Raw genomic sequence first — 57,671 nt, forward strand, 5'->3', positions numbered from 1 at the left:
GCCCAGCACCAGACCGTTGATGATTTGCTGGATGAATATGTCCATGGCGTCCTACTTAGAAATGTGTGAATCAAAAATGAAACATCGCGATACGACGACTCGCGATGGCATGCGAAAAACCAGAGCAAAAACCGTTCCTACTGATCAGGACGGCAATGATTAGCGGCATAACGACAGGCGTCTGCAACAAAGTCGTCTCCTGCAGTTGGCCCTGCTCCGCTGAAGAAGTCAGAGCAAACGAGAAAACCAAAAAATCGAAATCAGTGCACAGGAAGAGCGTGCGGCTGTGGCGCTATTGCGATGCTACCGAAGCAAAGACTGTCGCCGGCAACCACAAAGACAATGCAGCAGCAGACGCTGCAATGAGTGGCAAGTGCGGCGCGTTGCGCTAGATGAAAATGCTGCAAAGCCGGAAAGCGGATGAATGCGCATGAGTTGTCTCCCTGCTGTCGAACTGTGATCACCGCACATAGCGGCGCCGTCTGTGCACGCCTGCCTTTTGGGTGGCGCATCGATTGGAGCGGGATTATACGCAGAAGGCAGCGCCGTTTGCGCCACTACCGGACGCTGTTACACAAGAAAATTCCAGGCAAAACTAAAAACCCATTGGTTTTTACTCGCGAAATTGCACAGTATTTTTCTTTCAAAAATTGCCGGAAAGTTCACGTTGATGTGATCTGCATGGAGGCCGGCAATAAAAAAGCCCGCAGAAGCGGGCTTTTTCCAGAATGAAGGCGGAACGTTGAGGCCAGACCCGAGCAGGCAGCATCGCCGGCAGGTCGGCTCAGTTGTCGACGGCGGCCGCAGGAATGCCGCTCAGGCCCTTGGGCATGGGGAAGGCGACGTGTTCCTCTATGCCTTCCAGCACGCGCACACTGCGGGCGCCGATTTCCTTCAAACGGTCGATGACGGCCTGCACCAGCACTTCGGGCGCCGACGCGCCGGCGGTCAGCCCGACGCGCACCTTGCCGGCAACCCAATCCGGATTGATCAGCGAAGCGTTGTCGACCATGTAGGCCGGGATGCCCTTCTTTTCGGCGACTTCGCGCAGACGGTTCGAATTGGAGCTATTGGGGCTGCCGACCACGATCACCACGTCAACCTGCGGCGCCATGAATTTCACGGCTTCCTGGCGATTGGTGGTGGCGTAGCAGATGTCGCCTTTCTTGGGCTCGGCAATCGCGGGGAAGCGCGTGCGCAATGCTTCGATGATGTCGGCGGTATCGTCCACCGACAGCGTGGTCTGCGAAACGTAGGCCAGCAAGCCAGCGTCGGCCACTTGCAGGCGCTCGACGTCTTCCACGGTTTCGACCAGATGCATGCCGGCTTCGGTCTGACCCATGGTGCCTTCCACTTCAGGATGGCCGGCGTGGCCGATCATGATGATCTCGCGGCCTTCGCGGCGCATCTTGGCCACTTCCATGTGGACCTTGGTGACCAGCGGGCAAGTGGCGTCGAACACGCTCAGACCGCGCTCCTTCGCTTCCGCCTGCACCGCCTTGGAAACGCCGTGGGCTGAAAATATGACGGTATTGCCGGCCGGCACATCGGCCAGCTCTTCGATGAAGATGGCGCCCTTGGCGCGCAGATCGGCGACCACATAGGCGTTGTGCACGATCTCATGCCGCACATAGATGGGCGCGCCGAACTGCTGCAGCGCGCGCTCGACGATTTCGATCGCGCGATCGACGCCGGCGCAAAAACCGCGTGGCTGGGCCAGCAAGATTTCGGTTTCCGCTTTATCCATGATGACTTCCTTGATTCAAAACTTGTGGAACGCTATGCAATTGATGTTTGGCCGGCTTACAAAATTCCAATGATTTTCACTTCAAACTTGAGCGTCTGGCCGGCCAAGGGGTGATTGAAGTCGAATAAAGCGCCATCATCGTCGATCGCGCGCAGGATGCCGGCAAAGCGGCCGCCGCCCGGCGCTGCAAAATCAACCAGATCGCCGATGCGGTAATCCTCATCCATGGCCGAGTTTTCTTCCAGCGTGGCGCGCGAGATGCGCTGAATCAGATCTTCATTGCGCGGGCCGAAAGCTTTCTCGGGCGGCAATTCAAAGGTCTGATGCGTACCTTCCGGCAAGCCCAGCAGGCATTCTTCCAGAAACGGGGCGAGTTGCCCCTGACCGAATTGCAACGTGGCCGGATTCTCTTCGAAGGTGCTGACGATGTTGTCACCGGCTAGCGAGGCCAGACGGTAATGCAGCGTGAGATAGGCGTTTTCGGTGACGACCGGAGCAGAGGCGTTAGACATGAGGAAATGAGATAGGCATGACAGCCCGCTATTGTAAGCCACGTTTGCATCCGCCGTCCTTGCCGCCATGCGCTGGCCAGGGCACAAATGCCCTTGCAAGGACGAGGTAATGCCGGCCTTGCCGCATTTTCGAACCAGCTTCACCACATTTCTCTTATAGACGACTTCCCGATGGCAATTACAGACTGGCCGGAAGATCAACGCCCGCGCGAACGACTGATCAAGCAAGGACCGCAGGCATTGTCGGACGCCGAACTGCTGGCGGTATTCCTACGCGTCGGCGTAGCGGGCAAAAGCGCAGTGGATCTGGCGCGCGACATGGTGGCGCACTTCGGTTCGCTGACGGCCATGTTTGCCGCGCGTCTGCCGGAATTTTCCGCGATGCATGGGCTGGGGCCGGCCAAATACGCGCAGCTGCAAGCGGTAATGGAACTGGCACGACGCTCGCTGGCAGAGGAGCTGCAGAATGAAACGCTATTGAACTCAACCAAGTCGGTCGCTCAGTATTTGCAGCTGCTGTTCAGCGGCAAGGCGTACGAGGCCTTCGTCGTGCTGTTTCTTGATGTACGCAATCACCTGATTGCGGCCGATGAATTATTTAAAGGAACACTTACCCAGGCCAGTGTTTATCCGCGCGAGGTGGTCAAGGCTGCGCTGGCGCATAACGCCGCTGCGGTGATCCTGGCGCACAATCATCCCTCCGGCGACGCCACGCCGAGTCAGGCCGACCTGACTTTGACGCAAGCGTTGCAGCAGGCTTTGCAGTTGGTGGATGTGCGGGTATTGGATCACTTTGTGGTGGCCGGACGACGCTTTCATTCTTTTGCCGAACACGGGCAGCTCTGATGTACTGCTCTCAATAAGGCCGCCGTGCTTGCCGCGCCGCAGTTGCGAGCACGATTGTCATTGGCGCCGGGAGGGCAGAATCGACGCTCGCCCAGGGCCGGCGCGCAGTTCCGTACGATCCATGACTCCCGGCATTACAGCGGACGTTGAATTGTTAAATTTAAAATCACAACTGAGACACAATTATTTTACGCAAGTCATTGAATAATCAATGTTTTTTGGATATACTCACGTTTTTTCCAATTTCGGAAATTTTTAAGGAGTTGAACATGGCGCGTGTTTGCCAAGTCACCGGGAAAGGGCCGATGGTCGGCAACAACGTTTCCCATGCAAACAACAAAACAAAACGTCGCTTTTTGCCTAACCTGCAAAATCGTCGTATTTTTGTTGAATCCGAAAACCGCTGGGTTTCCCTGCGTTTGTCCAACGCCGGCCTGCGCGTAATCGACAAGCTCGGCATTGATGCCGTCCTGGTCGACATGCGTGCTCGTGGCGAAAAAGTCTAACTAGCAGAGTAAAGGAAATCTATCATGGCGAAATCCGGCCGCGACAAAATCAAACTGGAGTCGACCGCAGGTACAGGTCACTTCTACACCACGACAAAGAACAAGCGTACTACGCCTGAAAAGCTTTCGATCATGAAGTTTGATCCTAAGGCGCGTAAGCACGTTGAGTACAAGGAAACCAAGATCAAGTAATTGATCAGGTTTCATAAAAAGCCCCGCATGATTTATTCTGCGGGGCTTTTTTATTGTTGATAGCTTTTTGCACCGGCCAATCTCAACAGCACCTGGCGCACTCCTCTGCCATTACCTGGATATTTGAATGCTCGTCCTAGCAGCCTCTTTCAACTGAATCTGGAAATACAAACACAGCGATTGGCGGCTCATCCAGTTGAGACGAAGTATCTCTCAAAGTACCGCCGCCCTTTTTTCCTGACCGAGCCCTTCCCTCACCCAAGGCAAGCACTCGAAATTACCCGCATCACAATCGCGCCATGCGACAGCAAGAAAGGCTCGAATGCAATCAGGGACCCGCAACATAGGCTTGTCTGAACTTTGCAAGCTGCAAGCCTCACATCGACTACCAACATGCAGATGCAAAAAGACCCGTAATGCCATCAAGACATTCCGGGCCTTTTTTCGATCTACGCATTGCCAGAAGCAATGCGCGATCACACAAACTTAAGCGTAGCTGCGCAGACGCTGAGCGAACTCACGCAATGCCTGGACGCCCGATGCTTCGGCGCGTGCGCACCAGTCTTGCAACTGATGCAGCAGCTGTTCGCGGGTTGAGTGCGAACGCTCCCAGATTGCGCCCAGCTCCACACGCATTTCGTGCATGGTCTGCAGCGCCTTGCTATGCATGAACAGCTCCGACAGTTGCTGCTTCTGACCGTCTTCCAGCTTGGTCGGCTCACGTTGCAGCAGCTTCTTGGACGATTTCAGGAAGCGCGATTCCAGCTTCGCCTTTTCCACCAGATGATCCAGCTCGTCGCGCCATGCCTGCTTGACCGAGCGTGCGTACTTGGCCGTCACGTCGTAGCGATTGGCGATCACGGATTGCAGCGTGTCCAGGTCAGCCACCAGCTTCTTGCTGTCGAACTTCGGCGCAGGAGCAACTTTCTTCACCTTGGCCAGACCGACGGTTTCCAGAATACGGATGTACATCCAGCCGACGTCGAACTCATACCACTTGCTCGAGAATTTCGCCGAGGTGCCGAATGTGTGGTGATTGTTGTGCATCTCTTCGCCGCCGATGATGATGCCGATCGGGAACAGGTTGGTCGCAGCGTCGTTGCAATCGTAGTTGCGATAGCCCCAGTAGTGGCCGATGCCGTTGATCACACCAGCCGCCCAGAACGGAATCCACGCCATCTGGATCGCCCAGATGGTCAGGCCGATCGCGCCGAACAGCGTAACGTTGATGATCAGCATGATCGCGACGCCTTGCCAGCTGTATTTGCTGTAGACATTGCGCTCAAGCCAGTCGTCCGGCGTGCCATGACCAAACTTCTCCATGGTCTCTGCGTTCTTGGATTCGCTGCGATACAACTCGGCGCCTTCCCACATCACCTTGTTGATGCCGCGGGTCTGCGGGCTGTGCGGATCTTCTTCGGTCTCGCACTTCGCATGGTGCTTGCGGTGAATCGCAGCCCATTCCTTGGTCACCATACCAGTGGTCATCCACAGCCACAGGCGGAAGAAGTGGCTGGGGATCGCGTGCAGTTCGAGCGCGCGATGGGCCTGGCAGCGATGCAGGTAAATAGTGACACCGAGAATCGTGATGTGCGTCATCACCAGCGTGTAAATGACCAGCTGCCAGCCGCTCAGATGCAGCAGACCGTTGGAAATGAAATCAAGAAATGCGTCTAGGACCATCACTACTCCAAAAATAAATACGTTACAGCAATTGGTTTGTTCCGTAAGTATGTTCTATTTTCTTTTAATTACCCGGCATTGTACGCGATTTAAACATCCGTGCGCGTATTGACCACATTCGCGGGAGGGCTTGCAACAACACTTTGCTGAAAACTGCGCACGTCCATGATGCGGACATCGCGCTTGGGATGCGCCAGTTGCACCTGGTTTTTCTTAAACGCTTGCCAGATCGCTCTGTTGACATCGGAGATCACATTAAGGCGTCCGTTTTCAGGATCAGTGATCCAGAATCCTAACTCCAACTCCAGCCCGTCGTGTCCGATCTTCATCAGCAAGGCCTGCGGTAAATTCTGCCGGGCTACCCGCTCCACCCCAAGTGCGGCTTGTTCCATGATAGACAAGACGCTTTCGACATCGTCCTGATACAGAATGGTAACTTGTGTAGATAAACGTACAATGCGGTGGGTCAAGGAATAGTTCTGTACCGGGTTGGCCATGAACATTTCATTGGGCAAAACCGACTCGATTCCATCCAAGCCTTCCAATATGGTATAGCGCGTGTTGATTTGCGTTACCTTGCCGAAATACTTGTCGACGCTGACCATGTCGCCGATCACCATGCTGCGCTCCAGCAGGATGACGAAGCCCGAGACGTAGCTACTGGCAATTTTCTGCAACCCCAGACCGATACCGACGCCCAGCGCGCCGCCGAATACCGATAGCACCGTCAGATCGATCCCCACCAGCGCCAGGCTGACCAGCATTGCGATCAGAATCAGCACCGCCTTAGCCATGCGCCCGACGACCGTGCGCAATGAGGAATGCATGGTGCTCATCTTCATCAGACGGTTTTCCAGCACCGCGCCTATCCACAGAGCAATGATCAGCGTCACCAGCACTGAAACGGTTCCTTGCAAGACCGTCAACAACGATACTTTGTGGCGTCCCAGCGGCAAGACCGTGTCATCCAGATAATCGATCAGGTCAGGCCACATGCCGGTGATGTACAGCACCACGCAGCTCCAGACCAGCGCTGCAATCACCTTTTCCGCCAGCCTGAGCAAGGCGCCGACCGTGAGATCCTTGACGAAAATCCCGCGCAGCACATAGAACACGAAGCGCATGGCGACCTGCGAAATCATCAAGGGCACCATGATTTCCCACATCGTCACCGGATGATGCTGGCGGGCAAGCAAGGGACGCACTGCCAATAACAGTAGCAAAATCAGCAAGGGGGACAAGACGCGGGCGAAACTCTTTACCCCGATTTGCATGACCAGCGACTGCTCATCGGTCGCAATATGAAACACCTTGCGCAGCCAGCGCGACAGGCCGATGCCGCACAGGGCGCATAAAACGATGACCAGGCCTTGCCGCGCCAGATCGAGCGGCTCCTGATCGGTGAACAGAGAGAGGAAATGTTCTGAGAACATGATTTTTATCGGGACTGACTCAATAAAGGAATGCTCGCCGGATCCGCGTACGGCCTCGCGCGGCGCATGCGAGAGAAATGCCGGTGCGGCCCGGCCGGCTTATGGATAAGCCTGGGCATCTTGCCTGTGGCGCTGCCAGTTTGCCGCGTAGCTGGCGGCCAGCGCAGGATTGTCGCGCAGCACCAGGATATTTTCGGCGTTTTTGTGCTGTGCGCTCCAGGTGAAGTTGAAGCTGCCGGTGATCACCGTGGCGCGCGGCAGGGCCGGGTCGATCACGATCACCTTGTTGTGCGCGCTGCGATACAGGGTCTCCAGCCAGATGCCGATACCGGCTTCACGCATGGCGATCACGCGCTTGGTGGAATTCTTGTCGAGCTGGCCGCCATCCATCAGCACACGCACGTCGACGTCGCGCTTGTGCGCAGCGATCAAGGCGTCCGTGATTTTCTGATTGGTCAGCAGATAGGCTTGCACCAGCACCTGTTTCCTGGCGGCGTTCAGGTTCTCGACGATCAGACCTTCGATATCGTCCCAAGGAGCAAAAGCGGCCTGTTGCGTACCTTGCGCCGACATGATGCGCGGCGCATCGCCGGCTTCGGCCCTGGCAGGCTTGTCGCGCGCCAGCACCGCCGACGGCAAGCCGTGCAATAGCAAGGCGCAGCTCAATACCGACAATTGACGCAACAAAGCCGGGCGTCGCTGGACGCCCGGCTTTGTTTCAAACGGCATACGGCTCATCGGCTCAGGCACGGCGCTCCAGCACCGCAGCGAAGAAGCCATCGGTCTGGTGACGATGCGGCGAGAGCTTCAGGTAGTCCTGCATCTCCAGCGCGATCTTTTGCTCGCCCAGCACTTCATGCATCGGCACCAGAGCAAAGTCCGGATGCGACTGCAGGAACTCAGCCACCACCTCTTCGTTTTCTTCATCGAGGAAGCTGCAGGTGCCATATACCAAACGGCCACCCACCTTGACCAGGCGCGAAGCGCTGGCCAGGATGCTGGTTTGCTTGGTACGCATTTCGGCCACGGTTTCCACCGTCTGGCGCCACTTCATGTCGGGATTGCGACGCAGCGTGCCGAGGCCGCTGCATGGCGCATCGACCAGCACGCGATCAATCTTGCCGACCAGACGTTTAACCTTGGCGTCGTTCTCGTGCGCGATCATGACCGGGTGCACATTGGACAAACCGCTGCGCGCCAGACGCGGCTTCAGCTTGGCCAGACGTTTTTCGGAGACGTCGAACGCATACAGGCGACCGGTATTGCGCATCGCCGCGCCCAGCGCCAGCGTCTTGCCGCCCGCGCCGGCGCAAAAATCCACCACCATTTCGCCGCGCTTGGCGCCGACGATCTGCGCCAGCATCTGGCTGCCCTCGTCCTGCACCTCGATCGCACCGTCCTTGAACAGCGGAAGATTCTGCAGCGCCGGCTTCTTCAGCACGCGCAAACCCAGCGGCGAATACGGCGTGGGCTCGCAGGCCACAGGCGCTTGCGCCAGACCTTCGATTACCGTTTCGCGATCAGCCTTGATGGTGTTGACGCGCAGGTCCATTGGGGCCTGACGATTCATGGCATCGGCCAGCTCCAGCGCAGCGGCTTCGCCGTCGCGCGCGACCAGCTTTTCATACAGCCAGGGCGGCAGATTGCTGCGCATCTGCGGCGGCAATTGGGTGCGGTCGATCTGAATTACACGGTTAAGCCATTCAACTTCTTCCGGCGACAGGCCCGCGATGGGATCGACGCCAACGGCATCCGACAGCGCCAGCAAGGCCATGCGACGCATCATGGGACCGATGCCGGACTCGGCAAAATTGGTCAACACGGTCTTGTTACGCAGCAAACCGTAGATCGCTTCGGCAATCACACCGCGCTCGCGGCCGCCCAGCTTGGGGTGGTCGCGAAAATAGCGCGACAAGGTAACGTCCGCCGGGCCGCTGAAGCGCAATACTTCGCGCAGCAGTTCTTCGGTATGGGGAACGATTGCGGGTGGCAATCTCATGCTCAGTCCTTCAAAAAATTCAAATACGCAACAATCAAGCTGCAATGATGGGGATTTCCTGGGCCGCGCTCGCCACTGCAGCCGCAGCAGCAACAGTCAAAACCGGCGCAGTCAATGCCGCGGAGGCAGCACCAGCATCCTGAACTGCATCGCCGGACAGCCGGACGCGCGCGCCCTGCAATGCCAGACGGCCTTCGACGAACCAGCGCACCGCCTGTGGATAGATCAGATGTTCCTGCTCCAGCACGCGCGCCGCCAGTGTTTCTTCGCTGTCGGCATCGAGTACCGGCACCGCAGCTTGCGCCACGATGGGGCCGTGATCCAGATCCGGCGTGACGAAATGTACTGTCGCGCCATGCAGACGAACACCGGCGGTCAAAGCCTGGCGATGCGTCGCCAGCCCGGGGAAACTGGGCAGCAGCGATGGATGGATATTCAGCATGCGGCCTGCGTAATGATCGACAAACGGCGCCGTCAGAATACGCATGAAGCCGGCCAGCACAACCAGATCGGGCGCGAAGCCGTCAATCACGGATTGCATCGCGGCATCGAACTGGTCGCGCGTGGCGTAATCCTTGTTGGCGACCACCGCCGTCGGAATACCTTGGGCGCGGGCGAATTCCAGGCCGGAAACATCCGGCCGGTTGCTGATCACTGCGGAAATTTTTGCAGGCCACCTTTCAGCCTGCGCGGCGCGGACGATGGCTTCCATATTGCTGCCTCGTCCGGAAATCAGGATAACAATGCTTCTCATGGTGTGCGCATTGTAACCGCAGCCGGTAGCCGGGCTGTCGAAAATCGCTGCCGGCGACGGAAAAACGAGACGGTCTTACTGAAACGAATAGAAAACGCGGAAGGCGACTTTCTTCTCGGCCCAGAAATCGGCGGCGTCGCGGAACACGTCCAGCAAGGTTTCGCGCGCTTCCTTGTCGAATTTTTGCGTGTTTGGCAGTTGCTCCAGGACAACCACGAAGCCAGGCTGCTTGCCGGCCTTGTAGGTCAGATCGGTAAGGCAATCCGCCAGCGCATCGAAATTCTTGCCGAAGTGCTTGGGAAAGTGAAAAGCGGTGGCGATCGTGCCGAGCACCTGCTGTTTGGTGACGGCCTCGGCGCAATAAGCGTACAGGAAGTGCTGCTCGAGACGAGCGGCCTCTTCCTGCAGCTCGGTCACGCGGAATGCGCGAATCGACTGCACTATGTTTGGCGGCACCGTTTTAAACAAACTCATTCTCCCTTCCATGTATCGGTTTCGGATGATTCGACCTTGGTTCAACTTCACTTTCACGCCGGGCGAAACCCAATCCCGGTGAAGCGGTGCAGCAATGCATCGGTGATGCGGTGATTCGGATGCGGTGTTGCGATACGTCAGACACGACTTGAAGCTTCAGCTTCAGTCCCGGATGCGCCGGAACGTCGCGTAGTGATCGCTGGTGTAATAGTATTCGCCCGAGCTCTTGGGCTCACCGCCGCTGATGATCCGCCGGGCGCCGCGATTGCGCGCCTTCGGGGTCTTGACGGTGAATTCGTGATAATACCCGCGCTTTTGCTTGGGCAAAACCCCTTCGTAGTTACCAAAAACGGCGCCGTCCTTGGCATAAGGGTAAGGACCGCCGTCCTTGATCAAGCCCATGGTTTGCTGCGCCTCGCGCGGCAACTGATCGAGCCGGACATCATCAAGCGGCGCCGGCCCGCGCGCCAGCACCGAGGCTGAAAGCATCAGACCCAGCAGAAAAACCAGCCAGTTTTTGATCAGGGAAGACTTCAGACTTGAGGCTCGCATGCAATCGGCTCGCTTTTTGTTTGTTGCAAAACTGTTAATTTTCAGCAATACCACGCAGTAGATTAACGTTTTGCGTCACGCTAGGCAACCGCCGGCAAGGCTGATCGCGGAATCAGGCTTGGAGCAACTGCACCGTATCTGGTTCAAAAAAGGCTTCAACCTCATCGCGTTTGGCAAACGTATCGCGCTCGCCCAGTGCGATCAGTTCGCGCGTAAAACTCTCTTCGAACAGCAGGTAAGAAGCCAGCGCCGAACCGCGCGCCTCGGTCGCGCCTATGCCGCCCAGCATGGTGCGGATCGGGCGCGGTAGGCTGTTGACATGCCGGCTGGCGATACCGTCGATACGCTCGGAGGGCGAAATCACCAGGGTCTTGACCGGTTTCAGTGGCGTGCGTGCACGCTGCTCCGGCGTCAGCACCGACAAGGTCTGATTGACGCGATTGGTGCGTTCGATATCGGCCGCCAGGCCGTCGAGGAAGATGCTGGACAAGGCATGGCCGGCCACCTGCGCCAGACTCGGATATTGCGGCGGACCGGCAGTCGGCGCGGCTTCGCCCTTCTCGCCCATGCGGCCGGCGCCGATCACCAGCACCTTGCTGGCGCCGAGATGAATCGCCGGCGAGATCGGGGCGATCTGGCGCATCGAGCCATCGCCGAAATATTCGCAACGGCCTTCGTAATAAATCGGCGTCGCCGGGAAAATGAAGGGAATCGCCGACGATGCCAGCAGATGTTCGATGCCGATCTGGTCGCGGATCGCTGCGCGCTGGGTACGGCGCCAGGGTTCGATTTCATCCCGGCACTGATAAAAGGTCAGATGCTGACCGCTGGTATAGGACGACGCCGTCACCGCCAGCGCATGCAGATTGCCGCTGGCCAGCGCCTCATCCAGCCGCGGCAGATCCAGCAGGCGATGCAGCATGGTGACCAGCGGCGTATTGTCGAGCAGCGAATTGGGAGGATTGGCGCGCCACTTGCGCAGCAGCCAGCCGAAGGAAAACAGCGACAGCCAGCGCGCGCCGGAACGGATCACGCCCAGCGAATCGGCGCGGTATACCTGCTCCACCTTGAAGTTGGACCAGACATGGCGCAGCTCGCGCACTGCCTCACCGAAATCGTCGGCGCGACAAGCCAGCGCCGTGGCATTGATGGCCCCCGCCGAGGTACCGCAAATGATCTTGAAAGGATTGCTGTGTACCGGCCAGCCGGATTCCAGCAAAATCATCGACAGCGCATTGAGCACGCCCACCTGATAGGCAGCTCGCGCGCCTCCTCCCGTCAATATCAGCCCGGTTTTTTGTTCTATTGGCTCCATGGCAAGAGCTTAGCAGCGCGGCCTGATTTTTTGCGAAAAATTACGAGATTTTGTTGGAATTTATTCTTTAGACTTGCGCCGGTTCAAAGAAGCGGCGCTGAATGGCGCACCGCCTATTTCGGCGGCATGCGAATGGCGCCATCCAGCCGTATCGTCTCGCCGTTGAGCATCAGATTTTCGATGATGGTTCTGGCCAGATGCGCGTATTCGGTGGCCTTGCCCAGACGCGGCGGAAACGGCACCGCCTGCCCCAGCGAATCCAGCACCTCCTGCGGCATGGCCAGCATCATCGGCGTTTCGAAAATGCCCGGCGCAATCGTCATCACGCGAATGCCGACCCGCGCCAGATCGCGCGCCATCGGCAGCGTCATCGCCACGATGGCGCCCTTGGATGCGGAATAAGCAGTCTGGCCGATCTGGCCGTCGTAAGCGGCGACCGAAGCGGTATTGATGATCACGCCGCGTTCGCCTTGCTCCGCCGCCTCGGTCTTCGACATGGCATCCGCTGCCAGCCGTGCCATATTGAAGGTGCCGATCAGATTGATGTTGAGCGTTTTGAGGAACAGCTCCATGGTATGCGGCCCCTCCTTGCCGATCAGCTTGCCGGCCGGCGCCACGCCGGCACAGTTGATCAGTCCGCGCAAGGTGCCCAGCTCCTGGGCCGCGCGCACCACGGCCTGGCCATCGGCTTCCGAGCTGACGTCGCAGCGCACAAAAACACCGCCCAGTTCGGCCGCGACCCGGGCGCCGGCCTCGGCCTGCAAATCAGCCAGCACCACCTTGCCGCCTGCGGCCACCAGCATGCGCGCACTTGCTGCGCCTAGCCCCGACGCAGCGCCGGTGACGATGAATACATTTCCTTCGATACGCATAAGTCTCCTTGATTCATCTTGTGCTCTTGGTCAGCGTTGACACATTATTCGCCGATTCCGGCATGGCTGACAATCGTCAAGCCGCCGCTGCGATTATCCCGCCAAGGACTGCTGCATGACTATCCGTCCGGCGACAATCTCGCAGCGCACCGGCCTGCTTATCCCCCCACCGCCGGCAACAGCGGCACCAGCAGCAAGGCGACAATGTTGATGATCTTGATCAGCGGATTGATGGCCGGCCCGGCGGTGTCCTTGTAAGGATCGCCGACCGTGTCGCCGGTAACCGCTGCCTTGTGCGCGTCGGATCCTTTGCCGCCGTGATGCCCGTCCTCGATGTACTTCTTGGCATTGTCCCAGGCGCCGCCGCCGGTGGTCATCGAAATCGCGACGAACAGACCGGTGACGATGGTTCCCATCAGCAAACCGCCCAGCGCCGCCGGCCCGAGCAGCAGGCCGACCACCACCGGCGCCACCACCGGCAGCAAGGACGGCAGAATCATTTCGCGGATCGCCGATGAGGTCAGCATGTCGACCGCCTTGTCGTATTCCGGCTTGCCGCTGCCGTCCATGATGCCCTTGATTTCGCTGAACTGGCGCCGCACTTCGATCACCACTGCGCCGGCGGCGCGGCCGACCGCTTCCATCGCCATGGCGCCGAACAGATAAGGAATCAGACCGCCGATGAACAGGCCGATGATCACCAGCGGATTGGAGAGATCGAACACGGTGCTCTTGCCGGCCGCATCGAGCGCGTGCGTGTAATCGGCGAACAGCACCAGCGAAGCCAGCCCGGCCGATCCGATTGCATAGCCTTTGGTGACGGCCTTGGTGGTGTTGCCGACCGCGTCGAGCGGATCGGTGATCGCGCGTACCGAGTCGGGCATGCCTGCCATCTCGGCAATGCCGCCGGCGTTGTCGGTGATCGGACCGTAGGCATCCAGCGCGACGATGATGCCGGCCATCGACAGCATCGCGGTCGCCGCAATTGCAATGCCGTACAAACCGGCCAGCCAGTAAGAACCGAAGATCGCCAGACACACTGCCAGCACCGGATATGCCGTCGCCTTCATCGACACACCGAGCCCGGCGATGATGTTGGTGCCGTGGCCGGTGGTGGAGGCCTGGGCGATATGCTGCACCGGTTTGAAATCGGTGCCGGTGTAGTACTCGGTGATGTAGACCATCAGCGCGGTGAGTGCAATGCCGATCACCGCCGCGCCCATCAGCGGAATGCGCAAGAGCGGCGGCAGCAGCCACCAGCTGACCAGCACGAAGCCGATCAGACTCAGCCCGGCCGACCACCATAAGCCGGTGTAGAGCGCCGCCATGATTTTCTTGTCCGGGGTCGCCCTGACCATGCTGCAGCCGACGATGGAAGCCAGAATCGATACCCCGCCCAGCGCCAGCGGATAGATCACCGCCAGCAACTCCATCCCCTGCAGCATCAGACTGCCGAGCAACATGGTCGCCACCAGCGTCACCACATAAGTTTCGAACAGATCGGCGGCCATGCCGGCGCAATCGCCCACGTTGTCGCCGACGTTATCGGCGATCACCGCAGGATTGCGCGGATCGTCTTCGGGAATGCCGGCTTCCACCTTGCCCACCAAGTCGGCGCCGACATCCGCCCCCTTGGTGAAGATACCGCCGCCCAGCCGCGCGAAGATGGATATCAGCGAGGCGCCGAAGGCGAGGCCGATCAGCGGTTTGATGGCTTCATGCAAGGACGGCGCATGGCCTTGACCGTGCAGATACAGCGCCCAGAAGAACAGCGTCACGCCGAGCAGGCCGAGTCCGACCACCAGCATGCCGGTGATGGCGCCGCCGCGAAACGCCACATTGAGCGCCTGATTCATCCCTTGCGTCGCCGCCTGCGCGGTACGCACATTGGCGCGCACCGACACATTCATGCCGATGAAACCACAGCCGCCGGACAGGACTGCGCCGATCAGAAAACCCAGCGCGGTAATCCAGCCGAGACCGGGAATCAGCGCGATCACAATCAGCAACACCACTCCGACCAGTGCGATCGTCCGATACTGGCGCGCCAGATAGGCCGCCGCGCCCTGCTGGATCGCATCGGAAATTTCCTGCATGCGGGGATTGCCGGGGTCCTGTTTCAGAATCCAGTTGCGGGATACCAGGCCATAGATCACTGCGACGACGCCGCAGGCAATGGCAAACCATAAGGCTAGGGCCATCATGTCTCCTCCTTGTTATCACGACTCATCAACAATGACGAACATCCGCCGGGCATCAACGATGTGCCGGCCGATATTGCGTACTGCACGCAATTGCGTCGCCCTTTTTCCTGGACTTGTTATGACTGCGGGCTACAAGGCTACGAAGCCGGAATGGGGGGAGTACGTCAGCTCATCGGACAGGGTGAATGTGCATACCTGTACCGATGCGCCTGCGCTTTATCCCTCTGCTGCCTGCTGCTATCTCCGTCGCTTTTGATTCTTGTATTTTGGGTACTGCCGATGTTGCAAACCAATGTCGCAAGCTGATGTTGATTATGTGAATTCTGGCCGGATGCTGCCGATGATATTGATCACGCCGCCGCTCGTTTTTCGATGACCGCTCGCCATCAGGACGGCTGGACAAAGTGGCAAGACATAAAAAAAGCGGACTGTTCAGTCCGCTTCACTTTACTCCGACAGTGCCGCAAATGCACTATCTCTGATTTGCTCCACCGGTCCGACGCCGGCGATCTTGCGATACTTCGGCGCACCGGGTTGTCCCGACTTGGCCCAGTCACCGTAGTAACCGAGCAGCACTTCAGTCTGATCGTGATACACGCTCAGACGCTTGATCACGGTCTCTTCCTTGTCGTCGTCACGCTGGATCAGCGCTTCACCGGTCACGTCGTCCTTGCCGTCCACTTTCGGCGGGTTGAACTTGACGTGGTAGGTGCGGCCCGAACCGGGGTGCACGCGGCGACCGCTCATGCGTTCGACGATGGCGCTGTCGGGCACGTCGATTTCCAGCACGTAGTCGATATTGACGCCGGCTTCCTTCATTGCATCAGCCTGACGCGTGGTGCGCGGAAAACCGTCGAACAGATAACCGTTGGCGCAGTCAGGCTGCTGCAAGCGATCCTTGACCAGACCGATGATGAGATCATCCGACACCAGGCCGCCGGCATCCATCACCTTTTTGGCGGCGACACCCAATTCAGTACCCGCCGCAACTGCGGCGCGCAACATGTCACCCGTCGAGATTTGCGGGATGTTGAATTTTTCCTTGATAAAAGTGGCTTGCGTGCCTTTACCGGCACCAGGCGCTCCTAAAAGGATGAGGCGCATATCGATTTCCTAAATGTGAAGTTTGAATTCTGTTGCGATGGCGGACTGTTTCAGACTGGCGCCATGGGTGGCGCGCTTGCCTTTTTGTTGACGCCGTTTGCATCTGCTCTGGACGAAACTTACCACAAAATCTTACCGAACCATTACAAACGCTCTATTTTTAGGCACTCTCCGGGCTCTGATTGTGACCCAACTTATTGACGTCAGCCTTACAGATACGGCGCCCTGGCGCGACGTGCGAATTTGCACGTGCAGATACTTGCGCGTTACAAAGCCGAGATCGCAGTGACCAGCGGGCTATCCGGCGGCACTTCGAAATGCTTGCGCACGCGCAACAAATCTTCAATCGTATCGACGCCCGCTTCCGGCACCACCGAAGTCACATGCACCGCAATCGCATGGCCATGCCACAGCACGCGCAATTGCTCCAGCGCCTCGATGCGCTCCAGCGGCGCCGGCGTCAGTGTCGGATAAAGCTGCAGAAATTTATTGCTGTAGGCATACAAACCGATATGGCGCAGCGGCACGTATTCGTTGACGTGATCCGGGCCGTGCGACTCCGGCAGCGTATCGCGCGATTGCGCAAAGGCATCGCGATGCCAGGGAATCGTCGCGCGCGAAAAATACATGGCGCAACCGGCCTTGTTCAACACCACCTTGACCACGTTGGGATTGAATGCATCCTGTGCGGTTTCGATGGCGTGTGCAGCCGTCGCCATCGGCACATCGGCCTTGATATGCGCAGCGGTGGCGGCAATCAGACCGGGATCGATCAGCGGCTCATCGCCCTGTACGTTAACCACCACCGCATCTTCCGCCAGATCCAGCGCGGCTGCCACTTCAGCGATGCGGTCGGTGCCGGACGGATGATCGGCGCGCGTCATCGCTACTTCCACGCCATGCTGCTGACAGGCGGTAAAGATGTCGTGATGGTCGGTGGCGACGATGATGCGGGAAGCGCCGGACAAGGCTGCCCGCTCAGCCACCCGCACGATCATGGGCTTGCCGCCGAGATCGGCCAAGGGCTTGTTGGGCAGACGGGTGGAAGCGAGTCGAGCCGGAATGATGACGGTGAAGGACATGGGCGTGATCGGAAGTGGGATGAAAGAGAGACTAAAGACTGCAGCAAAGTCTACGGCGTCTGGCAGACGCAGCAAGGAAAATCAGACTACACGACTTCACCCGCTGCACCGCCGGCCATCGCGCATTGGCGCGTTGCCTTGCGCAATGGCATCTTCAGTTTTTCAGACCGGGTCAGCAGCGCCAGTTGCGACGGCTACGCCGAGATCGCGTGCCTCATCGGCCCACATGATGGGAATGCCATCGCGGATCGGATAAGCCAGCTTGTCGCCGTTACAGATCAGTTCCTGCGCTTTTTTATCGTAATCCAAAGGCCCTTTGCAAATCGGGCAAACCAGAATATCAAGCAGTCGGGCGTTCACGGAGTTTCTCCACAATATGTTCTGCCAGCACGCCATCGATGCGCGCTGTCACAGGCACGACCCAGATGCGCGGGTCGTTTTTGATGGCCTCGATTGCCTTGCATTTTACTGCATCCTTTTCAGTGATCAGAATCACTTGCTGGGTCAGCGCGGCAAACGGGTTGTCTGAATAATCATGATGGTCGGGCAAGGCCACCTCGGCGAAGCTCAGCCCGGCCTGGCGCAGCGTCGTAAAAAACCGCGCAGGATTGCCGATACCCGCCACCGCGGCAATGCGGCCCTTGCCAGCGATCGCCGCCAATCTCATCTGCTGCGACGGGTCGGCCAGTTGCTGCGCCGTCTCGCCGTGCAGGATCATGGCGAAGGCGCCGGATGGCGGCGCGGCGCCCGCCGGCAGATTGACCACGCTGAAATCGCGACGGCGAGTCGCCGGTTCACGCAAGGGGCCGGCCGGCAGCAGCCAGCCGTTGCCGGCGCCACGCGCATCGGACAAGACGATTTCGATATCGCGTCCCAGCGCGTAATGCTGCAAGCCGTCATCCGAGACGATCACATCCACTTGCGGATGCGCGGCCAGCAGGTGCTGCGCCGCCGCCACGCGGCGCCGTCCCACCACGACCGGGCAAGCGGTACGCAAGGCAATCAGCAGCGGCTCATCGCCGACCTCCCGGGCCTTCGAGCCTGCATCCACTTCGCGTACCTCACTGCCGTCGGCGGCCGACGATTGCCGGCCGCCGTAGCCGCGCGAAATCAAGCCGGGCGTGTAGCCCGCCGCACGCAAGGCTTCGATCAGCCAGATCGCGAACGGCGTCTTGCCGGTGCCGCCGATGAACACATTGCCCACCACAATCACCGGCACCGGCAGCCGCGTGGATTGCTTGAGCCCCAGCGCAAACGCGGCACGGCGCAGACGGATCAGCAAGGCAAACAACAGCGACAGCGGCCACAGCAGACAGGCCAGCGGCCCGCGCTGCATCCATGCGCGGGTCAGTATGGCTTCGGCGGTTTTCGGCGACTGGGACAAATTAACTTTCGGACTTTTTCATCGATGCAGACATGCTGCCGGATACAAATTGGCGATTGAAGATGACAACCAGGGCTACGAACAAGATGAACTGCGCCGGGGATTTCAGCTGCCTCATGAAAATGGAGCTTCAATGAGGAAGCTCCATCCTTTGCAGCAGCATGCCGGCAATACAGAAGCGCGGCCGCGCCGCAAATATCGCTACCTGGCGTTGCTCTGCGCGGTAAACGTGACCTTGGCGAAACCGGCAATGCGCGCCGCTTCCAGCACGTTGATCACGGTCTGATGCGCCGCCAGCGCATCGGCATTGATGATGATCACGGGATCGCCCTTGCCGCCGCCGTTCTTCGCCGCGTTCTGCAAATCGCCGGCCAGCGCCGCGGCATCGCGCGAAGCCACACGGGTATTGTTGATCGCATAGCGGCCCTGGGCATCGACCGCCACGTTGATCTCGAACGGCTGCTGCATCGCCTTTTCGGCATCGGCCGACGGCAAGGCGATCTGCAAGGCGGTGAACTTGCTGTAGGTGGTGGTCACCATCAGAAAGATCACGATCACCAGCAATACGTCGATGAATGGAATCAGATTGATTTCCAGCTCTTCGCGGGCGCGTCCTTTGCGGAAATTCATGGCGCCGACCTCAACGGCGAACGTCGTGCACGACGTCGACGAACTTGACCGCCTGCTGCTCCATGTCGACCACGAAGCTGTCGACCAGCGCGCGGAAGTGGCGATAGAACACCAGCGCCGGCATCGCAATCGCCAGACCGAAACCTGTGTTGTACAACGCCACCGAGATCCCGTGCGCGAGTTGCGCAGGATTGGTGCCGGCGGCATTTTGCGAGGCGAAGATTTCGATCATGCCGACCACCGTGCCGAACAAACCCATCAGCGGCGCCAGCGAGGCGATGGTGCCGAGTGTGGTCAGGAACCGTTCCAAGCGGTGTGCAGCGGCCTGACCGGCTTCTTCGATGGCTTCCTTCATGACGTCACGCGGAGCATCCACATTGCGCAGACCGGCAGCCAGCACGTGGCCCAGCGGCGAATTCTGTTCCAGCTTGTCGGCCACATCGTCGTTGACGCGGCCGCTCTGATACACGCGCACCACTTCGTCGAGCAGCTGCGACGGCAGAATGCGCTCGCGGCGCAGATAAACCAGACGCTCGATGATCAGGGCCAGACCGATGATGGATGCGATCAGCAAAGGCCAGATCGGCCAGCCTGCAGCTAAGATGATGGCGAACAAAGCAAACTCCTGTTTAATTCTGATGGTTGCTGTTTATATATAAGTGCTGCATGCACCGCGCAGGATGGTAACGGATAGTGCGACCTCCTGCAGAAGGCGCCGGCGTTGTGAGCATCGTCGTCAAGAGCGTGGATGCACACAATGCCGAATTGACATGGGTGCAGAATGTATCGCGTTGCACCCTGGCCCGCAAGCGCAACTGCGCGCTATGCCCATCCTTGCTCCCGCCCGCGCGCTTTACATTGGCCGCAGCGATGTTCAGCCACTGCCTGCTCACGCCGGAGTTGTTCCTGAATTACCCACATTTTCTGTGCATAACTTTGTGAACAAGCCCCGCACAGTGGATCGAAGCCTTTGATTTCAAAGCGAATTCCATTGCTGCGTTGAAATCGTGCAACTGATGCAAACGATCCCTTGCCGCAGCAGCGCACAGCGCGCCTGAAACACGTGCCGCGTCGCCGCTTTTACATCCGGCTTTTACCTTTGTGCGGGAAAAGCACTATTATCCCCGCATTCCTTACTTACAGATCACCCCTGCGCGCTGCCTATGTCTTCCGACGTTCCTTACTCTTCCGGCTTTTCCTCCCGCGGCCCCAGCCCTGCTCCGGCCTCATCCGGCGAGCGCTCCGGTCCGCCGGTGCTGGCGGTATCCGCCTTGAACCAGGCAGTGGCGCGCGTGCTGGAACGCACTTTTCCGTTGATCTGGGTCTCGGGCGAAATATCCAACTTCACGCGTGCCGCTTCCGGCCACTGGTATTTCAGCCTCAAGGATGACGCGGCTCAGGTGCGTGCAGTGATGTTCAAGGGCCGCGCCCAACACGCCGGCTTCACGCCGCGCGAAGGCGACAAGGTGGAAGTGCGCACGCTGGTCACGCTGTATGCGCCGCGCGGCGACTATCAGCTCAACGTCGAAGCGATCCGCCGCGCCGGCGTCGGCGATCTGTACGCCGCCTTCGTGCAGCTGAAAGAAAAGCTGGAGCGCGAAGGCCTGTTCGATGCCGCGCGCAAGCGCGCCCTGCCCGGCTTCGCGCGTCGCATCGGCATCGTCACCAGTCCGCAGGCGGCGGCGCTGCGCGATGTGCTGAGCACGCTGCGCCGCCGCGCGCCGCATGTGGAAGTGATTCTCTACCCGACGCCGGTGCAAGGCGAAGGCGCGGCCGTCAAAATCGCCAACGCCATCCACACCGCCTCGCGCCGCGCCGAATGCGATCTGCTGCTGGTCTGTCGCGGCGGCGGCAGTATCGAAGATCTGTGGTCGTTCAACGAAGAAGTGGTGGCGCGCGCGATTGCCGATTGCGCCATGCCGGTGATTTCCGGCGTCGGCCACGAAACCGATTTCACGATTGCCGACTTCGCCGCCGACCTCAGGGCGCCAACCCCGACCGCCGCCGCCGAGCTGGCTACAGTGGCGCTGGCCGACTGGCGCGAAACCCTGCGCGCGCACGCGCAGGATCTGACACGCGCATTGCGCCGCCGCCTGACCGAACATTCACAGACAGTGGACTGGTTATCGCGCCGGCTCATCAATCCCTCGGCCTACATTCAGCACGAACGCGTCAAACTGCTGGCGCTGCAATCGCGGCTGTCGCACGCCACCCGCATTCCGCTGACGCAGGCGCGCCATCAACTGCGCCACCTCGGCATGCGGCTGGCGCATCAGTTGCCCGACACCAAGTCGGCGCGGCGCGATCTCGGCGACATGCAGCGGCGCATGCAAGGCCTGCTGGCGGCGCAGCAACTCAAACGCAAGCAGGCGCTGGCCGGCTTCAATATGCAGCTGGAATTGCTCAATCCGCAGCGCACGCTGGAACGCGGCTACGCCATCGTGACCGACAAACACGGCAAGGTGCTGCATGCGCCATCGGAACTGGCGGCACGCAGCGAAGTGACCATCAGACTGGCCCAAGGCAGCGCCGAAGTCGGCATCGCGAGCGTGCAGCCGCGCCTCGAATAGCATGTTTTTTCTCACCGATCGACCCGTCCGGGTCGATCGACTTGCCGGAACGAGTTCATCGTATCGGCGTCTATCACTGGCTTGGGCCATCGCCCGCAACCCCAGAGCCCGCACGGAATACGAACGATTCTCATTAAATCAAATAAGCGCGTTTTGATGGCCGCATCAAGTGCAAAGAATCGCCAACCACTTTAAAATCACAGGCTCAGAATAAAAACCTTTGTTCTACATCACCCAAGACTGAAAGGATTCACAAATGGCACATACCCTTCCGGCACTGCCTTATGCATTGGACGCACTGGCGCCTACCATTTCCAAGGAAACTCTGGAATATCACTACGGCAAGCATCACCAGACTTATGTGACCAATCTGAACAATCTGATCCCAGGCACCGAATTCGAAAACCTGTCTCTGGAAGACATCATCAAGAAGTCCTCCGGCGGCGTGTTCAACAACGCAGCACAAATCTGGAACCACACTTTCTACTGGAACAGCCTGACGCCAAAGAGCGCCGGCGCACCAAGCGGCGCACTGAGCGACGCCATCAACGCCAAGTGGGGTTCGTTCGACAGCTTCAAGGCTGAGTTCACCAAACTGGGCCTGGCCAACTTCGGCTCCGGCTGGACCTGGCTGGTCAAGAAGGCTGACGGCTCGCTGGACATCGTCAACACCACCGGCGCAGCCACTCCGCTGACCACCGATGCCAAGGCGCTGCTGACCATCGACGTGTGGGAACACGCTTATTACATCGACTACCGCAATGCCCGCGCCAAGTACGTGGAAGCATTCTGGGGCATCGTCAACTGGGACTTCGCTGCTCAGAACTTTGCCTGATAGCTGCATCGCTTCAAGAAAAAACGCCACGACATCCGTGGCGTTTTTTTTGGCCGTTTTTTTCCGCTGCATCGCGTATTTCGAGCCGTCTGCAATGCGCTCCCGCAAAGCCCTTCCTGTATCATCGTCTGCCACAGAATCCGGCCCACCGGATCGATCCAGATAACACATTCAAGAGACGGAACGGGACGATGAAAGACGAACGCTTGCTGGAGATGCAGGTCTTCAAGGCAGTGGCCGGACATGGCGGCTTCACTGCGGCAGCCACTGCGCTGGGCGTGAGCCAGCCCTTCGTCAGCCGCACGCTCAACCATCTGGAAAAGCGTCTCGGCGTAGCGCTGCTGCGGCGCTCGACGCGACAGATTCATCTGACCGAAGAAGGCAAAACCTTTCTGGTTTCATGTAACAAGATCATCGGCGATATCGAAATGGCGGAGGGTCAGATTTCTTCCACCGGCTCATCGCCGGCCGGCGACTTGCGCATCACCGCCGCCACCTCATTCGGCATGGATCAGATCGTGCCGCTGCTGCCGGAATTTCTCGCGCTCTATCCCGGCGTGCGGGTGCGGCTGTCGCTCTCGGACAATCTGGTGGACATCATCGGCAATGGTTTCGATGTCGCCATCCGTATGGGACATCTGCAGGATTCGATGCTGCTCAGCCGCAAGCTCTGCCATCTGCAAAGGCTGGTGGTGGCGGCGCCGTCTTACCTCGCGCGCCACGGGACACCGCAGACGCCGGACGACCTGGTGCGGCATAACTGCCTGCAATGGGAGGCGCCCATGGATCATCTGAATCACTGGCCGTTCATGATCGACGGCCAGCGCACTTCAGTCGAGATTCATGGCAATTTTCAGTTCACCAGCGGCATGTCGTCGGTCGAGCTGTGTCTGGCCGGCGTCGGTCTGACGCGCATGGCCGAACATTTCGCCACGCCCGCGATCCGTCAGAAACGGCTGGTGCCGCTGCTGGCCGATTTTCAGGCGCAGGACGATACCGCGATCTATGCGGTGTATGCCAAGGAGCGGCACATCCATCCGCGCGTGCGCGCCTTTGTCGATTATCTGCTGGAAAAATTCAAGCAGCCGCCCTGGCTGAAGTGAGTTCTCAAGTGTTCAAGTGAATTCGTTCCGGCAAAAAAAACCGCCCGGGCGGGCGGCTGAAACCTGAATCGGACTCAACAGAAAATCATTTATCCAGCCTGCGCGGCAACATCATCGTCACCGCCGCACCGAACACCATGATCGCCGCAATGATGTACATGCCGATGTCGGTGCGCCCCGAAGTCACATTCATCCAGCCCACCAGATAGGGCGAGACGAAGCCCGCGATATTGCCGAAGGAGTTGATGAAGGCCAGCGCCGCTGCGACCGAAGCGCCGACGAACATGCTGGTCGGCAGCGCCCAGAACAGGCTGATGCAGGAATACACGCCGGCCGCCGCCAGCGACAGACAGGCGATGGTCACCAGCGGGCCGCCGTTGAGCAGCATCGACAAGGCCAGGCCGAAGGCGCCTATGCTGAGCATCAATGCGAACCAGTAACGGCGCTTGCTGCTGATGTCGGCGGCGCGGCCGGAGAAATACAAAGCGGCAGCGGCGATGATGTTGGGCACCGCCGAATACAGGCCGATGTGGAAAGGGTCGGTGACGCCGGCGCGTTTGATCAGCGAAGGCATCCAGAAACCGACCGCATACAGGCCCATGATCAGGCAGAAGTAGATCAGCACGAACACCCACAATTGCCGGCTGCCGAGGAATTCACGCACGCTGCCATGTTCGACCTTGTCGGCGTTTTCGGCGCGCAGATCGGATTCGATACGATCCTTTTCGGCCGAAGACAACCAGCTCACCTTGCGGAAATCATCGTCCAGCCAGAACAACACCACCACGCCCAGAATCAGCGCCGGAATCGCCTCCACCAGGAACAGCCACTGCCAGGCCTGCAGCGGTTGCACGTTATGAAAGGCGTCCAGAATCCAGCCCGACAGCGGGCCACCGACGATGAAGGCCAGCGGTGCGCCCATCACGTAAATCGACATGGCGCGTCCGCGGCGCCGGGCAGGAAACCACAGCGTCATCAGATACATGATGCCCGGCGCGAATCCCGCTTCCGCCACGCCCAGCAGGAAGCGCGCGATATAAAACTGCATCGGCGTCTGCACCAGCAGCATGCCGGCCGAAATCAGGCCCCAGGTGATCATGATGCGAGCGATCCAGACGCGCGCGCCGACCTTGCGCAGAATCATGTTGCTCGGCACTTCGAAGATCAGATAGCCGATGAAAAAGATGCCGGAGCCCAGCCCGTAAATGGCGTCGTCAAAACGCAAGGCATCCAGCATCTGCAGCTTGGCGAAGCCGACGTTGACGCGATCCAGATAGGCCACCAGATAGCAGCACAGGATCAGCGGCAACAGCCGCCAGTAAGTTTTCTTGTAGAGCTCGTCGGCGCCGGCCGTGGTCGTGATGGCGCCGCTGTTGCCGGTGTTATAGGCGGTAGTCATGTTGTGTCTCCTGGATGGCCTATGGCTATCTGATATTTTTTTATGGTGGCGAGCGCTTGCGCTCAGCTCTTGTCCTCGGATGCGCAGGTCTGCGCCTGCTGCTCCTGTTCACTCTGAACGATTGACGTGGGCAAGAATGCCGGAAACTGCTGCGGCATTCTTGCCCGGCATCAGTCGAACAGATCCGGTTGCAGATGGGCGATTTCAGCGAACAGGGTCTGGAAGTGCAGCCAGCCGATGAATTCATTACCCAGATGCTCGCGCGAATAAGCGGCATGTTTGGCGTCGATAAACTTGGGACGGATCTCATGCGCAGCTTCTATCATCAGCTGCATGCGGCAGCAGTGATCCAGCGCGATGAAGTGCCAGCAGGCGTCGTCAATGCTATGACGGCTGGCCACCAGCAGGCCATGGTTCTGATGAATGATGGCCTTGTTGTCGGCGAATGCCAGCGCGACCGGGTTGCCGGACTCCGCCGCCACCGGCACCTTGCCGGCGCCGTCGCCCAGCACTGCGTGGTCGCCGTAGAACATGCAGGCATCCTGCGTGACCGGATCGAGCGGACGGCCGAATGCGGCCCAGGCGCCGCCGTGCACGGTGTGCGCATGGCAGGAGGCGATGATGTCGGGATTCTGCTCATGAATCGCCGAGTGCAACACGTAGCCGGCCTGATTGATCGCATAGTCGCCCTGCACTACTTTGCCCTTGTGATCCACCTGCACCAGCATCGAAGTCTTGACCATGGAAAACGGTACGGCCATGGGATTGGTCCAGAACAGCTCCGGATGCTCGGGATCGCGCACGGTCAGATGGCCGCCGAAACCGAAACTGAAACCGTGCCTGGCGAACAGACGGCAGGCGGCAGCCAGGCGTTCCTTGCGGTGCTGGCGTTCTTCCTCATGCGACTTGAAGACCGGCTCTTGCGGAAAGATCAGGCCTTCCTGATTCGGTTGATAGACGGATTTCTTTGGCGTATCGGACGAGTCGTCCTGTCGGGCTTGCAGATTCTTGGTTTCCATCAGCATGGCTGTCTCCTTGATGATCCTGAAACGGGGTGGCGCGATGTGCGTGGAAGGATTATAGGACCGGAGTTTTGACTGATTATCTACCCGGCCGGCATAGGTCTTATGCTGGCGGAAGCCAGAATCCATGCGCCTCGCAGCTGATTTTCGGCCCCGCCGTCAATTGCTGCATTGCGATTCCCACGCCGCCCGGAAATGCATGGATCGCCGCGGCACAGCTTTGATGTGCAACAATCTTGCAATGCAAGAAAAGCCGTAGCGTGTGCAGCAAAATCCGCTTGCGGCGCGACCGGATTTTCGCCTGCGGCAAAATACTGCGGCAGCGCGTTTTTTATCATTCAGATCAGGGAGTCACGACATGGCCAGCGTCAAATTACACAACGCAGCGGGTTACGCGCAGGAAATCACGGCGCGTCAGCATCGTCTGCTGTCCGACGAACCGGAGAGCAACGGCGGCAAGGATACCGGCCCGGCGCCCTATGAACTGCTGCTGGCGGCGCTGGCTTCATGCACCTCGCTGACCTTGCGCATGTATGCCGAACGCAAGGGCTGGGATCTCGGCAGCATCGATGTGCAGGCACGTTTTGCGCGCGACGATGCAGGCATGGAAAGCATCAGCCGCCGCATCAGTTTCGGCAATCCGCTGTCGCCTGAGCAACTGACGCGGCTGGCCGAAATCTGCGAGAAGACGCCGGTGACCAAGACCGTGCGTCAGGGCACCGCGATTCAGACGGAATTGAAATAACGGATAAAAAAAGAAGACAGACGGCTGCCTCAGGCGTCGATCATGTAGCCGGCCGCGACCCAGGCATCGATGCCGCCGGTCAGCGGCCGCACCTTCTTGTAGCCGCGCTGCATCAGTTGGCGCGCCACCATGGCCGCCGAGGCTTCATTGGGACAGGCGCAATAGACGATCACTTCACCATCCACCGGGCCATCGAAAGCGAAGGTCTGGATTTCCTGATTGGAGATGGTCACGGCCCCGGGAATGCGACCGTCCTGCTGCGCGCCCGGCGAACGGACGTCAATGATGGTCGGCGCAATGCCCTGCTCCAGCAACTGATTCAATTCCTGCACCGAAATGCGCGCCATCTCAAGCGACTTGCGGAAGCGGCGCCGCTGCCACCATTTGTTGCCGACGAACAGCAGCAAGGCCAGCACGACCAGCATCATGCCGTAATGGCCGAGCTGCGCCAGCACATCAAGTAGGTCATCGATGGCGGTGCTGAACAGCGAACCGAGATAAATGCCGAGCCCGGCCCACAAGGCGCTGCCTGCGGCGTCATACAGGATGAAGGTGGAGCGGCGCGTGCCCAGTGTGCCGGACAGCGCGCTGGCAATCGACGCGAAACCGGGAATGAACTTGGCCACCAGCAAGGAGCGTGCGCCCCAGCGCAGATAGATGGACTCGGTCTGGCGCACGCAGGAATCCGGCGACAAGGAGATGCGGCACAGTCGCGCCATCACCCGGCGGCCGTAGATCTTGCCGGCCTGATACCAGACCAGATCGGCCAGCACCGCGGCCACGACTGCGGTCAGCAATAGCCCGGCAGCGGAATATTGACCGCGCTCGGCCAAGGCGCCGGTAATGATCAGGGTCGGATAAGCGGGCACGGGAACGCCCAGCTGCTCGATCAGCACATTGGCAAACAGGATGAGCAAACCGTACTGCTCGATCAGATGAAACAGGGTATTCATGTGTGCATTACCGCTGCGTCTTGGACGCCGACAAGTTGTTGATCGAAACCGCTGCTGCCACTTCGCCAATTCGCCTATCCGGCATCCACATCCCGGCAGACACTCTGACTGGATTGCCAACAGGAAAACGGGAAGGGAAGCCTGCGCGCAGGACGCCATTATAGGTTTTCGGCGGGGCCACAGCCGGAAGTGCCGATCTTATTTGTCACACGCCATCCGCGCAGGCGATCACAGACACGCAGATGGGGACGCCGCGCCCAAAGAAAAGTGCCCCGCGCGCGCCACGTTCAAGCCATGGCGCGCCGGGGCGCAAACGAGGGCCAGACCCCTCGTGGAGACAGGCAACCGCCGCCAGACCATGTCGGCGACCGCCTGAGTGATGGTTAAAAGGGCATGCTCATGCCGTATGATTGGCGCGCACTTTGCCGGCGCTATTGCCGCCCCGGGCCAGCGGCGACGGGCCGCTGCCCGCTCCCGCTTCTTTGCCGGGCCGGGTGCGCGCCAGAAATACCAGGCCGGCCGCCAGCACCGATGCAATCGACAAGGCATACAGGCCGCCCTGGATGGAGCCGGTTTTCTGCTCCAGATAACCAAAAGTCGCCGGAGCAAAGAAACCGCCCAGATTTCCCAGCGAGTTGATCAGCGCCAGCACCGCTGCGGCGATGCGTGCATCCAGATACGCCTGGGGAATTGGCCAGAACAAAGAAGAGGCCGCCTTGAAACCGATGCCGGCAAAACACACAGCGACAAAAGCCAGCACCGGACCGCTGCTGCGCGCCGAAACGAACATGCCGAGCGCTGACATCACCAGCGTCAGCGCGACCCAGGCCTGCTGATGCTTGAAGCGTGCCGCCAGCGTGGCGAAGAAATACATGGCCACGATGGAAATGATCCACGGAATCGAGTTGAACAGGCCGACCTGGAAGTCGTTGTAGTGCCCCATTTTCTTGATGATGGTCGGCAACCAGAAGGTGGCGCCATAGATGGTCAGCTGGATCGCGAAGTAGATAAAGCAGAACAGCAGAATCTGGCTGTCGCGCAGCAGCGCAAAGGTCGACACATGCGCCGGCCGCGTGGCGCTGCGCTGTTCCTGCTCGGCAGCGATCACCGAGGTCAGCGCCGAACTCTGCGCCGGCGTCAGCCATTTGGCATCGCGCGGTGCCGAGTCCAGCAGGAACCACACCACGAAGCACAAGGCCATCGAGGCGCCACCCTCGATCAGGAACATCCACTGCCAGCCGTGCAGGCCGCCGCCTTCTATCATCAGCAAGGCGCCGGTGATCGGGCCCGACAGAATCGACGCCAGCGCCGAGCCGCTCAGAAACACCGCCATGGCCCGGCCGCGTTCATGATTGGGCAACCATTGCGTGAAGTAATACACCACGCCTGGAAAGAATCCGGCTTCCGCCACGCCCAGCAAAAAGCGCATGAAATAGAAGCTGGTTTCGTTATGCACGAATGCCATGCAGGCGGCAACCAGCCCCCAGGTGAACATGATGCGGGTCAGCCAGGCCTTGGCGCCGTAACGCTGCAACAGCATATTGGAGGGCACCTCGAACAGCGCATAGCCGATGAAGAACAAGCCTGCGCCCAGACCGAATGCGGCTGCGCCTATGCCCAGATCGGCGGCCAGATGCGAGCGCACGAAACCGATGTTGACGCGGTCGATGTAGTTGACGATGAACATCACCACGAACAGCGGCAGGATGCGCCATTTGACTTTGCTTACGGCATCGCTCAGCGCCATGTCGGCGGGCGCAGCCGGTGCGGCGGGGCCGCCCGGCAGGGAAGTTGAATTCACGAGTTGTCTCCTCTTGGTTGGATCGGTGCTGCATGCGCTGCACGGTCGGTGATGCCGCTGGCCGGCGCCTGAGGAAACGTGCCTGCGGCCATGAACCGACGGCACTTTTCCTTTTGCGCTCTTGCTGCTGTTATCTGTGGCTGCCTGCTCTTGCCTGTTGCTTTTTTTCTGCTGCTGATTGCTGCTGATTGCTGCATCTTGATGCGCTCTCGATACGTCTTCTTTTTTATATTTTTCCTTTGCTGCGCGACGCTCGATACGCAAGCACCGCGCAGTTTTTTCCTCGCTTGCAGACCTGGTTTGGCCTCGCTTTTTCAGCGCACCAGACAAGGTTTCTTGTTATCGAACTGCCAGCCTGGGATCAGGTATTGCATGGCCGCAGCATCATTACGTGCGCCCAGCCCCATGCCGCGATACAACTGATGCGCCTGTTCGATCTGCTGCAGATCGATTTCCACGCCCAGGCCTGGCTGGTCCGGCACCTGCACCTTGCCGCCGACGATCCTGAGCGGATCGCGCGTCAGACGCTGGCCGTCCTGCCAGATCCAATGGGTGTCGATGGCGGTGATCCTGCCCGGCGCGGCAGCGGCGACATGGGTGAACATGGCCAGCGAAATGTCGAAGTGATTGTTGGAGTGCGAGCCCCAGGTCAGGCCCCAGTCATGGCACATCTGCGCCACCCGCACCGAGCCCTGCATGGTCCAGAAATGCGGGTCGGCCAGGGGGATGTCGACCGATTGCAGCGAGATCGCATGGCCCAGTTCGCGCCAGTCGGTGGCGATCATGTTGGTCGCAGTCTGCAGCCCGGTGGCGCGACGGAACTCAGCCATCACCTCGCGTCCCGAATAGCCGTTCTCGGCGCCGCAGGGATCTTCCGCATAGGCCAGCACCCGATGCTGATCGCGGCACAGCCGGATCGCATCCTTGAGCAGCCAGCCGCCGTTCGGATCGAGCGTGATGCGGGCGCCGGGGAAACGCTCGGCCAGCGCCGTCACCGCCGCAATTTCATCCTCGCCGCGCATCACGCCGCCCTTGAGCTTGAAGTCGTTGAAGCCGTAACGCCGGAAGGCTGCTTCCGCGAGACGCACGATGGATTCGGGTGTGGTCGCTTCTTCATGGCGCAGCCGCAGCCAGTCGTCCTGCGCGTCTTCGGCTGCGATGTAGGGCAAATCGGTTTTCTTGCGATCCGCCACATAAAACAGGTAGCCCAGCATTTCAACTTCGGTGCGCTGCTGACCTTCGCCCAGCAAGGCGGCGACTGGCACGTCCAGAAACTTGCCGAGCAGATCAAGCAGTGCAGCTTCGAGCGCGGTCACCGCGTGAATCGCGATGCGCAGGTCGAAGGTCTGCAAGCCGCGACCGCCGACATCGCGATCGGCAAAGGCGGCGCGGGCGCGATTCAGGATTGCCTGACAGTTGCCGACGGACTGGCCGATCACCAGCGCGCGGGCATCCTCCAGCGTCTGCCGGATCGCCTCGCCGCCCGGTACTTCACCGACGCCGGTCTGACCGGAGCTGTCGGTCAGGATCACGATGTTGCGCGTGAAATATGGGCCGTGAGCACCGCTCAGATTGAGCAGCATGCTGTCATGGCCGGCCACCGGCACCACCCGCATGTCGACGATACGGGGTGCGCCTTTGACTCCTTGCGCGGCAGGATTGGATTGCTGAGATGGTGTGCCGGTCATGCGTATGCTCCTCTGCTTCGGTAACTGGACGGTCGGGCGGGCTAAGGCAATGCTTAAGTGGCCGGCTCACATGCACCGGCCCGGCGCTCATAGGCATTCCACACCGCCCCAATGCGGTCTCTTGAATTCATCGTTTGAAGAATCAACAAATTGGTAGCGGTACCAATTTAATTTTTAGTGATGGTAGCGGTACCAAATTTAAGTGTCAAGGGTTGCATTTCGACAAGACAGCGGAGCCAGGATGGGCCCGAGTGATGCGCCAGCTTAAGGTGCCAGAAGGGATGTCAGAGCTTGAGCGTCAGCCGGCAGGCTGATGGAAACCGGGATGGCGAGAACTCGGCCGCTGGCCGGAAGCGCATCGTCCGACTGCGCCGATACCCGGCCTGCGCGGTGGCAGAACTTAAGCGCTGTCGCGCACCACGATGGAGAATCCGACATCGACGATGGGCTCGGCAATCTCCAGCCCCGCCGCACGATCGATGATGAAACGTGCAGCGCGCTGGCCGATGGCGGTGCCGTCGATGCGCACCGAAGTCAGGCGCGGTTCCAGATCGCGTGAAAACTCAAGATCACCGAAACCGACGACGGCGAGTTGCCCGGGAATCCCGATCCCGCGACTCTGCGCTTCAATCGTGACGCCCAGCGCCAGCAAGTCAGAGCTGCAGAAAAGCGCATCGATGTTCGGCTGCTGCTGCAACAGATCGGCCAGCCCCTTGCGCCCCTGGCCCAGCGTAGTCGGCGCGCTCACGCCATGCATCGGCACTTGAGCGCCATCGACCGTCATCCCCAGCGCCGCCGCCTCTTGCGCAAAGGCCAGCATGCGACGCTGGCTGCGTTCGTCCTTGCCTCCCAGCACCGCCGCCGCGCGCCGGCCTTTGCCGTGCAGATAACGGGCCACTTCGCGGCCGATGTTTTCGTGTGAAAAACCGACCAGCATGTCGATAGGAGTGGGGGTCAGATCCCAGGTCTCCACCACCGGAATGCCGCTCGACAGCAAACGCTTGCGCGCCTGCTGCGATCGCATGATGCCGGTCAGCACCACGCCGTCGGGACGGCGCCCGATGATGGCTTCCAGCAAGGCGTCTTCACGTGAATTCTCGTAGCCGGTCTGCCCCAGCATGACTTGATAGCCGGCGGCTGCCAGGGTTTCGGTGAGCGTATGCACGATCTCCTGAAACACCGGGCCGATCACGGTCGGCACCACGACCGCCACCAGCCGGCTCTTGTTCGAAGCCAGCCCGCCCGCCAGCAAGTTGGGCACATAGCCGGTGCGCTCCACCGCGTCTTTCACTTTTTGCAGCACCTTGGGCGAAACGGCGGCCGGCGTGTTCAGCGCGCGCGAAGCAGTGATCGGCGCCACTCCGGCCAACTGCGCGACGTCGCGCAAGGTAATGCCGCCCGCATTCTTGCGGCCGGAGCGGCGACGCGGTTCGTCGGACGGCTCATCGGCCGGCTTATCTGCGCGGAGGGAATCGGAGGAATCTTGCGGCTGGGACATGGCGCGCATTTTAGCATCCGAGCTGGTAGCGTTACCAAAAGAGCAAGTAAGTCAGCCAGATGTACCTCGCCCGCCCTGGCGCGTGCCGGCGGCGTCGCGCGCCAATCCTTGATTCAGAATCAACAATGATTTGCAGAAAGAACTGTTTTTGCAATAAGCAAAGTCCGCGATACTGAACGCCGTTGTCGCCGCCCTCCTCACGCATGGCATGAAAACCGGTGACGGATCACGCCCATCGCAACATACCGACGCACGAGTTGGACTCAGTGCGGTCAGAACGCTATGGCCTCAACCATCTGCAACAAGCTCAGCCGGAGGCTGAGCGACGCCACAGCCCCCCTTGCATCACGAATACGAAAGGAATTCCCATGAGCACCACCATTCCCGCCATCGGTCTTGGCACCTTCCGCCTGAAAGACCAGCAAGTCATCGATTCGGTCAGCACCGGCCTTGAGCTTGGATATCGCCACATCGACACGGCGCAAATCTATGGCAACGAAGCCGAAGTCGGCCAGGCCATCGCTGGCGCCAAGCTGCCGCGCCAGGATCTGTTCGTCACCACCAAGATCTGGACCGACAATCTGGCGCAAGACAAGCTGATCCCCAGCCTCAAAGAAAGCCTGAGCAAGCTGCAGATGGATCAGGTTGATCTGACGCTGATTCACTGGCCGGCGCCAAGCGACAGCATCGCCGTCGGCGAATACATGCGCGCGCTGAAGATGGCCAAGGATCAGGGCCTGACGCGCCTGATCGGCGTATCCAATTTCACCATGGCACATCTCAAGCAAGCCATCGACGTGGTCGGCGCCGGGCAGATCGCCAGCCTGCAGATTGAAATCCATCCCTTCCTGCAAAACCGCAAGCTGGTGGAATACGCGCGCAGCCAGGGCATTCATCTGACCGCTTATATGCCGCTGGCCTACGGCAAGGTCATGAGCGATGCGACGCTGCAAAAGATCGCAGAGAAACACAATGTCAGCCCGGCGCAGGTTGCGCTGGCGTGGTCGCTGCAGCAAGGTTTTGCGATCATTCCATCCTCGACCAGACGCGCCAATCTGGAAAGCAATCTGCAAGCCGCCACACTGGCGCTGAGCGCCGAAGACATGCAGGCGATTGCCACACTGGATCGCGGCGAGCGTCTCGCCAATCCCGATTTCGCGCCGCAATGGGATTAACTGTTCCGATCTGAATCAGTGCGCGATCAAGTAAAAAATGCGCGGGGAGCAGTCAGCTCTCCGCGCATTTTTTACTTCAGCGACAGGCCGGGTTCAACCGGCCGCCGGCACCGGCACCGCCGGCTTGTCGACATGGCTGCCCTTGATGCGCAACACCATCACCGCACCGATCAGGCAGGCCACGCCCATCAGAATCGACGACAGCGTGTAGTTGCCCAAAGTGGAGCGCAGATAGCCGGCAACCATGGTGGCGGTGGCGGCGCCGAGCTGGTGGCCGGCCACGATCCAGCCGAACACGATGGGCGCCGCCAGACGGCCGAACACATCATTGGCCAGGCGCACAGTCGGCGGCACGGTGGCGATCCAGTCCAGACCGTAGAAGATTGCGAAAATGGTCAGGCCGTAATATTGCAGACCGAACGCGTAAGGCAGGAAGATCAGCGCCAGACCGCGCAGGCCGTAATACCAGAACAGCAGCACGCGCGGATTGTAGCGATCCGACAGCCAGCCCGAGAGCGTGGTGCCGACCAGATCCAGCATGCCCATCGCCGCCAGAATGCTGGCGCCGCCTACTTCGGAGATGCCGTAGTCATTGCACATGGCGATGAACTGGGTGCCGATGTAGCCGTTGGTGCTCAGGCCGCAGACGAAGAAGCTGAAAAACAGCAGCCAGAAATCCCCCTTCTTCGCAGCGCTGCGTAGCGCATCAAAAGCAATCGCCAGCGGGTTCTTGCGCGAGGCCTGATCCGGCGGTGTGTCGAGCGTCTGGCCATACATCTTCTGTCCGATATGACGCGGGCTTTCAGGCAGCAGCAGCCACACCAGCGGAATCGCCAACAAGGCCACCGCCGACACCAGAAACGCCACCGAGCGCCAGCCGTAGCTGCCGACCATGGACGCCATCAAAGGCAGAAACACCATCTGTCCGGTGGCGGCGCTGGCGGTGAGCAAACCCATCGCCAGACCGCGCCGCGTTTCGAACCAGCGGCTGACGATGCTCGCCCCCAGGGTATTGGCGGCGACGCCGGTGCCGGCGCCGACCAGCAAACCCCAGCTCAATACCATGTGCCAGGGCATGTGCATCAGTGTGCTGAGTGCGGTACCGGTCGCCAGCAACACCAGTGCGACCAGTACCACACGGCGGATACCGAAGCGCTGCATGGCGGCGGCGGAGAACGGACCGATCAAACCATACAAGGCGATGTTGACCGAAATGGCGAAGGAGATGGTGGAACGGTTCCAGCCGAACTCCTGCTCCAGCGGCAGGATCATGACCGAAGGCGTGGCGCGGATGCCGGCTGAAGCCAGCAAGACCAGGAAGATGACGCCGACCACCACCCAGGCGTAGTTGAAGCGTGGTGAGACGCGGGCGGCGATCGATTGAGTGATTTTGCTCATGGCAATTGGCGTTGGTTTGAGTGAATCGGAATGCAAGCTCTCTGTTGCTGCGATTAACCGCAGCGCGAGAGGTCTTTCTTTTTTGAATTCGGACAGGACGGAACAGCAGCTTGCAGCGCCGCACCCGGCAACGCTGGTGGATTCAGCCGTTTGCTGCCGCGCTACTCTTCCTGCAATTTCAGATAGGCGTTGTCGATCAGCGCCGTCAGATCGGCCGCCATTTTCTTGCCCAGCTGGCGATCGATTTCATCCTGCGCCCTTTGCCAGTTCGGTTTCGCGGCCTGCCATTTCTTGCGACCGGCGGCGGTCAGTTGCAGACCGAAGGAGCGCTTGTCCATCTCTTCGTCCTCCGGCATATCGACCATCTCTATCCAGTCGGCGCCGATCAGCGGCTTGAGATTGCGGCTCAGCGTGCTGCGATCCATGCCCATCTCCGCGGCCAGCCGGATATTGGCAATCGGACCAAGCCGGGCCAGCGAGGCCAGCAAGGAATACTGAGTGATCGTGAGTTCATCGCCCTGCAAATGGCGGTCGTAAATGACCGTGATGCGCCGGGTAAGACGGCGCAGGGGAGAACAGGAACATTGGGCTGGGAGCATGACAGGCTCGATTTCATAAAATATCTGCAATTACATCAATGCATATGCATCGATGTATTCGCATACTATGTTCTGAAAAACGCGCTGTCAAGATTTTTGTGAACGCCAGATTGGCATCGAAAATCGGGCCTCGCTTAAAACACCATGCTGCCCCATGACCCATGCTCCATGACCTATGCCCAGACGCAGGAGATTGGATCATCGACCTGGCATTACCATGCATGACTCGACGATAGCGCCTTCGTGACCACCTCCCGGCGTCAATCAACAGTTTCCGGTGAGCGGTGAGTATCGGCATGTGATGCGGGCGAATGGCAAATGCGTCCATCATCCCGACTGAAAAAACGTGCCGGCGGATGGCGCGTCCGCATTCGGCCTGCATCTGCTAGTCTTATTGAAGTAATCGCTCCGGCCCCGGGCTCGTATGGCCGGCCCCTGAACCAGCAACAGGAGACGACGGTGAGTAAGGAAGTAGAAAGTCCATGCACCTCGCTGTGCAAACTGAAAAACGAAATTTGCATAGGATGTGGCCGCAACAAGGAAGAAATCAGGAAATGGAAAGGCATGAAGCACAAGGACAAGAAGGCGACCGTGGAACGCGCAGTCGTCCGGCTGAAGGATCTCGGCAAGAAGGATAAAAAACGGTAATGCAAACGCTTATCTGCCGCTCGCCGGAGAACCAGCCGCGGCTTGATCAAGCGCGCCAGGCGCACGCGAATTACTGCAGCTGTATGCGACATTCCTGACGCAGCGCGTTTGAGTCCTTCCGCAAAAAACGTCCAGAAGCTATTTTCGGCTTCTGCCGGACGCGAGCATCGGACCCACGTAAAATAGCGGCGCCAAAGGCCTCATCCTGCATTGTCGCAATCAGGTTCACCCGCCCCCGGTTAGGCCCGATGAAATCTCAAGCTTGAATGGCGCCTCGCTGTCATCAGCAGGATGGCGTTCATGCAAGGGACATCGCCTTGGACAGAATCGGACATTGATCCGCTATAAAAAAACACGCCTTCCATGAATCCAACCCTGGCACTCATCATCCTCACCGCCATTCAGGTCGCCACTTCGTTCGCGGCCACGGCCGTGCTGGCGATTTCGCCCCTGCTGGTCAACAGCTTGCAGATATCGCCCAAGTGGATCGGACTCTACACCGCCCTGCTGTTCGCCGCTGCGGCCTGGTCGTCCATCTACTTTGGCAACCGCGTGCATCGCATGGGCAGCTTCCAGGTAAGCCGCATTTGCCTGGGCATGTGCTCGCTGGGCATGCTGCTCATAGGCAGCCTCGACGGCGCGGCCATCTTGCTGGGCAGTATTCTGATGGGAGTCGGCTATGGCGGCATCACGCCCGCCAGTTCTTACTATCTGAGTCAGACCACCGCTCTGAAGCACCGCAGCCTGCTGTTCTCGATCAGGCAAAGCGGCGTGCCGGCGGGAGCCGCCCTGGCTGCGGTCACCGTCCCTGTCATGACGCAGCAGCTCGGCATCCTGCCCGCCTTCGCATTGCCCGGGATGTTGGGTCTGATTGCCGCAGCCTGTTTCCGGGCCCGATCGGTAACGCATGACAACGCAGCCGCAGGACCTGGAGCGCTGGAGCAATCAGGTTTGTGGACGGCCTTATTGGAAAATCCCAAGCTGCGTACGCTGGCCCTCATCGCCTTTATCTTCTCAGGCTTGCAGGTCACGGTGACTGCCATGCTGGTGCCTTTTCTCAATAGCTTCGCGAACATGACGATCGACCAGGCGGCCGGATTTCTGACCTTGTTCAATGTCGTCGGCATCGCGTTCCGGTTGGTGTGGGGGCGCTGCGTCGACCGTGGCTGGTCGGCACTCCAGATGCTGGGATTTTCGGCCCTGCTGGGGATTGCGGGATTCGCCATCATGGCGTGGGCCGCGTTCGCCGTCATTCCTTGGACCATGCTGCTGGTCGCGGCGGTGGCCCTCGGCGTGGCCGTAATCGCCTGGAACGGCGTGCTGTTTTCGGAAATCGTCGCCATCGTCCCTGCCCACAAGGTCGGTCAGGCCACCGGCCTGTGCGTGTTCGCCGGCTTTGTCGGCGTGGTGCTGATGCCGACGATTCTGACCCAATCGCTGGAAAACAAGCATGCCTCGGGCCTGGTATTCACCATCGGTGCGGTACTATCCGCGTTCACCTTTGTATTGACCAAAAACCGCCGCAGGGCTGAAGTGAGCGGCGCCTGAATGACGCCGGCGGCTCAAGCTCCTTGCGCTTTCTTTCAAGCGGGGAAGAAGCCTGAGTGGGACAGCATCAATTCTCCGGGCAAAGAAATAACAAGGCGCTCTTCAACTTCCGAGTTCCCCTTTTCCAAGACTGTGCAGGTTTCCTTCCCCGAGTTTGAAGACGCTGACCAATTCGATCAGGGTGTTCGCCTGATCCTGCAAGGACTGGGCCGCCGCTGCGGCTTCTTCAACCAGGGCGGCATTTCTTTGCGTAACGTTGTCCATCTCCACCACCGCCGTGTTCACCTGCTCAATGCCTGAAGTTTGCTCTTGAGTGGCGGAGGCAATTTCCTGAATCACGTCCGTCACGCGCTTGACGCTGCCAACCACCTCACCCATGGTCTGACCGGCGCTCTGTGCCAGAGCAGTGCCGGCTTCGACCTTTGCGACCGAGTCATCGATGAGGCCTTTGATCTCCTTGGCGGCGGTCGCCGACCGTTGCGCCAGACTGCGGACCTCGCTCGCCACAACCGCAAAACCGCGCCCCTGTTCGCCCGCGCGGGCGGCTTCCACTGCCGCATTGAGCGCCAGAATATTGGTCTGAAATGCAATCCCGTCGATCACGCCGATGATGTCCACGATTTTGCGGGAGGCATCATTGATCGCCTCCATGGTAAGCACCACTTGTGAGACGACATCGCCGCCCCTGGCGGCGACGCTCGAAGCCGATGCCGCCAGATTGTTCGCCAGCCTGGCGTTCTCCGCACTCTGCCGCACGGTGCTCGTCAGCTCTTCCATGGAGGCGGCCGTTTCCTCAAGTGAACTGGCCTGTGCTTCGGTGCGCGCCGACAGATCCATATTGCCGCTGGCAATCTCGCTGGCCGCGACATGAATCGTGCCGGAGCCGCTGCGCACACGCGAGATCGTTCCGCTGAGCCCTTCCTGCATGTGTGCCAGCGCCGCGTAAAGCCGGCCGATCTCGCTCTTTCCCGTTTTGCTGATGCGCACGCTCAGATCGCCCAGAGCAACCCGGCCCAGCAAATCGACCGCATCGCTCAGCGGCGTCAGAACGATTTTTTTCAATCCTATGTGAGTCGCGAGCACCAGCGCCAATGCCAGGCAGAGCCCGGCAATGACCAGCATCTTCACCAGCTTGTGCTCGCGTGCTCCTTCTGCGGCCAACTTCTCCGCAAGGCTATTGGCTTGCTCCTGGAACTTCTCCAGCTTCACCGAGAAGGCCGTTCCATTGACCGTCACCGGGCCGTCGTTGTTGGTGGTGAATCCGGCTGTATCGCCCTTCTTCAGCGCGTCGAAAGAAGTCTGCATGGAATCATTGAGGGCCTTGGTGGATGCCTGAAGCTCCTGCTTCAATGCCATGTCCTGCCCGGGCAACAGCGGCGCGTTGGCGAAGGCTTGCGACTGTTGCTTGTAGCGCTCCAGGAACGGCTGTCCTCGCGCCAGAATCTTGTCTCGTGCCGTCTCATCATTCTTTTCCTTGAGCGCGGCATACGCAGCGAGCAACACCACGCGGATGCGCATCGCGTTCTTGTACGCATCATTGATCAACACGGTCTGCGAGGATATCTGACTGGAGAGCTGCTGCGAATCATTCGCGCGGCCCAGAGTGAAAAGACCCGCCATGGCGCCGATGACCAGCATCACGGCAAACGACAGCAATACCCCGATAAGACTTGAACGCACGGTCAGGTTCTTCATTTTCTGCCTCCGAGATGCCGTCACGGCATCTGCAGTTATTGTTGATATCGCTGTTTTCTAATGCAGCTTTTTTATGTGGTGTGAATACCTGCGCTTCTATGGACGCTTCCTGGTTAACGACCGCCACAGGGCGGTCTAAAGCCCGGACTGAAAATAAAATCGGGCCCGCAGGCCCAATACTTACACTTTCGTCATCGTCTCTTCGATCACCTTGTTCGCAATCAGCTGCCCGATTTCCTCATCCGTCAACTTCAGGATCTGCCGCAACGTGTGCTCGGTGTCCTTGCCGATCACCGGCGCCTGGCAGACCGGCGGCGTCGCGCTGGCAGAAAACGAGAGCGGACCTCTGGGCGCAAGCAGGCGGCCGATTCCCTCCTGCTCGATTTCACCGAAGATAGGATTGGCGAGCGAGCATCGGGCATCCTCTTCGACCAGTTGCCTGAAATCCTGATACACGCCCCACAGCACGCCGCTGCCGTCGAGCGAAGCCCTGACCTGCTCCAGATTGCGTCGCTCAAACCACGGCGCCAGCACCGCGCAAATGGCGTCACGGGCCTGAAACAGTCCGCCCTCGCTGTCAAGATCGACCTCCATGAGCGCACCTATCATCGCCAGCTTTTCGCTCAAGCCGGTGGCTTTGCCGATGGCGCGCCACTGCCGATTTGAAATCGCGGCCAGCATGACGCGGCGCCCGTCTGCAGTAGCGAAATCGCGACCGAAGGCGCCATAGAGATGGTTGCCGATCGGCTCGCGCGACGTGCCGTTGATCATCACGTCGCCGATGTAGCCCAGATTGCCGACCGTCGCCAGCATGACATCCGACAAGGCCAGAGTGATCTCCTGCCCTCTCCCCTCCAGCCGGCGCACTCTTTCCGCTGCGAGAATGCCCAAGGCGAGATACAAGCCGGCGCCGACATCCCAGGCCGGCAAGACGTGATTCACCGGCGCCGGTGAATCACCCGTCGCGATGGGGAAGCCGCTGGCGCAATTGACGGTGTAGTCCACCGCCGCCGATCCGTCATGATTGCCGGTGAGGCGCATCATGATCAGGTCGGGCCGGTGTTCGGCAAGCTGTGCATAGCTCATCCAGCCGCGCGGCGGCAAATTGGTGAGCACGATGCCGCCGTTCGGCGCCGGGTCGCAGATGATGGATCTGGCCAGTGCCTGCCCCTCCGGCGTATCGAGCGCCAGCGTCACGGATTTCTTGGCCTTGTTCAGGCTGGCCCAGTAGATGCTGTTGCCATTGGGCGCCAGCGGCCAGCGATTGATATCGATGTTGCCGCCGACAGGATCGATGCGGATGACCTCAGCGCCAAGCTGAGCCAGCGTCATCGCCGCCAGCGGCGCGGCAACGAAGGCCGAGATTTCAACAATGCGAAGTCCCTGGAGAGGAGCGTTCATGACTACCCTTGATACGTTAGCGAATGAATCGGTACGGCCGTGCAAGCTTGCGAACGTGCACGCTTTGGCAAGCGTTCGTTTATGCGCGTTCGAATACGGCAGCCAGTCCCTGCCCGCCGCCTATGCACATGGTTTCCAGGCCATAGCGCACCTGACGGCGCGACATTTCATGCAACAGCGAAGTCATGATCCTGACGCCCGTTGCACCCACCGGATGGCCGAGTGAAATGCCGGAGCCGTTCACGTTGAGAATGTCCTGATCGTTCCAGTTCAGGCCTTTCAATACCGCCAGCACCTGGCACGCGAAGGCTTCGTTGATCTCCACCAGTCCCATGTCGCTGAGCGACAGGCCGGTGCGCCTCAGCAGCTTTTCAATCGCCGGCACCGGCCCGATTCCCATCCGTGCCGGGTCGCATCCGGCCACCGCCCAGCCGGACAGATAGGCCATCGGTTCCAGACCCAGTTCGTCCAGTTTGTCTTCCGCCACGATCAGGCAGGCAGCGGCGGCGTCGTTCTGCTGACAGCAGTTGCCCGGCGTGACGGTGCCGCCCTTGATGATAGGACGCAACTGCGACAATGCTTCCAGCGTGGTATTGCCGCGTATGCCTTCGTCGCGGTCAAAGACCAGCGCATCGCCCTTGCGCTGCGGAATCAGCACCGGCACCACCTCCTGCGCAAAGCGCCCCGAATCCCATGCTGCCGCCGCACGCTGATGACTGCGCAAGGCGTAGACATCCGACTCTTCACGGCTGATGCCGTATTCGCGCGCCAGGGTCTCTGCGGTTTCAGGCATGCCTGAAATGAAGCCAAAACGATGTTCAGGTTGCGCGCGCTCCCGCCCCCGCTCCAGCCGGTCGTGAAACTTCACGGAACCGGCCTTGCTGCCCCAGCGCATGCTGGTGGTGTAGTACTCGACATTGCTCATGCTTTCTATGCCGCCGGCCAGCACCACATCGGCGGCACCGGTCTGCACCATCATGGCCGCCGAAATCACCGCCTGCAGACCGCTGCCGCAACGGCGATCCAGTTGCATGCCGCCCGAATGCAAGGGCAGACCGGCGTGCAGGGCCAGATAACGGCCGGTACACGGGGTTTCGCCATTCGGAAAAGACTGGGCGAACACCACGTCTTCAATCAACTCCGGATCCAGCCTGGTCTTGGCCAGCACGGCCTTGATCACGGCGGCGCCGAGGTCTTCGGTCGCCACCTTCTGCAGGCTGCCGCCAAAGGCGCCGATGGCGGTTCGCAAAGGGGAAACAATCGCTGCGCGTCGCATGAGTACTCCTGAAATAGTGGAATCAGATCTTGCTGAAATCGGGACTTTCCTTGGCGAAGAAGGCACGCACGCCCTCCTTGCTTTCGGCTGAACTGAAGGCCTGGTCGCTGGCGATAAAAGAGGCCTTCAGCGCCTCTTCTTCGCTGACCTCAAACGCGAGATCGATCACCGACTTGGCCAGACGCAGCGCCATCCGCGGACGCTGCACCAGCGTTCTGGCCAGACCTTGCGCTACCGCCAGACTCTCGCCGTCGGCAGCGACACGGTTGACCAAACCCCAGTCGAGTGCGGTCCTGGCATCGACCGGCTCGCCGAGGAAGATCAATTCCTTGGCGCGTCCTTCGCCGATGCGGCGGGCGGTGCGAAACGTGCCGCCGCTGCTGGGGAACACGCCGAGTTTGATTTCCGGCAGCGCCAGGCGGCTGCGCTCTTCCACCACGATCAGGTCGCAGCACAGCGCGATTTCCAGACCGCCGCCGTAAGCGAGGCCGTTGATGGCGGCAATGGTGGGCTTGGGAAAACGGTCAAGCTGGACAAAGACTTCGTTTTGTCTCTGCAGCTTCTTCGGCACGATCTGTCCGGGCGCCATCATGTCGGCAAATTCGCTGACGTCGGAGCCGGCGCAAAAGGCGCGGCTGCCGGCGCCGGTCAATACGACCGCGCGCACTGCGTCGTCTGCCTCAAGCTGCACCAGAGCCTGACCCAATGCCTGGGTCAGGCCCAGCGTCACGACATTCATCGGAGGATTATTCAGCGTCAGGGTGGCAATGCCTGCGCTGATGCTGCACAAGACGAAATCCGTGCTCATAGTGTTTCTCTCAATCCTTGGTTACGGCGGTAAGTTCAAGAATGGCCAGCGCGCGCTCGACCACAGGCTTGTCGATCATTGCGCCGTTCAGCGCAAGGGCGCCCTGTCCGGTTTCGCGAGCGTGCTCCCAGGCAGCGAGCACCGAGCGGGCCCAGGCGACGTCCTGTTCCGAAGGGGAAAACACTTCATTGATAATGGCCACCTGCGCCGGGTGGATGCACAAGGCACCGCGCAATCCCATGGCTTGTGCATTGCGCGCGGTCGCCCGGTAACCGTCGAGATTCTGGAAATTGGCCAGCGAGTCCGGCAAGCCGAAGGCGCGAATGCCTGCGGCGGCGGCGGCCAGGGCCAGCCACTGGCAAGGCAGCGTCAGCGATTGCGGCGATGGCGCAGTGCCCAGTGATCTGGAAAAATCTTCGCTGCCGAGCGCGATTCCCAGCAGACGAGGCGCTGCGCAAATGGCCGGCAGCCGAAACAGTGCGGCGGGCGATTCAATCAGCGCCAGCAAGCCGATACTGCCAGGCGGAATCTCGCGCTGCCGTTCCAGATTCTCGATCTGCTGCGCCAGCGCGGCGAGCGTTTCTGCGTCTTCAAGCTTGGGCACCACGATGGCGGCAACGCCGGGCCGGATGGCCGCCTGCAGATCGGCATCGACGCTGTCCGGCTCCTGATTGATGCGCACCAGCAGCGAGGCGCCGCGCGCATGCAGTTGAGCGATCACGCCCGGCAATTGCGCACGTGCAGCAGGCTTGGCGGCGAGCGGGACAGCATCTTCCAGATCCAGAATCAGCGCGTCGGCGCCGCGCGTATGCGCTTTCCCGATGAGGCGCGGATTGTCGGCCGGAATGAACAGCAATGAACGCCACGATGCGGCGGCCGCAAGAGGATTGTTCATCGCGTCACCACCTTGACCGACATCGCCGTCTGTCCGCTTTGGGTGAGCGCCCGCAGATCGGCGCCATCCTCGGTGTGAGCGCCACACAGTTGAAATGCGCCGGTGTCGAACAGCGGCTGCTGTCCGCGGATCACGCAGGAGGCCACATCGGCTCCCGGATTGTTGCGCAGGAAAAGATCCATCAGCAAAGTCGCGGTCAGCGGCCCATGCACCACCAGACCCGGATACTGTTCGACCTCGGTCGCGTACGGGCGGTCATAGTGAATGCGATGGCCGTTGAAGGTCAGCGCAGAAAAGCGAAACAGCATGACCGGATCAGGCAGGATGCTGCGGCGCCAGTCGGCACTGACTTGCTCTGCATGGCGCGCAGACGGGTGCGCAAGCGTCGTCTGGCCGGGCGCCGGCGCCTCGCGGTAGACGATGTCCTGGCTTTCGCTCAGCGCGCAATGTCCTTGTTGAAAGATTTCATGCTCGACCGTGACAAATACCAGTTCGCCGGATTTCCCGGAGCGATGCTCCACCGCCGAGATACGCGATGTGCGTTCCATCGCTTCAGCAGTTCTGAGCGGCGCATGAAAACTGATGCGGCTGCCTGCCCACATGCGTCGCGGCAAAGGAACCGGCGGAAGAAAACCGCCGCGCTGCGGATGGCCGTCCTCTGCGATATCGCTTTGTACCGCCTGCGGCAGAAAATAGAGCCAGTGCCCCAAAGGCGGCACTGTCCGGGCCGGCCATGGCGGCTCGGCATGATCCAGTGTCGCTGCCAGTCCTTTTAATGACGCCGGCGTCGGCAGGTCTAGCGTGCTCTCGGTGCGTCCCACCCAGGATTTGAGATGCTCGACGTTCATTTTGCGTCCCGCTGAAAATCGTTTGCCGTCTGCATGGTTCAGCCGTAGCGTCCGCCGGTGACGTGCAAGGTCTCGCCGGTAATGAAGCTGGCGCATTCGGAGGCCAGAAAGGCGACCGCATTGGCAATGTCGTCCGGCTGGCCCGCCCGTGGAATCGGGGTGGCCTTGATGGCGCGCTCCTTGATCAGCTCATAGCTGGGCAAGGACTTGATGGCTTCGGTTTCCATGAAGCCGGGCGCAACGGCATTGACGGTGATGTTGAAGCGGCCGTCCTCCAGGCTCAGTGCGCGGGTGAGGCCCAGCACGCCGGCCTTGGCGGCCGAATAGTTGGCTTGCCCCGGATTGCCGAAATAGGCGCGCGAGGAAATGTTGATGATGCGGCCCCACTTTTGCTCGATCAGGTAAGGCATGACGGCCTTGCAGGTCAGGAAGGTCCCCTTGAGCGCGACCTCGATGACCAGATCCCAGTCTTCCTCGCTCATCTTCGCCAGATAATTGTCGCGCGGGAAACCGGCGTTGTTGACGAGCACGTGCATGCCGCCGAATGCCGCAATCGTGCCTTCCACCAGCTTCCTGACCTCGGCCGATTGGGTGATGTCGGCGGGAATGCAGATGGTGTTCAGACCTTCTTCATTGAGCCTGGCGGAGGTCGCCTGAGCGGCTTCTGCCGAGATGTCGGTGATCACCACGCGCATGCCCTCCAGCGCCAGGCGCCGGGCAGTTGCGGCACCCAGGCCGCGAGCCGAACCGGTGACGATCGCGACTTTGTCTTTCAGTCCTAAATCCATATTGCTTCTCCCAGATAAAAATTCAGTGTGTTGCGGCCTCGTTGCCGGCGAGCGTGATCTTTCCGGCGCTCAGCACCAGAACCTTGCGCTCCAGCGCCGTGGCGCGAAATGAAATGACATCGCCATCCATCCACAGCTCGGTGCGGATGGTGTCGCCCGGCAGCACCACGCCGCTAAAGCGCACGCGCATGCCGCGAATGCGTTCGGCGCGGTACTGCAGGATGCCGCGCAAGGCGGCGTGGCAGGCCACGCCCATGGTGCACAGACCGTGCAGGATGGGGCGCGCAAAGCCGGCACCGACAGCGACTTCGGGGTCGGCATGCAAGGGGTTGAAATCGCCGCTGAGGCGATACAGAAGCGCGGCCTGCGGCAGGGTCGGCAAATCGCAGATGACGTCGGCGCTACGCTCGGGCATCTGATGCGGCGGCGGCGGCGATCCTGCCGGGCCGCCAAAACCGCCGTCGCCGCGCAGCATGGAAACCTGGTGCACGGTGGCGATCAGTTCGCCGCTATCGGCGTCGGTGACCAGACGTTCCTGGCATAGCAAGGCGCCCTTTTCCGGCCCTTTGTCATACAGCGCAGACACTCTGTTGCTGCCGATGACGCGGCCTTCCGGCTTGAGCGGCGCATGCAGTTCGAAAGCCTGCTCCGCGTGCACCAGCTTGCGCCAGTCGATGCCGGTATCGGCTTCACGCGCCCAGAAACCCGGATAGCCCAGAATCACCGGCATGGTCGGAAATACCTTCTGCTGCTCTTCATAGACGAAGGCCAGCTGGCCCTGGTCGAGCGGATCGGCGCCCAGACCGATGCCGAGCGCATACAACATCGAATCGCGTCTGGAATAGGCGTGCTCCAGCGGGGCGAAGCGGCGATTCAACAGCTGCTCGTAGCTGATCGCCATCACTTCTCTCCGGGGACGATGACCGCATCCAGAGCGAACACGCCACGCCCGGCTTCCAGCGCCACCACCGGGTTCAGATCGATGGAGCTGATCTGGTCGGCATTGGCGGCGGCGAACTGGGACAATTGCGCCAGAGTCCTGGCCAGGGCATCGATATCTGCCGCCGGTTTGCCACGGAAACCCTTGAGCAGACCGTAAGCTCTGGTTTCTTCAATCATGCGTCGTGCTTCGCTTTCGTCGAAGGGTGCGATGCGGAAGCTCACGTCTTCGAACAGTTCGGTGAAGATGCCTCCCAGACCGAACATCACCACCGGACCAAACACCGGGTCGCGATTGACGCCCATGATGGTTTCGATGCCCTTGGGCGCCATCGGCGTCACCAGTACGCCTTCAATGTGCGCGTGCGGCGCTTTGGTGCCGGCGCGTTCGATCAAGGTCTGATAGGCAGAGCGGCATGCATCGGCGCTGTCGACGTTCAGAATCACGCCGCCGATTTCGGTCTTGTGCAGGATGTCCGGCGAGACGATCTTCATCACCACCGGATACCCGTGGCTTTCTGCCGCCGTGACGGCGGCCTCGGCGCTGCACACCACCCCGGATGGCAGGAATGGCAATCCGGCTCCCGCCAGCAGGCGCTGGGCGGCGGCTTCCGACAACATTTGAGCGCCTATGTCGCGGCGCAGAGCAAGATCAATGTCGGGAACATTGATTTCTTTGTCAAAGCCATCTTTCAGATAGGCCAGCGCAGAGACCGCCAATGCCGCGCGATCCGAATCCGAATAGACCAGGAAACCGGCTTCTTCATAAGAACGGATGACTTCCTTGCCGGCCGCCATGCACAGCAGCGTCGGGCGATCCTTGTAGTCGACGGTGCCGGCCTGGATGGCATCGCACATGCGTGCGCCATAGGTGGGCGAAGCCGGCAGCATGGTGAATGAACCGATGACGCTGCCGTAGCCGCCCTCTTCATACATCACGCGGAAGGTCTTGCTGATAATGCTCATGTCGTTGAGCACACCGGCGGTGGTGTCGCAGGGATTGCCGGCGCCGCCGAAGGGATTGATGGTCTTGAGTTTTTCTTGCGACGCTGGCGGCAGGGGCGGGACTTCCAGCCCGTAGCGGTCGGCCGCATCGCACAGCTGAATGCCGAAGCCGCCTGAAACGGTGATGATGCCGAGGCGCCGGTCCAGCGGATAGACACCGCGGCTGCAGGCGTAGGCCAGATCGACGTGCTCTTCCGTCGTACGCGCGCGATAGACGCCGTACTGCCGAAATACGGCGTCATACACTTCGTCCGAACCAGCCAGGGAAGCGGTGTGCGATGTCGCCGCGACCGAGCCGGCCTCCGATCCGCCGACCTTGCCGAAGATCACCGCCTTGCGCTGCTCATGCGCGGTGCGCAACGCATCGATGAACTTGTCGCCATCGCGGATGCCCTCGGCAAAGGCCATGATCACCGACACGTCATCCTGACAGGCCAGCCATTTGATGCAGTCGGCGACATCGGTATTGAGTTCGTTGCCGGTCGACACCCAATAACCGATGCCGACATTGCGCTCGCGGCAGAGATAGGCGAGGTGGCCGCCATAGGCGCCGCTCTGGCTGACCACCGCCACATTGCCGTTGCTGACAAAACCGTCGTCGAAGGCGCTGCTGAAGGTGCCGATGAAGCCGCTTTGCGTAGACAGAAGGCCCAGACAATTGGGGCCGAACACGCGCAGACCTCCGGCATCGGCAAGCGCCCGGATTTCCTGTTGCAACTGCTTGCCGGCCTCGCCGGTCTCGGCGAAGCCCGAGGCATATATCACTGCCGCACCGGCGCCCTTGGCGACGCACTCCCTGATCGCGTCCTTGACCTTCTCTGCAGCAATGCAGATCAGCACCATGTCGGGCACTTCAGGAACCGCGTCCAGCGAGGCATAGGCCTTGATTTCCTGCACCGTTTCGCGGCTCGGATTGACCGGATAGATGCGTCCTTGATATCCGGCCTTCTTCATGTAATGCAGTGCACGTCCGGAGATCCGGGTGGCATCGTTGGAGGCCCCGAGGATCGCGACCGATTGGGGTCGGAATGCCCGTTCGAAGTTATTCCACAGAATATCGGCTGACGAATCGTTCATTTCTTTTTCCATGACTGACAAAGTAAATACTTCCAGGACGCCTGCGCGACCCCGCAACATCGGACTCGGCTTTTTTCAGGGCGCAGCGGTCCCCTCCCCCTTCTCGTGCGAAGGGCGATATCGGATGACACTGTTTGAATTCCCGGTTTTATCGAAGGCGCACCGGGATCGGCGCCATCACTGCATCAATTTTTCTTGATCGTCAAAATCAGGGTGGCGATGCCGCCCATCACGCAGCAGCCGATGATGTAATACAGTCCATTGGAATAGCTGCCGGTCTGGCTGATGATGTAGCCGATCGCCAGTGGCGCGATGGACGAGAACACATTGCCCATGCCGTTCATCAGGCCGGCGGCGGAGGAAATTCCCTTGCTCGGCACGATGTCTTGCAGCAGCGTCCACGCCGCCGGGCCGCCGAGGCCGATGCAGCCGATCCCGAAGCCGAGCACCAGTGCAGAAGTCAGATTGTCTTCAATGTTGACGCCGAAGTAGATGCCGATGCTCACGCCGACCATCGCAAACACCAGCAGCGGTGCGCGCCGTTTCATCTTGTCGCACAGATAGCCGGAAAGAATCTTGGTGCCGACGCCGAGAATCCATGGCAGCGACGACAGCATGCCCATCGCCTCCCAGGAAAAACCGCGCGCAGTCTTCAGGTAAGAAGGAACCCAGGACATGGTGCCCCACAGCACCGAGGCGTGCGCCATGTAATAGACGACGATCAGCCAGAAGCGGTAGTTCCCGGTGAATGATTTGAACTTGCTGAAAAAGCCGGTGCCATCGTCGGTCGCAACGGAATCGTTTTTCAGACCGTTTTCAATATGGGCCAATTCGGTCGCATTGATGCGATGGCTTTGTTGCGGCGTGTCTGCCGTAAATTTCCAGAGCAGGAACAAGGGAATCAGGCCCATGACGGTCAGCACGAAAAAGCTCTCGCGCCATCCCGCCACAGCGATCAGCCAGGTGAACAGGGGCATGGCGATGGCAGGCGCGATGGCCAGACCGGTATTCCAGGCGGCATTGGCCTTGCCGCGCTCGGAAACCGGGAACCAGCACTTGATGAATTTGCTCTGCATGGGAAAGTGCATGCCCTCGCCGAGCCCGAGCAGGATGCGTGAAAACAGCATCAGCATGAAGGTCGGCGCCAGACCGCCGATGATCAGCGAGATGCCCCAGACCACGATGGAAAGCATCATGCCCTTGCGCGGTCCGAGTACATCGCCCAGCGGGCTGAGCACCACATTGCCGAAGCTGTACGCCACCAGGAACACCGACATCAGCATGCCCTTCTGCAGCGACTGGCCGACGATGCCCATGTCGTTGAGGAATGCATTGTCCACGATGAGGATCGATACGTTGACGCGGTCGATGTACGAAAACACCACCACCAGCATCAGAATCAATGCCAGCAGATAACGCTCATGGGTGGGTTTCTCGCTTGCGACGAATTTAGCTGCAGCTGCTGCCTTTTGCATCTTTGTCTCCTGTTTTTTGCCTGTTCGATTTTTTATTTTTGGTGATGGTGTCATTAGCGGATTCAGATTTGAAGTATTATTTTCTTAATTCCTGATACGTATTGAATATCACCATGGATTTGCGCCAGCTCCAGCAATTCGTCACCTTGGCCGAAACGCTCAACTTTCGAGAAGCGGCCCAACGGCTGTTCATGTCGCAACCGCCGCTCTCGGTTTCCATCAAAAAACTGGAAGAAGAGATAGGCGTGACCTTGTTCAACCGCAACAAGCACAAGGTGTTTCTGACGGATGCGGGACAGGCGGCGCTGGAAAATGCGCGCAAGTCGCTGTTCCACGCAGGAGAAGTCGCGCGGGTGGCGCGTTCCACCGCGCTGGGACTGAGCGGCCACATCAGGATCGGCTTCGTGGGTTCGGCAAAATACTCCTTGCTGCCGCGTCTCTTGCCAAAATTCCGCAGCCAGTATCCCGACGTCACGATCACACTGGAAGAAGAAAAGAATGCCCTGATCGTTCAAGCCATCGAGAACAATGATCTCGACCTCGGAATCGTGCGGGTACCGTTGGCGTGGAAAAGCGTCGTGAAGTACGAGACGGTGGAAGAAGACTATTTCGTTGCCGCCTTGCCTGCGAATCACCCGCTGGCAAAGAAGACGCAATTGAAGCTGAGCGATCTGAAGGATGAATCGTTTATCCAGTACACAAGAAGCAATATCCCCGGCCTGAACGCCATCACCATGCTGCTGTTTCAGGAGGCGGGTTTCATTCCCAAGGTCACGCAAGAGGCGGTGCAGGTGGAAACCTTGCTCTGCATGGTGGAAAGCGGACTGGGCGTGGCGCTGGTGCCTTCGATTGTCAGGCGGCATCCTTCGCGCAGCATTGCATTCAGAAAGATATCCGCGCTCCGGGAAAGCAACGCCATCGGGCTTGCGATTGCCTATCACCCGGACTTTGAGATGGCCACCTCGCGCCGTTTCCGCGAGCTGGCGCGAGAGCTGTCGAAGGTGAAAGCTCCTCGCCCGAAATCGCCGGGCGCCATTTAAAACACGGAAAATTTCTGCGACCTGAACCGGATGTTCAGATCGAAGAGTCATTGATTTTCTTAATTCCGGTAGCGCTTGTCTTTGCGCTTTTTCTTATACAGGCTCGTCCGGCAGCTACTTAAGATAAACAAAGATCCGCCGAGAATCAGCTGACGATCATTGAGAGCCATGGCAATTCCTATGCGTATCTCACTCAGACGACATGGCCAAAAATTTAACAGCAGTCAGCGATCTCTCAAGATTCCACATTCCTTCTGCTGGCTATCATCAGGGCTTCAGTGGCATGCGCAGCGAAAAAGGTATTCAGCGCATGTCTGACGGCAAGCCTGATGCGCGCCTTGCTTAGCGTTTTTTCGACGCCAAACATGAGCGGCATGATGGTTTCGCACTCAAACAAGGCCATGAGCTGCATCGCGGCAAGCAATGGATCAGACTTGCGCAATCTTCCCAAGTCCATCTGATTGCCGAGAAATTCTGCAATCTTCTGCATGCCGAACTTCGGGCCCATCTCGTAAAAACGCTTTCCGATATCTGTTCTGCCGGATTCCGCGATCACAGCGCGGCGCGCCTGGATGGATCTATCCGAGCAAAGAAATTCCAGAGATTTCTCACCGAAGGTTTGCAGAGCCTTCGGCAGGTTGTCCACTTCCTGGTTCATTGCCGCAAAGACGGGTTCGAACTGTTTGCGCGCGGCCTCGTGCATGACGGCGACGAACAATTCCTCCTTGGAACTGAAGTAGCCGTACAGCGTGCCCTTGGATCCCCCGATCCGGGTTGCAATTTCTGTCATGGAAGCGCCCTCGAAACCCGCTTCCAGAAAGACATGCGAAGCGGCGTCCAGTATCGCGTCGCGCTTTGCTTCTGTCTTTACTCTCATCGCCGACATCCCCTTTTCTGAACTCAAGTGTTCAGTATTGCTTGACTCTGATATTGTGTCAATTAATAATACCGTACCGTTCAGTATTGTTATAGACCGACTTTAGTCTTTTTCCATCCCTCGGAGAACCGTTCATGCGCAAAGCAATATTCCTCTGGCCCGCCACCGTGCTGGCAATTTCCACTGTTCTGAGCGCATGCGGAAAGCCGCCCGGCGGCCCGCCGCCTGAAGCCGGCACACCCGTCGTTGGTGTAATGACAGTCCAGTCGGCGCCGGTCACACTCAGCACCGAACTGCCCGGACGCACCGTTGCCTACCTGGTTGCCGATGTCAGGCCGCAGGTCAACGGGATTATCAAGGCGCGCAGCTTTCGCGAAGGAAGCGACGTCAAGGCCGGCCAGATCCTGTACGAAATCAATCCGGCCAGCTACAAGGCAAGCTATGACAGCAGCGTCGCCGCGCTGGCGAAAGCCCAGGCCAGCCTGAAGACCACTCGTCTCAAGACAGAGCGTTACAAGGAATTGGTCAGCATCAATGCCGTCAGTCAGCAGGACTATGACGATGCGCTCGCCGCCCTCGGTGAGGGCGAGTCGGATGTGGCGGCAGCCAGGGCCAATGTCGAGACCAGCCGCATCAATCTGGCCTACGCCAAAGTGGATGCGCCGATTTCGGGACGAATCGGCAAGTCGACGGTCACCCCCGGTGCATTGGTCACGGCCAGCCAGACCACCGCCATGACCACCATCCAGCAACTCGACCCGATCTACGTTGACGTGACGCAATCGAGCGCCGCCTTGCTGAACCTCAAAGAGTCGCTCGCCAATGGCGATCTGCAAAAGGCCGGCGCCAATGCGGCCAAGGTCAGGCTGATTCTGGAAAACGGCCGCACCTATCCGCTGGAAGGGCGACTTGAGTTCTCCGACGTGACGGTCAATCAGGACACCGGTGCGATCACGCTGCGCGCCATATTCCCCAATCCCAAAGCCGATCTGCTGCCTGGCATGTATGTACGCGCGGTGCTGCAGGAAGGCGTAAAGGAAGAGGGCTTGCTGGTGCCGCAGCAAGCCGTGTCGCGCGACAGCACAGGGAAACCGCAGGCCTACGTGGTCGGCGCCGACTACAAGCTGGAACGCCGTGCACTGCAGACCGACCGCGCCATCGGCGATCAATGGCTGGTGCGCAGCGGCCTGCAGGTGGGAGACCAGTTGGTGGTCGACGGACAGCAGCGTGCCATGCCCGGCATCAAGGTGAAGGTCACGCGCTGGGCGCCCGCCCCGGCGGCCGGCTCGCCATCCGCCACGCCGTCTACGACTCCAGCTACGGCGACCACCGCAGCGACCAAGACGGCCTCCTCCAACTGATCCAGGCGAAAGACCACCATGGCACGCTTTTTTATTGATCGCCCCATCTTTGCATGGGTTCTGGCCATCATCGTGATGCTGGCCGGAGCAATTTCCGTACTCACCCTGCCCATTGCACAGTACCCCGCGATTGCGCCGCCTGCTGTAGCGATCACGGCCAACTATCCGGGCGCATCGGCCAAGACGCTTGAGGACACCGTCACCCAGATCATCGAACAAAAGATGAAGGGCCTGGACCGGCTGAGCTACATGGCGTCGACCAGTGAATCCTCCGGTTCGGTGACCATCACGCTCACGTTCGAGAACGGAACCAACCCCGACACGGCCCAGGTGCAGGTCCAGAACAAGCTGGCGCTGGCGACCCCGCTCTTGCCGCAAGAAGTGCAGCAGCAAGGGGTCACGGTGACCAAATCCGCGACCAACTTCCTGAATGTGCTGGCCTTCACTTCTGAAGACGGCAGCATGAATGGCTCCGACCTGTCGGACTACGTCGCAGCGAATGTGCAGGATGCCATCAGCCGGGTCGAGGGCGTGGGCGACACGACCCTGTTCGGTTCCCAATACGCGATGCGCGTCTGGCTCAATCCGGACAAGCTGGCCAGCTTCAACCTCACGCCGCTGGACGTGAAGAATGCCATCACGGCGCAGAACGCCCAGGTGTCGGCGGGCCAGCTCGGCGGCCTGCCGGCAGCCGGCAACCAGCAGATCAACGCGACCATCAGCGCGCAAACCCGCTTGCGCACTGCGGAGGAGTTCGAAGAGATCGTCCTGCGCACGCTCACTGACGGTTCCCAGGTGCGGCTGCGCGACGTGGCGCGCATCGAGCTGGGCAGCGAGGCCTACAACACGGTGGGCCGCTATAACGGCAAAGCGGCTGCAGGCCTGGCGATCAAACTGGCGACCGGCGCCAATGCGCTTGATACGGTGAAGGCCATCGACGCGCGCGTGGCGCAGCTGGAGAAGTTTTTTCCGGCCGGCATGAAAGTACAGAAGCCCTACGACACCACGCCCTTTGTCCGCATCTCGATCGAAGAAGTGGTGCGCACGCTGATTGAAGCGGTGGTGCTGGTCTTCCTGGTGATGTATCTGTTCTTGCAGAACTTCCGCGCCACGCTGATTCCGACCATCGCCGTGCCGGTGGTGCTGCTGGGCACCTTCGGCATCCTGGCAGTCTTTGGCTTCACCATCAACACCCTGACGATGTTCGCGATGGTGCTTGCCATCGGCCTGCTGGTCGATGATGCCATTGTGGTGGTGGAAAACGTTGAACGGGTGATGACCGAGGAAGGCCTGTCTCCCAAAGAGGCGACGCGCAAATCGATGGGCCAGATCACCGGTGCGCTGGTCGGCGTGGCGCTGGTGCTGGCGGCGGTATTTGTGCCGATGGCGTTCTTCAGCGGTTCAACCGGCGTGATCTATCGCCAGTTCTCCATCACGATTGTGTCTGCCATGACCTTGTCGGTGCTGGTCGCGCTGGTGCTCACGCCTGCGCTGTGCGCCACGATGCTCAAGCCGGTGAAACAGGGCCATACCCTGGCCACCACCGGTTTCTTCGGCTGGTTCAATCGTACTTTCGACCGCGGCAACCATCGCTATCAGGGCGTGGTGCGCCATATGCTGGGCAAGGGATGGCGTTACATGATCGCTTATGCGGCAGTGCTGGCGCTGGTCGTGTTCGGCTTCATGAAACTGCCGGTCGGATTTTTGCCGGACGAAGATCAGGGCACCCTGTTTGCCATCATGCAGTTGCCGGCGGGCGCGACCAAAGCGCGCACCGATACGGTGATCCAGCAAGTGGAGCATCACTTTCTGGTAGATCAGAAGGATGCAGTGGCAGGCGTGTTTGCGGTGTCGGGCTTCAGCTTTGCAGGCAGCGGGCAGAACATGGGCTTCGCCTTCATCAAGCTCAAGCCCTGGAGCGAACGCACCGGACCCGGCTTGAGCGTCACCGACGTCGCAGCCAAGGCAGGCGCTTATTTCGCCACCATCCGCGACGCCAAGGTGTTTGCATTCTCGCCGCCGGCGGTGTCCGAGCTGGGCAACGCCACCGGCTTTGATCTGATGCTCAAGGACGAAGCCAACCTCGGCCACGCGGCCATGATGCAGGCCCGCAACCAGCTTCTCGGCGAACTCTCCAAAGACAAGCGTCTGGTGGCGGTGCGGCCGAACGGTCTGGAAGATACGCCTGAATTCAGGCTTGCGGTTGATCCTCACAAGGCCGGCGCACTGGGCGTGACGATGTCCGACATTAACGACACCATCGCCACCGCCTGGGGTAGCAGCTATGTCAACGACTTCATCGACAAGGGCCGGGTCAAGAAGGTCATGCTTCAGGGCGAGGCGCAGTACCGCATGTTGCCAAGCGATGTTGACCGCTGGTACGTCCGCAACAGCGCAGGAACCATGGTGCCCTTCACTTCGTTTGCCACTGGCAGCTGGACCTCGGGCTCGCCGCGACTGGAACGCTACAACGGCGTACCCTCCATGGAAATCCTCGGCATGGCATTGCCTGGTGCGGCCTCCAGCGGAGAAGCAATGGCCATCGTCGAAGCGGCGATCGCCAAACTGCCGGCGGGCATCGGCTACGAATGGACCGGCCTGTCGCGCCAGGAAAAGGCGTCCAGCGGCCAGACCGGCATCCTGTACACGGTATCGATCCTGATCGTGTTCCTGGCGCTGGCGGCCTTGTACGAAAGCTGGGCGGTCCCGTTCTCGGTGATCCTGGTGGTGCCTCTGGGGGTATTCGGCGCGCTGCTCGGCGCGGTGCTGACCTGGAAAATGAATGACGTCTACTTCCAGGTCGGTCTGCTCACCACCATTGGACTGGCGTGCAAGAACGCCATTCTGATCGTTGAGTTCGCCAAGGATCTGTATGAAGAAGGCAAGGGGCTGGTCGAGGCGACACTGGATGCGGTACGCATGCGTCTGCGCCCGATTCTCATGACCTCGCTGGCCTTCATTCTCGGCGTGTTGCCGCTGGTGCTGGGAAGCGGCGCCGGTGCCGGCGCACAGCATGCCCTCGGTACTGCAGTGATCGGCGGGATGCTGTCCGGCACCATTCTCGCCATATTTTTCGTGCCGCTGTTCTTCGTGCTGATCATGGGACTGTTCCCCCGCAAGGCAGATGCAGCGCACGCAAACGACACCAACTCCACGGCCGCTCCGGCCGCATCCTGAGGTGATAGCCATGTCCCGTTCTATATCCACTCCTCTGGCCCGCTCTCAGCGTGCCGTGCTGACGCCTGTTTTGCTGTTCGCGCTGCTCAGCGGATGCAGCCTGATGCCCGCGTATGAGCGCCCTGCCTCGCCAGTTGCGGCGCGCTTCTCGGGCGATGCAGAAGGGTCAGCCAAAACCTCCGCAGTTGCCGATATCGGCTGGCGTGAGGTGTTCACCGATCCCGCATTGCAGCGCGTGATCGAACTGACGCTCGCCAACAACCGTGATCTCAGGGTCGCCATCCTCAACATCGAAAAGGCGCGTGCCCAGTACGGCGTACAGCGCGCGGCGCTGTTCCCGAGCGTGAACGCGACAGCCAGCGAAAGCGCCAGTCGCACGCCTGCCGATCTGTCCTCTCCCGGCAGTGCGCTGACCGCGCACAGCTATAGCGCCACGCTGGGCTTCAGCGCTTATGAACTGGATCTTTTCGGCCGTGTACGCAGCCTGAACGCACAGGCGCTGGAATCATTCTTTTCAACCGCCGAAGCGCGCCGCAGCACGCAAATCAGTCTGGTTGCGGAAGTGGCGACCGCTTACCTGACCCTTGCTTCCGACCAGGATAGGCTGAAGCTGGCGCAAGACACGCTGGTCAGTCAGAGCAGCACTTATCGTCTGAATCAGCGCAGCTTTGATCTGGGCGCCGCATCCGCATTGACGCTGCATCAGGCCCAGACCAGTGTCGAGAGCGCACGCGTTGA

The 57,671-nt window shown here is 60.0% G+C and carries 52 protein-coding genes (1 of these 52 running past the window's edge); 15 read left to right on the forward strand and 37 right to left on the reverse strand.

What is annotated here, in order from left to right; all coding sequences use genetic code 11:
• Positions 1 to 420 precede the first annotated feature (420 nt).
• A complete protein-coding gene (locus tag PQR62_RS17995) occupies positions 421 to 732 on the forward strand; it encodes a hypothetical protein (RefSeq protein ID WP_408159385.1) in 312 nt (103 codons plus the stop codon).
• A gap of 52 nt (positions 733 to 784) precedes the next feature.
• On the opposite strand, the gene ispH is transcribed toward PQR62_RS17995, so the two are convergent.
• Both ispH and PQR62_RS18005 read right to left on the reverse strand, forming a co-directional pair.
• Positions 785 to 1,747, reverse strand: coding sequence for a 4-hydroxy-3-methylbut-2-enyl diphosphate reductase (ispH, locus tag PQR62_RS18000; RefSeq protein WP_408159386.1), 963 nt, complete (start codon positions 1,745 to 1,747; stop codon positions 785 to 787).
• Positions 1,748 to 1,803: 56 nt separating this feature from the next.
• The gene (locus PQR62_RS18005; protein ID WP_408159388.1) at positions 1,804 to 2,259 is read right to left on the reverse strand and encodes an FKBP-type peptidyl-prolyl cis-trans isomerase; all 456 of its coding nucleotides are present in this window, start codon (positions 2,257 to 2,259) and stop codon (positions 1,804 to 1,806) included.
• A 171-nt stretch (positions 2,260 to 2,430) separates the two neighbouring features.
• Here PQR62_RS18005 and radC point away from each other — a divergent pair, with 171 nt between their 5' ends.
• The 3 genes from radC to rpmG all read left to right on the forward strand — a co-directional run bounded on the left by radC (position 2,431) and on the right by rpmG (position 3,803).
• On the forward strand, positions 2,431 to 3,105 hold the full coding sequence (radC, locus tag PQR62_RS18010; RefSeq protein ID WP_408159390.1) for a RadC family protein: 675 nt from the start codon (positions 2,431 to 2,433) through the stop codon (positions 3,103 to 3,105).
• 269 nt (positions 3,106 to 3,374) lie between these two features.
• Positions 3,375 to 3,611, forward strand: coding sequence for a 50S ribosomal protein L28 (gene rpmB / locus PQR62_RS18015; RefSeq protein WP_408159392.1), 237 nt, complete (start codon positions 3,375 to 3,377; stop codon positions 3,609 to 3,611).
• A 24-nt stretch (positions 3,612 to 3,635) separates the two neighbouring features.
• Entirely contained in the window at positions 3,636 to 3,803 is a 168-nt protein-coding gene (gene rpmG / locus PQR62_RS18020) for a 50S ribosomal protein L33 (RefSeq protein ID WP_408159394.1), read from the forward strand.
• 486 nt (positions 3,804 to 4,289) lie between these two features.
• Here the strand turns inward: rpmG and PQR62_RS18025 are convergent, their stop codons facing one another.
• From PQR62_RS18025 to PQR62_RS18100, 16 genes are all read right to left on the reverse strand, one after another.
• Entirely contained in the window at positions 4,290 to 5,486 is a 1,197-nt protein-coding gene (locus tag PQR62_RS18025; protein WP_408159396.1) for a DesA family fatty acid desaturase, read from the reverse strand.
• An 89-nt stretch (positions 5,487 to 5,575) separates the two neighbouring features.
• The gene (locus PQR62_RS18030; protein WP_408159397.1) at positions 5,576 to 6,919 is read right to left on the reverse strand and encodes a mechanosensitive ion channel family protein; all 1,344 of its coding nucleotides are present in this window, start codon (positions 6,917 to 6,919) and stop codon (positions 5,576 to 5,578) included.
• Between the two features lie 99 nt (positions 6,920 to 7,018).
• On the reverse strand, positions 7,019 to 7,648 hold the full coding sequence (locus PQR62_RS18035; protein WP_408159398.1) for a phospholipase D family nuclease: 630 nt from the start codon (positions 7,646 to 7,648) through the stop codon (positions 7,019 to 7,021).
• Positions 7,649 to 7,661: 13 nt separating this feature from the next.
• The gene (locus PQR62_RS18040) at positions 7,662 to 8,918 is read right to left on the reverse strand and encodes an RsmB/NOP family class I SAM-dependent RNA methyltransferase (RefSeq protein WP_408159399.1); all 1,257 of its coding nucleotides are present in this window, start codon (positions 8,916 to 8,918) and stop codon (positions 7,662 to 7,664) included.
• A 34-nt stretch (positions 8,919 to 8,952) separates the two neighbouring features.
• Positions 8,953 to 9,672 (reverse strand): phosphoribosylglycinamide formyltransferase, encoded by a 720-nt coding sequence (gene purN / locus PQR62_RS18045; protein ID WP_408159400.1) that lies wholly within the window; start codon positions 9,670 to 9,672, stop codon positions 8,953 to 8,955.
• 75 nt (positions 9,673 to 9,747) lie between these two features.
• A complete protein-coding gene (locus PQR62_RS18050; RefSeq protein WP_408159691.1) occupies positions 9,748 to 10,287 on the reverse strand; it encodes a barstar family protein in 540 nt (179 codons plus the stop codon).
• Between the two features lie 21 nt (positions 10,288 to 10,308).
• Entirely contained in the window at positions 10,309 to 10,698 is a 390-nt protein-coding gene (locus PQR62_RS18055) for a ribonuclease (RefSeq protein ID WP_408159401.1), read from the reverse strand.
• Positions 10,699 to 10,810: 112 nt separating this feature from the next.
• Positions 10,811 to 12,013 (reverse strand): patatin-like phospholipase family protein, encoded by a 1,203-nt coding sequence (locus PQR62_RS18060; RefSeq protein ID WP_408159402.1) that lies wholly within the window; start codon positions 12,011 to 12,013, stop codon positions 10,811 to 10,813.
• A 113-nt stretch (positions 12,014 to 12,126) separates the two neighbouring features.
• A complete protein-coding gene (locus PQR62_RS18065; RefSeq protein WP_408159403.1) occupies positions 12,127 to 12,885 on the reverse strand; it encodes an SDR family NAD(P)-dependent oxidoreductase in 759 nt (252 codons plus the stop codon).
• A 158-nt stretch (positions 12,886 to 13,043) separates the two neighbouring features.
• A complete protein-coding gene (locus tag PQR62_RS18070; protein ID WP_408159692.1) occupies positions 13,044 to 15,086 on the reverse strand; it encodes a sodium-translocating pyrophosphatase in 2,043 nt (680 codons plus the stop codon).
• A 450-nt stretch (positions 15,087 to 15,536) separates the two neighbouring features.
• Complete coding sequence (gene adk, locus PQR62_RS18075; protein ID WP_408159404.1) at positions 15,537 to 16,193, reverse strand: adenylate kinase; 657 nt, start codon at positions 16,191 to 16,193, stop codon at positions 15,537 to 15,539.
• A 266-nt stretch (positions 16,194 to 16,459) separates the two neighbouring features.
• Entirely contained in the window at positions 16,460 to 17,275 is an 816-nt protein-coding gene (gene kdsB / locus PQR62_RS18080; RefSeq protein ID WP_408159405.1) for a 3-deoxy-manno-octulosonate cytidylyltransferase, read from the reverse strand.
• A 162-nt stretch (positions 17,276 to 17,437) separates the two neighbouring features.
• Entirely contained in the window at positions 17,438 to 17,635 is a 198-nt protein-coding gene (locus tag PQR62_RS18085) for a Trm112 family protein (protein ID WP_408159406.1), read from the reverse strand.
• Positions 17,616 to 18,659 (reverse strand): tetraacyldisaccharide 4'-kinase, encoded by a 1,044-nt coding sequence (gene lpxK / locus PQR62_RS18090; RefSeq protein WP_408159407.1) that lies wholly within the window; start codon positions 18,657 to 18,659, stop codon positions 17,616 to 17,618. The genes PQR62_RS18085 and lpxK overlap by 20 nt, the downstream gene beginning before the upstream one ends.
• Before the next feature lie 201 nt (positions 18,660 to 18,860).
• Positions 18,861 to 19,289 (reverse strand): ExbD/TolR family protein, encoded by a 429-nt coding sequence (locus PQR62_RS18095; RefSeq protein WP_408159408.1) that lies wholly within the window; start codon positions 19,287 to 19,289, stop codon positions 18,861 to 18,863.
• Positions 19,290 to 19,299: 10 nt separating this feature from the next.
• Positions 19,300 to 19,905, reverse strand: coding sequence for a MotA/TolQ/ExbB proton channel family protein (locus PQR62_RS18100; RefSeq protein WP_408159409.1), 606 nt, complete (start codon positions 19,903 to 19,905; stop codon positions 19,300 to 19,302).
• A gap of 547 nt (positions 19,906 to 20,452) precedes the next feature.
• Here PQR62_RS18100 and xseA point away from each other — a divergent pair.
• The 3 genes from xseA (at position 20,453) to PQR62_RS18115 (ending at position 23,797) form a co-directional block, all read left to right on the forward strand.
• On the forward strand, positions 20,453 to 21,859 hold the full coding sequence (xseA, locus tag PQR62_RS18105; RefSeq protein ID WP_408159410.1) for an exodeoxyribonuclease VII large subunit: 1,407 nt from the start codon (positions 20,453 to 20,455) through the stop codon (positions 21,857 to 21,859).
• Between the two features lie 256 nt (positions 21,860 to 22,115).
• Positions 22,116 to 22,694: a superoxide dismutase [Fe] gene (gene sodB / locus PQR62_RS18110; protein ID WP_408159411.1), complete on the forward strand. Its 579-nt coding sequence runs from the start codon at positions 22,116 to 22,118 to the stop codon at positions 22,692 to 22,694.
• Between the two features lie 191 nt (positions 22,695 to 22,885).
• Positions 22,886 to 23,797, forward strand: a complete 912-nt coding sequence (locus PQR62_RS18115; protein WP_408159412.1) for a LysR family transcriptional regulator — start codon at positions 22,886 to 22,888, stop codon at positions 23,795 to 23,797.
• Between the two features lie 85 nt (positions 23,798 to 23,882).
• Here PQR62_RS18115 and PQR62_RS18120 read toward each other — a convergent pair whose 3' ends face one another.
• Together PQR62_RS18120 and PQR62_RS18125 are read right to left on the reverse strand one after the other, a co-directional pair.
• Positions 23,883 to 25,196, reverse strand: a complete 1,314-nt coding sequence (locus tag PQR62_RS18120) for an MFS transporter (protein WP_408159413.1) — start codon at positions 25,194 to 25,196, stop codon at positions 23,883 to 23,885.
• A 170-nt stretch (positions 25,197 to 25,366) separates the two neighbouring features.
• Positions 25,367 to 26,215 (reverse strand): class II aldolase/adducin family protein, encoded by an 849-nt coding sequence (locus PQR62_RS18125; protein WP_408159693.1) that lies wholly within the window; start codon positions 26,213 to 26,215, stop codon positions 25,367 to 25,369.
• Positions 26,216 to 26,576: 361 nt separating this feature from the next.
• Between PQR62_RS18125 and PQR62_RS18130 the strand changes: the two genes are divergently transcribed.
• A complete protein-coding gene (locus PQR62_RS18130; protein WP_408159414.1) occupies positions 26,577 to 26,963 on the forward strand; it encodes an OsmC family protein in 387 nt (128 codons plus the stop codon).
• A 29-nt stretch (positions 26,964 to 26,992) separates the two neighbouring features.
• Here PQR62_RS18130 and PQR62_RS18135 read toward each other — a convergent pair whose 3' ends face one another.
• From PQR62_RS18135 to PQR62_RS18150, 4 genes are all read right to left on the reverse strand, one after another.
• The gene (locus PQR62_RS18135; RefSeq protein WP_408159415.1) at positions 26,993 to 27,916 is read right to left on the reverse strand and encodes a rhodanese-like domain-containing protein; all 924 of its coding nucleotides are present in this window, start codon (positions 27,914 to 27,916) and stop codon (positions 26,993 to 26,995) included.
• A gap of 397 nt (positions 27,917 to 28,313) precedes the next feature.
• On the reverse strand, positions 28,314 to 29,663 hold the full coding sequence (locus PQR62_RS18140; protein ID WP_408159694.1) for an MFS transporter: 1,350 nt from the start codon (positions 29,661 to 29,663) through the stop codon (positions 28,314 to 28,316).
• A 368-nt stretch (positions 29,664 to 30,031) separates the two neighbouring features.
• Positions 30,032 to 31,405, reverse strand: a complete 1,374-nt coding sequence (gene gudD, locus PQR62_RS18145; protein ID WP_408159416.1) for a glucarate dehydratase — start codon at positions 31,403 to 31,405, stop codon at positions 30,032 to 30,034.
• A 400-nt stretch (positions 31,406 to 31,805) separates the two neighbouring features.
• Complete coding sequence (locus PQR62_RS18150) at positions 31,806 to 32,903, reverse strand: LacI family DNA-binding transcriptional regulator (RefSeq protein WP_408159695.1); 1,098 nt, start codon at positions 32,901 to 32,903, stop codon at positions 31,806 to 31,808.
• Positions 32,904 to 33,271: 368 nt separating this feature from the next.
• Between PQR62_RS18150 and dkgB the strand changes: the two genes are divergently transcribed.
• On the forward strand, positions 33,272 to 34,078 hold the full coding sequence (dkgB, locus tag PQR62_RS18155) for a 2,5-didehydrogluconate reductase DkgB (RefSeq protein ID WP_408159417.1): 807 nt from the start codon (positions 33,272 to 33,274) through the stop codon (positions 34,076 to 34,078).
• Positions 34,079 to 34,171: 93 nt separating this feature from the next.
• On the opposite strand, the gene PQR62_RS18160 is transcribed toward dkgB, so the two are convergent.
• Positions 34,172 to 35,476: an MFS transporter gene (locus PQR62_RS18160; RefSeq protein WP_408159418.1), complete on the reverse strand. Its 1,305-nt coding sequence runs from the start codon at positions 35,474 to 35,476 to the stop codon at positions 34,172 to 34,174.
• A 161-nt stretch (positions 35,477 to 35,637) separates the two neighbouring features.
• Complete coding sequence (locus PQR62_RS18165; RefSeq protein WP_408159419.1) at positions 35,638 to 36,075, reverse strand: MarR family winged helix-turn-helix transcriptional regulator; 438 nt, start codon at positions 36,073 to 36,075, stop codon at positions 35,638 to 35,640.
• A gap of 459 nt (positions 36,076 to 36,534) precedes the next feature.
• On the opposite strand from PQR62_RS18165, the gene PQR62_RS18170 reads away from it, so the two are divergent.
• Positions 36,535 to 36,723: a DUF1289 domain-containing protein gene (locus PQR62_RS18170; RefSeq protein WP_408159420.1), complete on the forward strand. Its 189-nt coding sequence runs from the start codon at positions 36,535 to 36,537 to the stop codon at positions 36,721 to 36,723.
• A 363-nt stretch (positions 36,724 to 37,086) separates the two neighbouring features.
• Entirely contained in the window at positions 37,087 to 38,271 is a 1,185-nt protein-coding gene (locus PQR62_RS18175) for an MFS transporter (protein ID WP_408159421.1), read from the forward strand.
• 102 nt (positions 38,272 to 38,373) lie between these two features.
• Here PQR62_RS18175 and PQR62_RS18180 read toward each other — a convergent pair whose 3' ends face one another.
• From PQR62_RS18180 to PQR62_RS18225, 10 genes are all read right to left on the reverse strand, one after another.
• Positions 38,374 to 39,966, reverse strand: coding sequence for a methyl-accepting chemotaxis protein (locus PQR62_RS18180; protein ID WP_408159422.1), 1,593 nt, complete (start codon positions 39,964 to 39,966; stop codon positions 38,374 to 38,376).
• Between the two features lie 180 nt (positions 39,967 to 40,146).
• Positions 40,147 to 41,367, reverse strand: a complete 1,221-nt coding sequence (locus tag PQR62_RS18185; RefSeq protein ID WP_408159423.1) for a CoA transferase — start codon at positions 41,365 to 41,367, stop codon at positions 40,147 to 40,149.
• Between the two features lie 79 nt (positions 41,368 to 41,446).
• Entirely contained in the window at positions 41,447 to 42,643 is a 1,197-nt protein-coding gene (locus PQR62_RS18190; protein ID WP_408159424.1) for an acetyl-CoA C-acetyltransferase, read from the reverse strand.
• Between the two features lie 22 nt (positions 42,644 to 42,665).
• The gene (locus tag PQR62_RS18195; protein WP_408159425.1) at positions 42,666 to 43,451 is read right to left on the reverse strand and encodes an enoyl-CoA hydratase/isomerase family protein; all 786 of its coding nucleotides are present in this window, start codon (positions 43,449 to 43,451) and stop codon (positions 42,666 to 42,668) included.
• Between the two features lie 10 nt (positions 43,452 to 43,461).
• Positions 43,462 to 44,346 (reverse strand): HpcH/HpaI aldolase/citrate lyase family protein, encoded by an 885-nt coding sequence (locus tag PQR62_RS18200; RefSeq protein WP_408159426.1) that lies wholly within the window; start codon positions 44,344 to 44,346, stop codon positions 43,462 to 43,464.
• On the reverse strand, positions 44,343 to 45,194 hold the full coding sequence (locus PQR62_RS18205; protein ID WP_408159427.1) for an HTD2 family dehydratase: 852 nt from the start codon (positions 45,192 to 45,194) through the stop codon (positions 44,343 to 44,345). The genes PQR62_RS18200 and PQR62_RS18205 overlap by 4 nt, the downstream gene beginning before the upstream one ends.
• Positions 45,195 to 45,232: 38 nt before the next feature.
• The gene (locus PQR62_RS18210) at positions 45,233 to 45,982 is read right to left on the reverse strand and encodes an SDR family oxidoreductase (RefSeq protein WP_408159428.1); all 750 of its coding nucleotides are present in this window, start codon (positions 45,980 to 45,982) and stop codon (positions 45,233 to 45,235) included.
• 22 nt (positions 45,983 to 46,004) lie between these two features.
• Positions 46,005 to 46,883: a MaoC family dehydratase gene (locus PQR62_RS18215; protein ID WP_408159429.1), complete on the reverse strand. Its 879-nt coding sequence runs from the start codon at positions 46,881 to 46,883 to the stop codon at positions 46,005 to 46,007.
• Positions 46,883 to 49,003 (reverse strand): acetate--CoA ligase family protein, encoded by a 2,121-nt coding sequence (locus PQR62_RS18220; RefSeq protein WP_408159430.1) that lies wholly within the window; start codon positions 49,001 to 49,003, stop codon positions 46,883 to 46,885. The genes PQR62_RS18215 and PQR62_RS18220 overlap by 1 nt, the downstream gene beginning before the upstream one ends.
• Before the next feature lie 185 nt (positions 49,004 to 49,188).
• A complete protein-coding gene (locus tag PQR62_RS18225; RefSeq protein ID WP_408159431.1) occupies positions 49,189 to 50,478 on the reverse strand; it encodes an MFS transporter in 1,290 nt (429 codons plus the stop codon).
• Positions 50,479 to 50,591: 113 nt separating this feature from the next.
• Between PQR62_RS18225 and PQR62_RS18230 the strand changes: the two genes are divergently transcribed.
• Entirely contained in the window at positions 50,592 to 51,518 is a 927-nt protein-coding gene (locus PQR62_RS18230; protein WP_408159432.1) for a LysR family transcriptional regulator, read from the forward strand.
• 235 nt (positions 51,519 to 51,753) lie between these two features.
• Here PQR62_RS18230 and PQR62_RS18235 read toward each other — a convergent pair whose 3' ends face one another.
• Positions 51,754 to 52,422, reverse strand: a complete 669-nt coding sequence (locus PQR62_RS18235) for a TetR/AcrR family transcriptional regulator C-terminal domain-containing protein (protein WP_408159433.1) — start codon at positions 52,420 to 52,422, stop codon at positions 51,754 to 51,756.
• A gap of 107 nt (positions 52,423 to 52,529) precedes the next feature.
• On the opposite strand from PQR62_RS18235, the gene PQR62_RS18240 reads away from it, so the two are divergent.
• The 3 genes in view from PQR62_RS18240 to adeC are tightly spaced (at most 18 nt apart) and all read left to right on the forward strand, a layout consistent with a single transcriptional unit that may run on beyond the window.
• Complete coding sequence (locus tag PQR62_RS18240; protein ID WP_408159434.1) at positions 52,530 to 53,756, forward strand: efflux RND transporter periplasmic adaptor subunit; 1,227 nt, start codon at positions 52,530 to 52,532, stop codon at positions 53,754 to 53,756.
• Positions 53,757 to 53,774: 18 nt separating this feature from the next.
• A complete protein-coding gene (locus PQR62_RS18245) occupies positions 53,775 to 56,933 on the forward strand; it encodes an efflux RND transporter permease subunit (RefSeq protein ID WP_408159435.1) in 3,159 nt (1,052 codons plus the stop codon).
• A gap of 10 nt (positions 56,934 to 56,943) precedes the next feature.
• Positions 56,944 to 57,671: the 5' portion of an AdeC/AdeK/OprM family multidrug efflux complex outer membrane factor gene (gene adeC, locus PQR62_RS18250; protein ID WP_408159436.1), read on the forward strand. 772 nt of this gene lie beyond the right edge of the window; the window shows 728 of its 1,500 coding nt (coding positions 1-728); the start codon lies at positions 56,944 to 56,946; its stop codon lies off the right edge, out of view.

Origin of the sequence: Herbaspirillum lusitanum (genome assembly GCF_046025995.1) — a bacterium.
Lineage (GTDB): Bacteria > Pseudomonadota > Gammaproteobacteria > Burkholderiales > Burkholderiaceae_D > Herbaspirillum > Herbaspirillum lusitanum_A.

Bases quoted from the DNA above. Each gene is read 5' to 3' on its own strand.
- PQR62_RS17995 (WP_408159385.1), top strand. From the start codon at position 421: ATGAATGCGCATGAGTTGTCTCCCTGCTGTCGAACTGTGATCACCGCA.
- ispH (WP_408159386.1), bottom strand. From the start codon at position 1,747: ATGGATAAAGCGGAAACCGAAATCTTGCTGGCCCAGCCACGCGGTTTT.
- PQR62_RS18005 (WP_408159388.1), bottom strand. From the start codon at position 2,259: ATGTCTAACGCCTCTGCTCCGGTCGTCACCGAAAACGCCTATCTCACG.
- radC (WP_408159390.1), top strand. From the start codon at position 2,431: ATGGCAATTACAGACTGGCCGGAAGATCAACGCCCGCGCGAACGACTG.
- rpmB (WP_408159392.1), top strand. From the start codon at position 3,375: ATGGCGCGTGTTTGCCAAGTCACCGGGAAAGGGCCGATGGTCGGCAAC.
- rpmG (WP_408159394.1), top strand. From the start codon at position 3,636: ATGGCGAAATCCGGCCGCGACAAAATCAAACTGGAGTCGACCGCAGGT.
- PQR62_RS18025 (WP_408159396.1), bottom strand. From the start codon at position 5,486: ATGGTCCTAGACGCATTTCTTGATTTCATTTCCAACGGTCTGCTGCAT.
- PQR62_RS18030 (WP_408159397.1), bottom strand. From the start codon at position 6,919: ATGTTCTCAGAACATTTCCTCTCTCTGTTCACCGATCAGGAGCCGCTC.
- PQR62_RS18035 (WP_408159398.1), bottom strand. From the start codon at position 7,648: ATGCCGTTTGAAACAAAGCCGGGCGTCCAGCGACGCCCGGCTTTGTTG.
- PQR62_RS18040 (WP_408159399.1), bottom strand. From the start codon at position 8,918: ATGAGATTGCCACCCGCAATCGTTCCCCATACCGAAGAACTGCTGCGC.
- purN (WP_408159400.1), bottom strand. From the start codon at position 9,672: ATGAGAAGCATTGTTATCCTGATTTCCGGACGAGGCAGCAATATGGAA.
- PQR62_RS18055 (WP_408159401.1), bottom strand. From the start codon at position 10,698: ATGCGAGCCTCAAGTCTGAAGTCTTCCCTGATCAAAAACTGGCTGGTT.
- PQR62_RS18060 (WP_408159402.1), bottom strand. From the start codon at position 12,013: ATGGAGCCAATAGAACAAAAAACCGGGCTGATATTGACGGGAGGAGGC.
- PQR62_RS18065 (WP_408159403.1), bottom strand. From the start codon at position 12,885: ATGCGTATCGAAGGAAATGTATTCATCGTCACCGGCGCTGCGTCGGGG.
- PQR62_RS18070 (WP_408159692.1), bottom strand. From the start codon at position 15,086: ATGGCCCTAGCCTTATGGTTTGCCATTGCCTGCGGCGTCGTCGCAGTG.
- adk (WP_408159404.1), bottom strand. From the start codon at position 16,193: ATGCGCCTCATCCTTTTAGGAGCGCCTGGTGCCGGTAAAGGCACGCAA.
- kdsB (WP_408159405.1), bottom strand. From the start codon at position 17,275: ATGTCCTTCACCGTCATCATTCCGGCTCGACTCGCTTCCACCCGTCTG.
- PQR62_RS18095 (WP_408159408.1), bottom strand. From the start codon at position 19,289: ATGAATTTCCGCAAAGGACGCGCCCGCGAAGAGCTGGAAATCAATCTG.
- xseA (WP_408159410.1), top strand. From the start codon at position 20,453: ATGTCTTCCGACGTTCCTTACTCTTCCGGCTTTTCCTCCCGCGGCCCC.
- sodB (WP_408159411.1), top strand. From the start codon at position 22,116: ATGGCACATACCCTTCCGGCACTGCCTTATGCATTGGACGCACTGGCG.
- PQR62_RS18115 (WP_408159412.1), top strand. From the start codon at position 22,886: ATGAAAGACGAACGCTTGCTGGAGATGCAGGTCTTCAAGGCAGTGGCC.
- PQR62_RS18120 (WP_408159413.1), bottom strand. From the start codon at position 25,196: ATGACTACCGCCTATAACACCGGCAACAGCGGCGCCATCACGACCACG.
- PQR62_RS18125 (WP_408159693.1), bottom strand. From the start codon at position 26,215: ATGGAAACCAAGAATCTGCAAGCCCGACAGGACGACTCGTCCGATACG.
- PQR62_RS18130 (WP_408159414.1), top strand. From the start codon at position 26,577: ATGGCCAGCGTCAAATTACACAACGCAGCGGGTTACGCGCAGGAAATC.
- PQR62_RS18135 (WP_408159415.1), bottom strand. From the start codon at position 27,916: ATGAATACCCTGTTTCATCTGATCGAGCAGTACGGTTTGCTCATCCTG.
- PQR62_RS18140 (WP_408159694.1), bottom strand. From the start codon at position 29,663: ATGGCGCTGAGCGATGCCGTAAGCAAAGTCAAATGGCGCATCCTGCCG.
- gudD (WP_408159416.1), bottom strand. From the start codon at position 31,405: ATGACCGGCACACCATCTCAGCAATCCAATCCTGCCGCGCAAGGAGTC.
- PQR62_RS18150 (WP_408159695.1), bottom strand. From the start codon at position 32,903: ATGTCCCAGCCGCAAGATTCCTCCGATTCCCTCCGCGCAGATAAGCCG.
- dkgB (WP_408159417.1), top strand. From the start codon at position 33,272: ATGAGCACCACCATTCCCGCCATCGGTCTTGGCACCTTCCGCCTGAAA.
- PQR62_RS18160 (WP_408159418.1), bottom strand. From the start codon at position 35,476: ATGAGCAAAATCACTCAATCGATCGCCGCCCGCGTCTCACCACGCTTC.
- PQR62_RS18165 (WP_408159419.1), bottom strand. From the start codon at position 36,075: ATGCTCCCAGCCCAATGTTCCTGTTCTCCCCTGCGCCGTCTTACCCGG.
- PQR62_RS18175 (WP_408159421.1), top strand. From the start codon at position 37,087: ATGAATCCAACCCTGGCACTCATCATCCTCACCGCCATTCAGGTCGCC.
- PQR62_RS18180 (WP_408159422.1), bottom strand. From the start codon at position 39,966: ATGAAGAACCTGACCGTGCGTTCAAGTCTTATCGGGGTATTGCTGTCG.
- PQR62_RS18185 (WP_408159423.1), bottom strand. From the start codon at position 41,367: ATGAACGCTCCTCTCCAGGGACTTCGCATTGTTGAAATCTCGGCCTTC.
- PQR62_RS18190 (WP_408159424.1), bottom strand. From the start codon at position 42,643: ATGCGACGCGCAGCGATTGTTTCCCCTTTGCGAACCGCCATCGGCGCC.
- PQR62_RS18195 (WP_408159425.1), bottom strand. From the start codon at position 43,451: ATGAGCACGGATTTCGTCTTGTGCAGCATCAGCGCAGGCATTGCCACC.
- PQR62_RS18200 (WP_408159426.1), bottom strand. From the start codon at position 44,346: ATGAACAATCCTCTTGCGGCCGCCGCATCGTGGCGTTCATTGCTGTTC.
- PQR62_RS18205 (WP_408159427.1), bottom strand. From the start codon at position 45,194: ATGAACGTCGAGCATCTCAAATCCTGGGTGGGACGCACCGAGAGCACG.
- PQR62_RS18210 (WP_408159428.1), bottom strand. From the start codon at position 45,982: ATGGATTTAGGACTGAAAGACAAAGTCGCGATCGTCACCGGTTCGGCT.
- PQR62_RS18215 (WP_408159429.1), bottom strand. From the start codon at position 46,883: ATGGCGATCAGCTACGAGCAGCTGTTGAATCGCCGCTTCGCCCCGCTG.
- PQR62_RS18220 (WP_408159430.1), bottom strand. From the start codon at position 49,003: ATGAACGATTCGTCAGCCGATATTCTGTGGAATAACTTCGAACGGGCA.
- PQR62_RS18225 (WP_408159431.1), bottom strand. From the start codon at position 50,478: ATGCAAAAGGCAGCAGCTGCAGCTAAATTCGTCGCAAGCGAGAAACCC.
- PQR62_RS18230 (WP_408159432.1), top strand. From the start codon at position 50,592: ATGGATTTGCGCCAGCTCCAGCAATTCGTCACCTTGGCCGAAACGCTC.
- PQR62_RS18240 (WP_408159434.1), top strand. From the start codon at position 52,530: ATGCGCAAAGCAATATTCCTCTGGCCCGCCACCGTGCTGGCAATTTCC.
- PQR62_RS18245 (WP_408159435.1), top strand. From the start codon at position 53,775: ATGGCACGCTTTTTTATTGATCGCCCCATCTTTGCATGGGTTCTGGCC.